The organism is Bacillus paranthracis (assembly GCF_024296885.1).
GTDB lineage: Bacteria > Bacillota > Bacilli > Bacillales > Bacillaceae_G > Bacillus_A > Bacillus_A paranthracis.
The window spans coordinates 622,672-680,342 of sequence record NZ_CP101135.1; the positions used below are offsets into that span (position 1 = coordinate 622,672).

Annotated in this window: 50 protein-coding genes (2 of these 50 only partly in view); 31 read left to right on the plus strand and 19 right to left on the minus strand. The window is 35.0% G+C overall.

The features are described 5' to 3' along the window. The 3 genes from NLJ82_RS03150 to NLJ82_RS03160 form a co-directional block, all read right to left on the minus strand. Nucleotides 1-340: the 5' portion of a GNAT family N-acetyltransferase gene (locus NLJ82_RS03150; protein WP_000351212.1), read on the minus strand. 173 nt of this gene lie to the left of the window's left edge; 340 of the gene's 513 nt are visible here — the first part of the coding sequence; the start codon lies at nucleotides 338-340; its stop codon lies beyond the left edge, outside the window. 145 nt (nucleotides 341-485) lie between these two features. Continuing rightward, a complete protein-coding gene (locus NLJ82_RS03155) occupies nucleotides 486-1,949 on the minus strand; it encodes a HAMP domain-containing sensor histidine kinase (RefSeq protein ID WP_000041017.1) in 1,464 nt (487 codons plus the stop codon). Nucleotides 1,950-2,014: 65 nt separating this feature from the next. Next, nucleotides 2,015-2,686: a response regulator transcription factor gene (locus tag NLJ82_RS03160; RefSeq protein WP_000238949.1), complete on the minus strand. Its 672-nt coding sequence runs from the start codon at nucleotides 2,684-2,686 to the stop codon at nucleotides 2,015-2,017. Between the two features lie 330 nt (nucleotides 2,687-3,016). Here NLJ82_RS03160 and NLJ82_RS28630 point away from each other — a divergent pair, with 330 nt between their 5' ends. Continuing rightward, nucleotides 3,017-3,139 (plus strand): hypothetical protein, encoded by a 123-nt coding sequence (locus NLJ82_RS28630; RefSeq protein ID WP_001068387.1) that lies wholly within the window; start codon nucleotides 3,017-3,019, stop codon nucleotides 3,137-3,139. A 355-nt stretch (nucleotides 3,140-3,494) separates the two neighbouring features. Here the strand turns inward: NLJ82_RS28630 and NLJ82_RS03165 are convergent, their stop codons facing one another. Together NLJ82_RS03165 and fdhD are read right to left on the minus strand one after the other, a co-directional pair. Further along, on the minus strand, nucleotides 3,495-4,001 hold the full coding sequence (locus NLJ82_RS03165) for a GNAT family N-acetyltransferase (RefSeq protein ID WP_000405875.1): 507 nt from the start codon (nucleotides 3,999-4,001) through the stop codon (nucleotides 3,495-3,497). A gap of 231 nt (nucleotides 4,002-4,232) precedes the next feature. Continuing rightward, nucleotides 4,233-5,039 carry a formate dehydrogenase accessory sulfurtransferase FdhD gene (gene fdhD, locus NLJ82_RS03170; protein ID WP_000529228.1) on the minus strand — a complete coding sequence of 269 codons (807 nt, stop codon included), beginning with the start codon at nucleotides 5,037-5,039 and terminating at the stop codon, nucleotides 4,233-4,235. Nucleotides 5,040-5,339: 300 nt separating this feature from the next. Between fdhD and fdhF the strand changes: the two genes are divergently transcribed. The 7 genes from fdhF to NLJ82_RS03205 all read left to right on the plus strand — a co-directional run bounded on the left by fdhF (nucleotide 5,340) and on the right by NLJ82_RS03205 (nucleotide 16,889). Then, nucleotides 5,340-8,276 (plus strand): formate dehydrogenase subunit alpha, encoded by a 2,937-nt coding sequence (fdhF, locus tag NLJ82_RS03175; protein ID WP_000840642.1) that lies wholly within the window; start codon nucleotides 5,340-5,342, stop codon nucleotides 8,274-8,276. 12 nt (nucleotides 8,277-8,288) lie between these two features. Then, nucleotides 8,289-8,771 carry a helical membrane plugin domain-containing protein gene (locus NLJ82_RS03180; protein ID WP_001040525.1) on the plus strand — a complete coding sequence of 161 codons (483 nt, stop codon included), beginning with the start codon at nucleotides 8,289-8,291 and terminating at the stop codon, nucleotides 8,769-8,771. Nucleotides 8,772-8,926: 155 nt separating this feature from the next. Next, nucleotides 8,927-10,798, plus strand: a complete 1,872-nt coding sequence (locus NLJ82_RS03185) for a glycerophosphoryl diester phosphodiesterase membrane domain-containing protein (RefSeq protein ID WP_001164713.1) — start codon at nucleotides 8,927-8,929, stop codon at nucleotides 10,796-10,798. Nucleotides 10,799-11,166: 368 nt separating this feature from the next. Beyond that, entirely contained in the window at nucleotides 11,167-12,300 is a 1,134-nt protein-coding gene (gene ald, locus NLJ82_RS03190) for an alanine dehydrogenase (RefSeq protein WP_001219742.1), read from the plus strand. 103 nt (nucleotides 12,301-12,403) lie between these two features. Continuing rightward, nucleotides 12,404-13,819, plus strand: a complete 1,416-nt coding sequence (locus NLJ82_RS03195; RefSeq protein ID WP_001284880.1) for an amino acid permease — start codon at nucleotides 12,404-12,406, stop codon at nucleotides 13,817-13,819. A 302-nt stretch (nucleotides 13,820-14,121) separates the two neighbouring features. Further along, nucleotides 14,122-14,499: an ArsR/SmtB family transcription factor gene (locus NLJ82_RS03200; protein WP_000829678.1), complete on the plus strand. Its 378-nt coding sequence runs from the start codon at nucleotides 14,122-14,124 to the stop codon at nucleotides 14,497-14,499. A gap of 23 nt (nucleotides 14,500-14,522) precedes the next feature. Beyond that, nucleotides 14,523-16,889 (plus strand): heavy metal translocating P-type ATPase, encoded by a 2,367-nt coding sequence (locus tag NLJ82_RS03205; RefSeq protein ID WP_000796605.1) that lies wholly within the window; start codon nucleotides 14,523-14,525, stop codon nucleotides 16,887-16,889. 204 nt (nucleotides 16,890-17,093) lie between these two features. Here the strand turns inward: NLJ82_RS03205 and NLJ82_RS03210 are convergent, their stop codons facing one another. Continuing rightward, nucleotides 17,094-18,557, minus strand: coding sequence for a nicotinate phosphoribosyltransferase (locus tag NLJ82_RS03210; RefSeq protein WP_000222890.1), 1,464 nt, complete (start codon nucleotides 18,555-18,557; stop codon nucleotides 17,094-17,096). Between the two features lie 260 nt (nucleotides 18,558-18,817). Between NLJ82_RS03210 and NLJ82_RS03215 the strand changes: the two genes are divergently transcribed. The 3 genes from NLJ82_RS03215 (at nucleotide 18,818) to NLJ82_RS03225 (ending at nucleotide 22,023) form a co-directional block, all read left to right on the plus strand. Further along, nucleotides 18,818-20,029, plus strand: a complete 1,212-nt coding sequence (locus tag NLJ82_RS03215; RefSeq protein ID WP_254754634.1) for a helix-turn-helix domain-containing protein — start codon at nucleotides 18,818-18,820, stop codon at nucleotides 20,027-20,029. 1 nt (nucleotide 20,030) lies between these two features. Continuing rightward, nucleotides 20,031-20,156 (plus strand): NprX family peptide pheromone, encoded by a 126-nt coding sequence (locus tag NLJ82_RS03220; RefSeq protein WP_000720172.1) that lies wholly within the window; start codon nucleotides 20,031-20,033, stop codon nucleotides 20,154-20,156. A 166-nt stretch (nucleotides 20,157-20,322) separates the two neighbouring features. Then, entirely contained in the window at nucleotides 20,323-22,023 is a 1,701-nt protein-coding gene (locus NLJ82_RS03225) for a M4 family metallopeptidase (protein ID WP_000730387.1), read from the plus strand. A 63-nt stretch (nucleotides 22,024-22,086) separates the two neighbouring features. Here the strand turns inward: NLJ82_RS03225 and NLJ82_RS03230 are convergent, their stop codons facing one another. Then, complete coding sequence (locus NLJ82_RS03230; protein ID WP_000852210.1) at nucleotides 22,087-22,635, minus strand: TVP38/TMEM64 family protein; 549 nt, start codon at nucleotides 22,633-22,635, stop codon at nucleotides 22,087-22,089. Between the two features lie 397 nt (nucleotides 22,636-23,032). Between NLJ82_RS03230 and NLJ82_RS03235 the strand changes: the two genes are divergently transcribed. Both NLJ82_RS03235 and NLJ82_RS03240 read left to right on the plus strand, forming a co-directional pair. Beyond that, complete coding sequence (locus tag NLJ82_RS03235) at nucleotides 23,033-23,551, plus strand: RNase A-like domain-containing lipoprotein (RefSeq protein WP_000822717.1); 519 nt, start codon at nucleotides 23,033-23,035, stop codon at nucleotides 23,549-23,551. 15 nt (nucleotides 23,552-23,566) lie between these two features. Continuing rightward, on the plus strand, nucleotides 23,567-23,839 hold the full coding sequence (locus NLJ82_RS03240) for a hypothetical protein (protein ID WP_000288788.1): 273 nt from the start codon (nucleotides 23,567-23,569) through the stop codon (nucleotides 23,837-23,839). Between the two features lie 31 nt (nucleotides 23,840-23,870). Here the strand turns inward: NLJ82_RS03240 and NLJ82_RS03245 are convergent, their stop codons facing one another. The 3 genes from NLJ82_RS03245 to NLJ82_RS03255 form a co-directional block, all read right to left on the minus strand. Then, nucleotides 23,871-25,133, minus strand: a complete 1,263-nt coding sequence (locus NLJ82_RS03245) for a VanW family protein (RefSeq protein WP_000777382.1) — start codon at nucleotides 25,131-25,133, stop codon at nucleotides 23,871-23,873. A gap of 234 nt (nucleotides 25,134-25,367) precedes the next feature. Next, a complete protein-coding gene (locus NLJ82_RS03250; protein ID WP_000834034.1) occupies nucleotides 25,368-26,381 on the minus strand; it encodes an LCP family protein in 1,014 nt (337 codons plus the stop codon). Between the two features lie 190 nt (nucleotides 26,382-26,571). Then, nucleotides 26,572-27,750, minus strand: coding sequence for a NupC/NupG family nucleoside CNT transporter (locus NLJ82_RS03255; RefSeq protein WP_000668854.1), 1,179 nt, complete (start codon nucleotides 27,748-27,750; stop codon nucleotides 26,572-26,574). An 89-nt stretch (nucleotides 27,751-27,839) separates the two neighbouring features. Here NLJ82_RS03255 and gloA2 point away from each other — a divergent pair, with 89 nt between their 5' ends. The 3 genes from gloA2 to aspA all read left to right on the plus strand — a co-directional run bounded on the left by gloA2 (nucleotide 27,840) and on the right by aspA (nucleotide 31,228). Next, the gene (gloA2, locus tag NLJ82_RS03260; RefSeq protein ID WP_002081606.1) at nucleotides 27,840-28,226 is read left to right on the plus strand and encodes an SMU1112c/YaeR family gloxylase I-like metalloprotein; all 387 of its coding nucleotides are present in this window, start codon (nucleotides 27,840-27,842) and stop codon (nucleotides 28,224-28,226) included. A gap of 107 nt (nucleotides 28,227-28,333) precedes the next feature. Further along, nucleotides 28,334-29,632: a hemolysin family protein gene (locus NLJ82_RS03265; RefSeq protein ID WP_000353302.1), complete on the plus strand. Its 1,299-nt coding sequence runs from the start codon at nucleotides 28,334-28,336 to the stop codon at nucleotides 29,630-29,632. A gap of 162 nt (nucleotides 29,633-29,794) precedes the next feature. After that, nucleotides 29,795-31,228 carry an aspartate ammonia-lyase gene (aspA, locus tag NLJ82_RS03270; protein WP_000562151.1) on the plus strand — a complete coding sequence of 478 codons (1,434 nt, stop codon included), beginning with the start codon at nucleotides 29,795-29,797 and terminating at the stop codon, nucleotides 31,226-31,228. Between the two features lie 172 nt (nucleotides 31,229-31,400). Here the strand turns inward: aspA and NLJ82_RS03275 are convergent, their stop codons facing one another. Continuing rightward, on the minus strand, nucleotides 31,401-31,766 hold the full coding sequence (locus tag NLJ82_RS03275; protein WP_001035535.1) for a DUF3139 domain-containing protein: 366 nt from the start codon (nucleotides 31,764-31,766) through the stop codon (nucleotides 31,401-31,403). Nucleotides 31,767-31,881: 115 nt separating this feature from the next. Continuing rightward, entirely contained in the window at nucleotides 31,882-33,501 is a 1,620-nt protein-coding gene (locus NLJ82_RS03280; protein WP_000109108.1) for an L-lactate permease, read from the minus strand. A gap of 811 nt (nucleotides 33,502-34,312) precedes the next feature. Between NLJ82_RS03280 and NLJ82_RS03285 the strand changes: the two genes are divergently transcribed. Both NLJ82_RS03285 and NLJ82_RS03290 read left to right on the plus strand, forming a co-directional pair. Beyond that, entirely contained in the window at nucleotides 34,313-34,600 is a 288-nt protein-coding gene (locus NLJ82_RS03285; protein ID WP_000081429.1) for an ArsR/SmtB family transcription factor, read from the plus strand. Between the two features lie 186 nt (nucleotides 34,601-34,786). Continuing rightward, nucleotides 34,787-34,966 carry an acid-soluble spore protein H gene (locus NLJ82_RS03290; protein WP_000382683.1) on the plus strand — a complete coding sequence of 60 codons (180 nt, stop codon included), beginning with the start codon at nucleotides 34,787-34,789 and terminating at the stop codon, nucleotides 34,964-34,966. A gap of 43 nt (nucleotides 34,967-35,009) precedes the next feature. Here the strand turns inward: NLJ82_RS03290 and NLJ82_RS03295 are convergent, their stop codons facing one another. After that, the gene (locus NLJ82_RS03295) at nucleotides 35,010-36,359 is read right to left on the minus strand and encodes a peptide MFS transporter (protein ID WP_000338308.1); all 1,350 of its coding nucleotides are present in this window, start codon (nucleotides 36,357-36,359) and stop codon (nucleotides 35,010-35,012) included. A gap of 381 nt (nucleotides 36,360-36,740) precedes the next feature. Then, on the minus strand, nucleotides 36,741-37,694 hold the full coding sequence (locus NLJ82_RS03300) for an ABC transporter substrate-binding protein (protein WP_001010257.1): 954 nt from the start codon (nucleotides 37,692-37,694) through the stop codon (nucleotides 36,741-36,743). A 162-nt stretch (nucleotides 37,695-37,856) separates the two neighbouring features. Here NLJ82_RS03300 and NLJ82_RS03305 point away from each other — a divergent pair, with 162 nt between their 5' ends. Genes NLJ82_RS03305 through NLJ82_RS03315 form a run of 3 tightly spaced genes read left to right on the plus strand, consistent with a single transcriptional unit; the run spans nucleotide 37,857 to nucleotide 40,750 of the window. Beyond that, entirely contained in the window at nucleotides 37,857-38,861 is a 1,005-nt protein-coding gene (locus NLJ82_RS03305; RefSeq protein WP_000925223.1) for a FecCD family ABC transporter permease, read from the plus strand. After that, complete coding sequence (locus NLJ82_RS03310; protein WP_000760043.1) at nucleotides 38,858-39,916, plus strand: FecCD family ABC transporter permease; 1,059 nt, start codon at nucleotides 38,858-38,860, stop codon at nucleotides 39,914-39,916. Before NLJ82_RS03305 ends, NLJ82_RS03310 begins: the two co-directional genes overlap by 4 nt. A 12-nt stretch (nucleotides 39,917-39,928) precedes the next feature. Continuing rightward, the gene (locus NLJ82_RS03315) at nucleotides 39,929-40,750 is read left to right on the plus strand and encodes an ABC transporter ATP-binding protein (RefSeq protein WP_001167952.1); all 822 of its coding nucleotides are present in this window, start codon (nucleotides 39,929-39,931) and stop codon (nucleotides 40,748-40,750) included. 32 nt (nucleotides 40,751-40,782) lie between these two features. On the opposite strand, the gene NLJ82_RS03320 is transcribed toward NLJ82_RS03315, so the two are convergent. Continuing rightward, nucleotides 40,783-41,514 (minus strand): class I SAM-dependent DNA methyltransferase, encoded by a 732-nt coding sequence (locus NLJ82_RS03320; RefSeq protein ID WP_000885952.1) that lies wholly within the window; start codon nucleotides 41,512-41,514, stop codon nucleotides 40,783-40,785. Nucleotides 41,515-41,727: 213 nt separating this feature from the next. On the opposite strand from NLJ82_RS03320, the gene NLJ82_RS03325 reads away from it, so the two are divergent. The 4 genes from NLJ82_RS03325 to NLJ82_RS03340 all read left to right on the plus strand — a co-directional run bounded on the left by NLJ82_RS03325 (nucleotide 41,728) and on the right by NLJ82_RS03340 (nucleotide 44,992). Beyond that, nucleotides 41,728-42,918 carry a glycine C-acetyltransferase gene (locus NLJ82_RS03325; RefSeq protein WP_000095907.1) on the plus strand — a complete coding sequence of 397 codons (1,191 nt, stop codon included), beginning with the start codon at nucleotides 41,728-41,730 and terminating at the stop codon, nucleotides 42,916-42,918. Nucleotides 42,919-42,962: 44 nt separating this feature from the next. Then, nucleotides 42,963-43,928: an L-threonine 3-dehydrogenase gene (locus NLJ82_RS03330; RefSeq protein ID WP_000723136.1), complete on the plus strand. Its 966-nt coding sequence runs from the start codon at nucleotides 42,963-42,965 to the stop codon at nucleotides 43,926-43,928. A 112-nt stretch (nucleotides 43,929-44,040) separates the two neighbouring features. Then, on the plus strand, nucleotides 44,041-44,583 hold the full coding sequence (pyrE, locus tag NLJ82_RS03335) for an orotate phosphoribosyltransferase (RefSeq protein ID WP_000417034.1): 543 nt from the start codon (nucleotides 44,041-44,043) through the stop codon (nucleotides 44,581-44,583). Nucleotides 44,584-44,662: 79 nt separating this feature from the next. Continuing rightward, the gene (locus NLJ82_RS03340) at nucleotides 44,663-44,992 is read left to right on the plus strand and encodes an NUDIX hydrolase (RefSeq protein ID WP_001117692.1); all 330 of its coding nucleotides are present in this window, start codon (nucleotides 44,663-44,665) and stop codon (nucleotides 44,990-44,992) included. Nucleotides 44,993-45,030: 38 nt separating this feature from the next. On the opposite strand, the gene NLJ82_RS03345 is transcribed toward NLJ82_RS03340, so the two are convergent. The 3 genes from NLJ82_RS03345 to NLJ82_RS03355 form a co-directional block, all read right to left on the minus strand. Next, complete coding sequence (locus NLJ82_RS03345) at nucleotides 45,031-46,914, minus strand: vWA domain-containing protein (protein ID WP_001248871.1); 1,884 nt, start codon at nucleotides 46,912-46,914, stop codon at nucleotides 45,031-45,033. 3 nt (nucleotides 46,915-46,917) lie between these two features. Next, nucleotides 46,918-47,811, minus strand: coding sequence for an ATP-binding protein (locus NLJ82_RS03350; RefSeq protein WP_000892979.1), 894 nt, complete (start codon nucleotides 47,809-47,811; stop codon nucleotides 46,918-46,920). A 127-nt stretch (nucleotides 47,812-47,938) separates the two neighbouring features. Continuing rightward, entirely contained in the window at nucleotides 47,939-49,468 is a 1,530-nt protein-coding gene (locus NLJ82_RS03355) for a cardiolipin synthase (RefSeq protein ID WP_000743045.1), read from the minus strand. Nucleotides 49,469-49,691: 223 nt separating this feature from the next. Between NLJ82_RS03355 and NLJ82_RS03360 the strand changes: the two genes are divergently transcribed. From NLJ82_RS03360 to NLJ82_RS03370, 3 genes are all read left to right on the plus strand, one after another. Further along, nucleotides 49,692-49,937: a hypothetical protein gene (locus NLJ82_RS03360; RefSeq protein WP_002035728.1), complete on the plus strand. Its 246-nt coding sequence runs from the start codon at nucleotides 49,692-49,694 to the stop codon at nucleotides 49,935-49,937. Between the two features lie 30 nt (nucleotides 49,938-49,967). Then, nucleotides 49,968-50,306 carry a hypothetical protein gene (locus NLJ82_RS03365; RefSeq protein ID WP_001106391.1) on the plus strand — a complete coding sequence of 113 codons (339 nt, stop codon included), beginning with the start codon at nucleotides 49,968-49,970 and terminating at the stop codon, nucleotides 50,304-50,306. A 459-nt stretch (nucleotides 50,307-50,765) separates the two neighbouring features. Further along, on the plus strand, nucleotides 50,766-52,469 hold the full coding sequence (locus NLJ82_RS03370; RefSeq protein WP_000893364.1) for a putative bifunctional diguanylate cyclase/phosphodiesterase: 1,704 nt from the start codon (nucleotides 50,766-50,768) through the stop codon (nucleotides 52,467-52,469). A 31-nt stretch (nucleotides 52,470-52,500) separates the two neighbouring features. Here the strand turns inward: NLJ82_RS03370 and NLJ82_RS03375 are convergent, their stop codons facing one another. After that, nucleotides 52,501-53,898, minus strand: a complete 1,398-nt coding sequence (locus tag NLJ82_RS03375; protein WP_000448464.1) for an amino acid permease — start codon at nucleotides 53,896-53,898, stop codon at nucleotides 52,501-52,503. A 450-nt stretch (nucleotides 53,899-54,348) separates the two neighbouring features. On the opposite strand from NLJ82_RS03375, the gene treR reads away from it, so the two are divergent. The 3 genes from treR to treC all read left to right on the plus strand — a co-directional run. Continuing rightward, nucleotides 54,349-55,059: a trehalose operon repressor gene (treR, locus tag NLJ82_RS03380; RefSeq protein WP_000987250.1), complete on the plus strand. Its 711-nt coding sequence runs from the start codon at nucleotides 54,349-54,351 to the stop codon at nucleotides 55,057-55,059. Between the two features lie 137 nt (nucleotides 55,060-55,196). Next, entirely contained in the window at nucleotides 55,197-56,624 is a 1,428-nt protein-coding gene (treP, locus tag NLJ82_RS03385) for a PTS system trehalose-specific EIIBC component (RefSeq protein WP_088296490.1), read from the plus strand. 13 nt (nucleotides 56,625-56,637) lie between these two features. Further along, nucleotides 56,638-57,671, plus strand: the 5' portion of a protein-coding gene (gene treC, locus NLJ82_RS03390; RefSeq protein WP_000656104.1) for an alpha,alpha-phosphotrehalase. The gene runs 628 nt beyond the window's last position; 1,034 of the gene's 1,662 nt are visible here — the first part of the coding sequence; the start codon lies at nucleotides 56,638-56,640; its stop codon lies beyond the right edge, outside the window.

The following is a 57,671-nucleotide window of genomic DNA, read 5'->3' on the forward strand; positions in this document are numbered from 1 at the left end:
ATTTAGCAAGTTCAAGACATTCTTTAATAAGTGCTTTTCCTGCTCCAAGTCCGCGTGCTTTTGGAGACACATATACAGAACCGATTTTAGCTTTATGTTCTTGTTTTACATATGGTTTCGTTTCCAGTGTCGCAACCCCGATTAATTTTCCATCTTTAAATGCACCTAGCGTATAGTTTTCATCTTGTGCTAATTTTTGTGCCTTATATTCAATCGCACACTCTTTATTAATAATATCTTCATAAGAAGAGCTAAAAGCTTCAGGGTTTTGCTTTAATCCTTCTACACGAAGTTCTAAGTAAATTTCCGCTTCGTCTTTTGTTAATACATGGATATCCAATTATATCACCCTCCAAATCTTTGCAAATGTACCTTTATTTTATATTGAAATAAGAATAATTTCAAAAGCTTAGCTTATATGAGCTGATTTTATGAACAAAATAACACCAGTAGTGTTTACTACTACTGGTGTTTTCACACGCATCTTATTCAAAAGGTAGCTCAATTATAAAGTTTGTTCCTACTTCTAATTGGCTTGTTACTAGAATGGAACCATTATGCAATTCTACAATTTCTTTTGCAACAGCTAGCCCGATACCTTTTCCTCCAGTAGCTCTCGTTCTGGATTTATCAACACGATAAAAACGATCGAAAATATGCGGGATATCTTCCACAGGAATACCTTCGCCTTCGTCTTGTACACTTATTGTAAAATAATCTGTTTCCGTTAGTACACGTATTGTTATAGAAGTATTTTCTGGTGAATGCTGATAAGCGTTATGCAATAAATTTAACATCACTTGTTCCATGCGTCTTTCATCTATATATACTTCTAAATCCTCTTTACAGTATACATGAAGTTGCATTTGCTTATTCGTTAATGTTGTTTTTGTTTTTTCAACCATTCGCTCTAAAAAAGGCCTAAGAAGCACTTTTTGTTTTTTTATAACAAACTGGTGTTGTTCTAATTGTACAAGCATAAATAAATCTTGAACGAGATCGGTTACACTATCTGTTTCATCCTCAATGATTTGCAAGTATTCTTCACGCTCTTCTTTCGTTAAAGAGTCTCGCTTTGCTACTTTCGCATAACCTTTCATATAGGTCAATGGAGTTAATAGTTCATGGGCGACACTAGCAAGAAATTCATTGCGTTCTTTTTTCATATAAGTTAGCTCACTGGACAAATCTTCAATCGTTTTTGCTAAGCTTCCAAGTTCATCATTCCGTTTAATACCTAATTGAATTGGTTTATTTAATTTTGACATTTTTTCTGTTGCCCTCTTCATTTTTATAAGCGGTTCTGTAATAACACGAGAAAAAACAAAGACAGAAATAGTTGTTAAAATAACTGTCAAAACACTAATGATAAGAAATTGGTTCATGAGTTTAAGTAACATATTTTCTAAAAAAGATGTTTTTAATAACATATATAACTTTCCTTGAAACTCTGCTGTATTAAGTGGGCTTACCGTTGTGATGAATTTTGATTTTTTCCAGTTCTTTTCGACAACCAGTCCGTTTTCTGGAATATGTTGTGTTTTACAAGTAAGTTGTTTTTGCATCGCCTTTGTTACAGGTTCTGAAGTGGAAATGATTTTTCCATTATTGTCCGTTATAATGATAGCTATATCAGAGTTAGCGATTGATTCTGATTCAACTAAGTGTTCAGCCTCATCAGCGATATCGAACTCTGGGTATATAGGACGCTTAGGATTTTTATTGTATTCAGCGCGTTCGCCGTGTTTCTTTTCTTTAGCAAATGCACTCCACTTTGCGCGTTGTGTAATTTTGTTACTATAGCGATTACCTTTTTCTAAAAGAGCAAGTGTTTCTTCCTCAATCCGCATTGTTGAAATGCTTTTGTAAAAAGATACAAAAGCAATTGTTTCAATACATAAAGCTAATATTAAAAAGTATGTCCCAATTTTAAGTGAAAGTTTACTCATTTTCTCACCATACCTTATTTCATATAAAGGGTCAGTGATATACTATTGCTCACTGACCTAAGTAATTATTCACTTTTCCATTTATATCCGACTTTATAGACAGTTTCTAAGTAATTTTCAACTGGAAATCCTTTTTTACGTAATTTATCGCGGATATTACGAATATGTGAATCGATTGTTCTATATTCAATATCTGTTTCATAACCCCAAATTTTTTCAATTAAATCATCTCGGCTATAAGCACGGTTTGTATTTTGTAAAAATAGTCCAAGTAATGAAAACTCGATAGGTGTCAGTGAGATTTTTTCATCATAAACTGTGACAGTATGTTTCGTTTTATCCCACTCAATACCATTGAAGCTAACGAAGCCATCCTTCTTTGTACGGCGTAATATAGCCTCAATTCGTGCAACTAATACATGCTCATCAAATGGTTTTGTAATATAGTCATCTGCACCCATAGTAAGCCCCTTAACCATATCATAGTTTTGATTACGAGCTGTTAGCATAATGATTGGAACGTTGGAAATTTGACGGATTTGATAGCAAGTATCCCATCCATCCATATTCGGCATCATTACATCTAACAAAATAATATCGAAGTCTTTTTGTTCTATTAACTTTAGTGCTTCAAGGCCAGAGGTAGCTTTCATACAAAAATAGCCACGAGGACTTAAGAACAGATCTAATAATCGTAACATACGTTCTTCATCGTCTACTAATAAAATTTTTACCATAATCTTGTGCACCCCAAACTGTTCATTCTATTTGTATAGTTTACATGAAAATAATAAAAAACTCTTTTTATGTGATTGAGTGGAAGAGTTATTTCTCGCTCAGAGTAATTGACATAAAAAATGCACTAGTTTTGCACAACTATTTTTTATAATAGAAAACGTAGCGACACAAAATACCCTATGTTGCGACATAACGTCATGTCATTTTATTTATAAAATGACAATTCCATTCTATTGTGTATGTGAGATAGAGAGGGTTTTCGTATTCACCTCGCATCGGATAAGAAAAAATTCCTATCTCACACTTTTTTTTAAAAGGAGATCATACACATGAATCCAAAAGAAGAAATTTCAAAAAAAGAAAAGCAAGATCGTAATACGGTTGTCATTTGCGTTGCCGTATCTATGGTTATTATTATAAGTTGTGTAAATAAAATTTTGGGGATTTTATAATATAAAAAAGCTTATTGCTTCTTAAGAAGCAATAAGCTTTTTTCGTTGTTAGGGGGAATATTTTTATATAATAAACCAAGGTAAAATTGCTAATCCAGAAGTTACAATTGCTGTAGTAAATATTAAAAGCATAGCTCGTTTGTTTTGTTTCATGTCACATTCTCCTCTACATATCAAGTACATGCGATCAGCGTGGGATGTAGTTCCCACTGAGTAAAGTTTCACTTTATATTTTTAGTATAATGAATGGAAAGGTTTGGTACGATCGATAAAGGTGACATGAAGATTACATTGTTGTAATGAAAAAAGCATCTTTCTGAATAAAAAGATGCTTTTTAAAAACTATATTGAAGTATTAATCATTTAAGAACAGAACCATGTGTTCTTCGTCCCAATATTGACCGTTATGTTTTAATGAACGCTCTTGTACGCCGTAAGTTTGGAAACCTAATGACTCATATAATTTTTTTGCTGCATCGTTACCAACTACAACATCGAGCATAAGTTGTTCTACATGTAATTTATCGGCATTTTCAATAATTGCTTTAATAAGAGCTCGTCCTGCTCCAAGGCCACGCGCTTTAGGGGAAACAAAAACGGAACCGATTTTTGCTTTATGTTCTTGTTTAATGAAAGGCTTTGTTTCTAAAGTAGCAATGCCGATTAAATCGTTATCTTTGAAGACACCAAGAGTATACTTATCCGGATTGCTTAATCGTTTTGCCATAGCAGCTACAGGATCCTCATGTTTAAGAACATCTTCATAAGAAGAGCTAAAAGCTTCCGGGTTCTTCGTTAAACCTTCCATACAAACTTTTAAATATATTTCTGCGTCCTCTGTCGTTAATAAGCGAATTTCCATCGTTGTAACCTCCTTGGTCGATTTTAAATCAAATAAATCCATTACATATATAAGAATGTGTATGCGTTTTGTTAGCAGTCTCTTTTAATTTGTAAAAGAATGAAAAGATATATGCTACAATGTTTTGTTTTTTAATATGTAATGAAATTATATATTAACTTTATTAACTATTCAAGTGTTTAATATATTACATTTTTATAACTAAAATAACTCCTCGATTGAGGAGTTATTTTAGTTATTCGATTGATAACCATCAATTCGATGTGGATGCGTGTAAATATTACAAGAGTCATTTCTAATAAATCCTACGACTGTAATGCCTAAATCGTGAGCGAGTTGCAATGCTAGTTTTGTTGGTGCGGATTTAGATAGAACAATTTCACATCCGATTTTTGAAACTTTGAGTAAAATTTCGGATGAAATACGCCCGCTAAATGCAATGATTTTTCCTTTAACAGATATATCGTTGCGTAAACAATGTCCATATATTTTATCTAATGCATTATGTCTTCCAATATCCATTCTTGATAGGAGGATATTGTTTCGATCACATAGCGCGGTATTGTGAACACCACCGGTTTGTCGAAAGGTAGTGGAAGATTGTTGTAAAGTATTCATTAAGTAAAAGCATTCTTCAGGAGTAATTTTTACATGTATATCATGTAAATCTTTTGCTTTTGCTGCATCGTTAACGAAAATAAAACCTTGTCTACCTTTTCCGCAGCAAGAAGTGATGTATCGTTTATTATATAAATTTTGATAGAGCGGATTTATTTTTGATGATGTTACATGGACAATTCCGTTATCTTTTTGAACCCATAGTTCTTCAATATCTTTATAGGAAGAAATAATCCCCTCAGAAATTAAAAAACCAATTACCATATCTTCAATATAATTTGGTGTACATACGACTGTTACATATTCTTCACCATTCAATTTAATAGTAATAGGAGATTCTGTAACAATCTCATCAAGTTGTTTTGAAAATGTACCAGATTGATAACGTACAATTGTATAAGTCTCTTGCGTAGGCCCCATATTAAATTCCCCTTTTATATGTATTTTCTCCCACATTCATCATAAAACATTGAAAAAATAAAAACAGCTGTTAGAAGGAAGGTATCAGATTATTTTGGTTATTATTGTATATATACGATATAATAGAAATGTAGAATAGTGAAATTTTCAAGCTTTCGTAGTGATGCCTTATAAACATCTAGAATCGACTTCATAAGAAAAGTATTTGGGCAGGGCGTTTCAAAAATATGTACAGTAATTCATTTATGAAAACGGATTCATAAATGTGTTGTACAGTTGGTTGTAAGGAGAGGGGAAACTATGGCAGAACAGACAGTCCGTGTAACCGTAGATGGTAAAGAATTTTCAGCATCAGGTGAAAAGACAATACTACAATTATTTAACGAGAGTAATTTGGAACATCCTCAAATTTGTCATGTACCAGAAGTAGATCCAATTCAAACTTGTGATACGTGTATTGTAGAAGTAGATGGGAAGTTAATGCGTGCTTGTTCAACGAAGCTCGAGAATGGTATGCATATTGAAAGACAGTCACAGCGTGCGAAAGAGGCGCAGACTGAGGCGATGGATCGAATATTAGAGAATCATTTATTGTATTGTACCGTATGTGATAACAATAACGGTAATTGTAAAGTTCATAATACAGTACATATGATGGGAATTGAAGAACAGAAATATCCGTATGAGCCGAAAGTAAGTGCTTGTGAAGTGGATATGTCACATCCGTTTTATCGGTATGATCCAAATCAATGTATTGCTTGTGGACAGTGTGTAGAAGTATGTCAAAACTTACAGGTTAACGAAACTATATCAATAGATTGGAGCCTAGATCGGCCACGTGTTATATGGGATCATGGTGTAAGCATCAATGACTCGTCTTGTGTAAGTTGCGGGCAGTGTGTAACGGTATGTCCATGTAATGCGTTAATGGAAAAATCAATGTTAGGTGAAGCTGGATTCATGACAGGATTAAAATCAGATGTGTTAGATCCGATGATTGATTTTGTAAAGGATGTAGAGCCTGGATATAGTAGTATTTTAGCAGTTTCAGAAGTAGAGGCTGCGATGCGTAAAACGAAAGTGAATAAAACAAAAACTGTTTGTACATTTTGTGGTGTCGGTTGTTCATTCGAAGTATGGACGAAAGATCGCCATATATTAAAAGTGCAACCTGTTTCAGATGCACCGGTTAATGGCATTTCCACATGTGTAAAAGGTAAATTTGGATGGGACTTTGTAAATAGTGAAGATCGAATTACGAAGCCATTAATTCGCCAAGGAGATATGTTTGTTGAAGCTACTTGGGAAGAAGCATTAGAAGTTGTGGCTTCTAACATGCAACATATTAAATCAGAATACGGCAGCGATGCATTTGGATTTATTTCTTCTTCGAAAGTAACGAATGAAGAAAATTATCTTATGCAAAAACTAGCTCGTCAAATATATGGAACAAATAATGTAGATAACTGCTCGCGTTATTGCCAATCTCCAGCAACTGATGGTTTATTTAAAACTGTCGGTATGGGCGGCGATGCTGGAACAGTGAAAGATATTGCGGAGGCAGGCCTTGTCATTATCGTTGGTGCGAATCCAACAGAAGGACATCCTGTACTCGCGACGCGTGTAAAACGTGCTCATAAATTACACGAGCAAAAACTGATTGTAGCAGATCTTCGTAAACATGAAATGGCAGAGCGTGCGGATTTATTTATTCATCCGTGCCAAGGTACAGATTACGTATGGCTTGCTGGTATTACGAAATATATTATTGATCAAGATTGGCATGATAAAAAGTTCATAGCTGAAAATGTGAAGAACTTTGATGAATATAGCACAATGTTAGAAAAGTATACGCTTGATTATACAGAAGAAATTACGGGAATTTCGAAAGAAAACCTGAAAGAAATGGCTCGTATGGTATATGAAGCAGATGGAACTTGTGTACTTTGGGGAATGGGTGTAACGCAAAATACAGGAGGAAGTACAACATCTGCTGCCATTTCAAATTTACTGCTTGTTACGGGGAACTATCGTCGTCCTGGTGCAGGTGCATATCCGTTACGAGGACATAATAACGTGCAAGGGGCTTGTGATATGGCGACATTACCAAACTGGCTTCCTGGTTATCAAGCAGTATCAGATGATACGCTGCGTGCTAAGTTTGAAAAAGCATATGGTACTACTATTCCGAAAGCACCAGGATTAAATAATATCGCAATGTTACTTGCGGCAGAAGAAGGAAAACTACGTGGTATGTATGTCATGGGTGAAGAAATGGCTTTAGTTGATTCAAATGCGAACCATGTGCAACATATTTTAGCGAATTTAGACTTCCTTGTTGTTCAAGATATGTTCTTATCAAAAACAGCTCGTTTTGCTGATGTTATTTTACCAGCGGCACCAAGCTTAGAAAAAGAAGGAACGTTTACGAATACAGAGCGACGTATTCAAAGATTATATGAAGTATTGAAACCGCTTGGCGATTCAAAACCAGATTGGTGGATTTTACAAAAAGTGGCTCGTGCACTCGGCGGGGATTGGAATTACGAAAGTCCAAGTGAAATTATGGACGAAATTGCATCGCTTGCACCGTTATACTCTCAAGCAACGTACGACCGTCTAGAAGGATGGAATAGTTTATGTTGGGGTAGTCATGATGGTAGCGATACACCGCTATTATATGTAGACGGATTTAACTTCCCAGATAAACTAGCTCGTTTATCATTAGATGAATGGGTACCACCAGTTGTAGCGCCAGATGAGTATGATTTACTTTTAAATAATGGACGTATGCTAGAACATTTCCATGAAGGGAATATGACGAATAAGTCGGCTGGTATTTTATCTAAAGTATCTGAAGTGTTCGTTGAAATTTCACCTGAACTTGCTATAGAGCGCAATGTGAAAGATGGTGGTCTTGTAGAATTAGCATCACCATTTGGCAAAATTAAAGTACAAGCGCTTATTACGGATCGTGTAACGGGGAAAGAGCTATACTTACCGATGCATGCAACAATAAATGAAGAAGCGATCAATATTTTAACTGGGACGGCAACAGACCTTTATACGTGTACACCGGCGTACAAACAAACGATGGTGAAAATGCGTGTATTACGTGAAAAAGGAAATCGTCCGTTACCATCTTCAAACCCGCGAGATAAAAAGCGTAATCCGCAAAATGGTGTTGAAATCGAGCAAAAATGGCAAAGAAAACAATACGTATCACTTGTGGACTAGGGGGCGGAGATAGTGGCGAAAGAAATTACTTTAATTAAAAAGAAAGTTGTAACAGAGGAAGAACAGAAACAGCAAGTAGCAGATGAACTTCTAAATGAGCTATCTAATAATCGTGAAGCAGTAGAAGAAACGATGCAGCTTTTAGCGCAGTTGCAGAAGGCTGGAATATTAGATGCGGCGATTAGTTTACTCGCTGCGAAGGAAGATGTTTCAAAAATCGCTGTGGAGCAATTAAATCGTGAACCAGTTAAAAATGCACTTAACAATATGATGGGTGCCGGGGAAGCACTATCCGCAGTTGACCCAGAAGTAACGAAGCAAATTACATCGAGCTTAGTCACTGGATTGCAATTTGCAACAGATGAATTAAATAGTGGTAAAAAAACAAAAGTGATGGATTTCTTTAAAGTGCTAAAAGATCCAGATATCAATAGAGCCATTACATTCGGTTTTAGCTTTTTGAAAGCATTTGGACAAGGGTTAGAGAAAAAATAGAGTAAGTGAAAAAGTGATGGGAAATAGCCATCACTTTTTTCATTATATGTATAAGAGTGTTCATGTTAAGCGGAATATATTATTATTAAAAAGATGGATTAGAACTGGAAATGTGGAATCCATCTCAAATATTGTTTTAGAATGTGGAGGAGTATATGCAACACCGTAAAAAACTATCTATACCAGGAGTAATGAGACATTCCTTTCAAACAGTTAAATTTGCTTTTTGGAATGTATTAACTTTTCAACTTGCTTATAAATTATTAGCAGCGATTGTGTTCGTTCCACTATTTGGAATCATTTTTAATAAGTTATTGTATTTTGGTGGTTATGCAAATGCAACGAATGATGAATTATTAGCGTTTTTAAAGACGCCTTATGGCATCTTGGCAATTGTAATTTTATCATTGTTAGCACTGTTTCTTATCTTTACGGAATTTGCGGTGCTTATTATTATTTCGTACTTCGCTCATAAAAGACAAAAGGTGAAATTACGTCCGATTTTATATAAAACCGTAACGTATTTACCTACTCTTTTCACATATTGCTTACCAGGATTTATTTTATATGCTGTCGTATTGTTACCTCTTTTAAATATGGGGTATGAAACGGCATTAATTCCGCAAATTCAAATTCCTAACTTTATTACAGGAGAACTGTTTAAGACAACGATGGGACAAGTTGGTTATTATACGTTCTTTGCTGTAGTTGCGTATTTGAACCTTCGTTGGATTTTTGTTCTACCTATTGTTGTTTTAGAGCAGAAGCCATTTCGCGTGGCAGCACGTAAAAGTGCAACGTTAGTAAAAGAAAGCTTTTTTAAAGTACTATTCTTTTTAGTCGGATTTTTTATTTCAATAGGAATTGTGTATGTCATATTTTTAGGAATATATTTATTGTGTCTATGGGGTGTTTATGAATTTACAAACCCGAAAGGGACATTTGCGTTATTAGCAGAATCAACGATTTCTGTATTCCTAACGAGTACATTGTATCTATTTAGTTTTATCGTAACACCATTTTATATTATGGCAATTACTCGATTGTATTTACAAAAGGTTCCGGTTGAGGACGTTTTATTAGAAGAAGGATTAGATTATTCGAAAACGAAAGCAGATAAATGTTTCTTCCAAAAACATCGTTGGAAATTTATTGGTGTATATATTGTAGGAATTATTACTGCCGGAATGGTCGTTGCCTTCATTGTAACGTTTATTTCAAATTCATATAAAGAACCAATTATTATGGCGCACCGCGGGTATATATCAAAAGGAGTAGAAAATACGAAAGAAGCCATTCAAGGTGCTATTGATGCAAAAGCAGACTACGCTGAAATTGATGTACTGCAAACAAAAGACGGTGAATTAGCAGTTATACATGACTTGAAGTTGAAGCGTCTTGCCAATGCAAATGTTCATGTTTCGGATTTAACGATGGACGAGTTAAGGCAGCTTACCCTTAGTCAAGATGGGTTTTCAGGACAAATAAGTACACTTGATGAAATCATTAAGCTGGCTAAGGGTAAAATCAAACTTAATATTGAAGTGAAGCTTCATGGTGGCGAAAAAGATTTTGTAAGTAAAGTATTAAAAACGATTAAAGATAATGAATTTGAGAAACAATGTGTCATTCAAACGTTACATTACCCGCTTATTAAAGAGTTTAAGCGTGCAAATCCAGATATAAAAGTTGGATATATACTGTATGCAAGTAGAGCCAATTTAAAGAATGTGAAAGCTGATTTTTATGTAGCGGAAGAATATATGTTAAATAAGAAATTAGTAAAAGAAGCAAGGAAGTTAAACAAGCCAATTTACGTATGGACGGTAAATGATATGGAAAGTTTAAAGGGATATTATAAGTTAAACGTAGATGGTATCATTACCGATTATCCTGAATCGGCACGTGAAACAATTAAGATGTTAAAAGAGCAAGAAGAGGAAGATAGTGATCTGTTTGATAAAATTACGGAAACAACAGATGATTTATTTTCCAAGTTATTTATAAGTTATCCAGCTGCTAGTTAAATGCTAGCAGCTGTTTTTTATGGAAAGAATATATCCCTAAAGTATTGTTTAAATTCACAACTGTATATGTATACGGCGTCATTGAGATTTCTTACATCGTTACATTATTGTCAAATAATAAATGATTACTACTTATTTTGAAGGAGTATAATAAAAATAGAGTGATAGATAATGAGATGGAACAAAGAGGTTAATAGAATCAATGTTCCATATATTTACACTATTCTAAATATATAAACTTTAAAAATATAGTATGTTAGCGTTTTCATAACTTTTAAGTTATGCTAGAATAAGGACATAAGTTATTAATTATTACAAAAAGAAAAAAGACTTTCTTTTTTCTGTTAATTATAAGGGGGCATTTCATTATGCGTATTGGGGTACCAGCAGAAATTAAAAACAACGAAAACCGTGTGGCAATGACACCAGCAGGTGTTGTACATTTAATTCGTAACAATCACGAAGTATTCATTCAAAAGGGTGCAGGTTTAGGATCTGGTTTCACAGATGCTCAGTATGTTGAAGCAGGAGCGAAAATTGTTGATACAGCTGAAGAAGCTTGGAACATGGAAATGGTTATGAAAGTTAAGGAACCAATTGAAAGCGAATACAAACACTTCAGCGAAGGTTTAATCTTATTCACATACTTACACTTAGCTCCAGAACCAGAATTAACAAAAGCATTAATCGAAAAGAAAGTTGTTTCTATTGCATATGAAACAGTACAATTAGAAAACCGTTCTTTACCATTACTTGCACCTATGAGTGAAGTAGCTGGTCGTATGGCTGCACAAATTGGTGCACAATTCCTTGAGAAGAACAAAGGCGGTAAAGGTATCTTACTTGCAGGTGTTCCAGGGGTTAAACGTGGTAAAGTAACAATCATCGGTGGTGGACAAGCTGGTACAAATGCTGCTAAAATTGCAGTTGGACTAGGTGCGGATGTAACAATCATCGACTTAAGTGCAGAACGTCTTCGTCAATTAGATGACATTTTCGGAAACCAAGTAAAAACTTTAATGTCTAATCCGTACAATATTGCAGAAGCTGTAAAAGAGTCTGATCTTGTAATCGGTGCAGTATTAATCCCAGGTGCAAAAGCACCAAAACTTGTAACAGAAGAAATGATTAAATCAATGGAACCAGGTTCTGTTGTTGTAGATATCGCGATTGACCAAGGTGGTATTTTCGAAACAACTGATCGTATTACAACTCATGATAACCCAACTTACGAAAAACACGGCGTTGTTCATTATGCAGTTGCAAACATGCCAGGTGCGGTTCCACGTACATCAACTCTTGCATTAACAAACGTAACAGTACCATATGCAGTACAAATTGCTAACAAAGGTTACAAAGAAGCTTGCCTAGGCAACTCTGCATTACTAAAAGGTATTAACACATTAGATGGCTATGTAACATTCGAAGCAGTTGCAGAAGCTCACGGTGTAGAATACAAAGGTGCTAAAGAATTACTAGAAGCAGAAACAGTATCTTGCTAATAAAAGCATTATACAAAACAAAATCGAACAATATATAAAACAACATGATAAGAGCTAAGAGATAATACCTCTTAGCTCTTCTTGGCAAAAGGGGGCATACATCGTGGCCAACCTATTTAAAAAGAAATCCGTTACGCAATTGTTAGGGGAAAGTAAAAGTAAAACTTTAACGAAAACGCTAGGGGCATTTGACCTAACAATGCTAGGGATTGGTGCGATAATCGGTACAGGAGTACTAGTATTAACAGGATTAGTAGCAGCAAGAGATGCTGGTCCAGCAGTTATTTTTTCATTCATGATTGCAGCGATTGTTTGTGGATTTGCAGCATTATGTTATGCAGAAGTTGCATCTACACTTCCGGTTTCAGGTAGTGTGTACACATATTCATATGCGACAATTGGTGAGTTTATTGCCCACCTAATGGGATGGACATTACTATCTGTATATGTCGTAACAACTGCCGCAGTAGCTGGTGGATGGACGGGTTATTTTAATAACTTAGTGAGTGGATTTGGATTAGAAATTCCAACAGAGCTGTTAAAGATTCCATCACAAGGTGGAATGGTGAATTTACCAGCAGTAGTCATTACATTAGTTTTAACTTGGTTACTATCAAGAGGTACGAAAGAAAGTAAGCGTGTGAATAACATAATGGTATTAATTAAAATTGGTATTGTTATTTTATTCATTGCAGTTGGTGCGTTTTACGTACAACCAGAAAACTGGACACCATTTGCACCATACGGCATTAGCGGAATCTTTGCCGGAGGAGCAGCAGTATTCTTCGCTTTCTTAGGATTTGATGCATTAGCAACTTCTGCTGAAGAAGTAAAAAATCCACAACGTGATTTACCGATTGGTATTATTGCTTCGTTAGTTATTTGTACAATTATTTATGTTGTAGTTTGTCTCGTTATGACAGGTATGGTTTCTTATAAAGAATTAGATGTACCAGAAGCTATGGCATATGTATTAGAAGTTGTAGGACAAGATAAAGTAGCTGGTGTAATCGCAGTTGGAGCTGTAATTGGTATTATGGCTGTAATCTTTGCTTACATTTATGCAACGACACGTGTATTCTTCGCGATGAGCCGTGATGGTTTATTACCAAAATCATTTGCGAAAATTAATAAGAAGACAGAAGCACCAGTATTCTCAACTTGGTTAACGGGTATTGGTAGTGCATTAATTGCTGGATTTATCGATTTAAAAGAATTGTCGAATTTAGCGAATATTGGAGCGTTGTTAACATTTGCGATGGTAGGTGTGTCAGTTATTATTCTTCGTAAAACACATCCGAACTTAAAACGTGGCTTTGTGGTACCACTTGTACCAACGCTACCGATTATTTCAATCGCATGTTGTCTATTCTTAATGTTTAACCTACCATTAACAACATGGATCTACTTCGGTATTTGGTTAGCAATTGGAGTAGTTGTATACTTTGTTTATTCGAAAAAACATAGTCATTTAAAAGACGATGGAAGTTCGCAGGATAATTTAGAACAAGCTAATTAAAAGCTTAATTAAAAGCTTAATTAAAAGCTTAATTAAAAGCTTAATTAAAAGGGATATAAGTATAGTAAGCCTTGTGCGTCTAGGGAGCGCGCAAGGCTTTTTCTTTTGTACAAAGTGTACATCTTTTTTTGTATGAGAATGTAATTGATGCGGAAAATATATGTAGATCTTTTTAAAATGTGAACGAAATGTTCAAAAAAATGTATTAGATTTCATTGACACATATGAGTAGGCGCTCATATAATAAAGGTATAAGATATATGAACAGTTGTTCATATGTTCAATTAAAGAGGTGAGCTATAATGGCTGAAAATAAAGTAGAAACACCGCAGGAAACTTGTTCTCAAACGGTAATTCATGAGGAAATCGTGGATCAAGTGAAGCAAACAATTCCGACTGATGAAAGTTTAAGTAAAGTAGCAGAATTATTTAAAGTATTAGGTGATCGTACACGTACGAGAATATTACATGCGTTATTTGAAGCTGAAATGTGTGTTTGTGATTTAGCGTATTTATTAGGAATGACACAATCATCTATTTCACATCAGCTTCGTGTATTAAAGCAAGCGAAACTTGTAAAGAATCGTAAAGAAGGAAAGGTCGTTTATTATTCGTTAGCTGACCAGCACGTAATTCATATCTTCGAGCAAGCGTTTGAACACGTAAACGAGGAAGAATAAAAAGAACGCGAGGAGGGAGAACGATGGCTGAAGCATTAGTGAAAAAGAAACTGATGTTAGAAGGTTTAGATTGTGCGAACTGTGCAATGAAAATCGAAAAAGGTGTTGGAAATATAGAAGGAGTAAATTCTTGCTCTGTAAATTTTGCAACAAAAACAATGGTTTTAGAGACAGAACAAAATAAAGAAAACGAAGTTGTTACAGAAGCAAAACAACTCGTTACAAAATTAGAACCGCACATTAAAGTGCAAGAAGAAAAAAGCACAAAAGTAGCAAAAGAAGTATTTATATTAGAAGGTTTAGATTGCGCAAATTGTGCGATGAAGATTGAAAATAAAGTGAAAGAAATGCCGACTGTTTCAACAGCAACTGTTGATTTCGTATCAAAGAAATTACGAGTTGAGGTAGCGAATAAAAGAGAATTAGAAGCGACTGTAGCCAATATAACAAATGTCGTTCAAAAGTTAGAACCAGATGTGAAAGTTCTTCGTGAAGAAAAGGGTGGTCATGACCATGGACATAGTCATGATCATGGTGAAGCAAATGTGAAAAAGATGGTAGGACGATTAGTGGTCGGCGGAATTTTGACAGCAATTGCTGCATTAGCTAGCTTACCACAAATGATCACAATTCCGTTATTCGTCCTTGCGTATGTATTAATCGGTGGAGATATTGTTTGGAGAGCGGTAAGAAACATAACTCGTGGCCAAGTATTTGATGAGAACTTCTTAATGGCAATTGCCACACTAGGAGCTTTCGCGATTCAACAATACCCAGAAGCGGTTGCAGTAATGTTATTCTATCAAGTAGGGGAACTATTCCAAAGTATTGCGGTAAACCGTTCTCGAAAATCAATTACTTCATTAATGGATATTCGTCCTGATTACGCGAATGTAAAGGTTGGTAATGAAACGAAACAAGTATCACCAGAAGATGTACAAATCGGCGATTATATTATCGTGAAACCTGGTGAGAAAGTACCATTAGACGGAAAAGTAGTTGAAGGAACATCAATGGTAGATACTTCAGCATTGACTGGTGAATCTGTACCACGTGAAGTTGAAGTTGGAAATGATGTACTAAGTGGTTTTGTGAACCAAAATGGTGTATTAACAATTGAGGTTACAAAAGAATTTGGTGAATCAACCGTATCAAAAATTTTAGATTTAGTTCAAAATGCAAGCAGTAAAAAAGCGCCAACAGAAAACTTTATTACGAAGTTCGCGCGTTACTACACTCCAGTTGTAGTAATTACAGCAGCGATCATGGCGTTTATTCCACCACTTATTTTAGAAGGAGCTACATTCTCTGATTGGATTTATAGAGCGTTAGTGTTCCTAGTAATCTCTTGTCCATGTGCGTTAGTTGTATCTATTCCTCTTGGATTCTTTGGAGGTATCGGTGGTGCATCTAAAAGTGGTGTGTTAGTAAAAGGAAGTAACTATTTAGAAGCTTTAAATGATGTGAAATATATTGTTTTTGATAAAACAGGCACATTAACAAAAGGTGTCTTCAAAGTTACAAAAATGGAACCGAGCGAAGGTATTACAAATGAAGAATTATTAGAGTATGCAGCATTTGCTGAAGTATATTCTAACCATCCAATTGCACAATCGATTCGAAATGCATATGGAAAATCAGTTGATGAAAAAATGATCGATGATTATAACGAAATTTCTGGTCACGGTACAGTCGTAAAAGTACAAGGAAAAGAAATTTTTGCAGGTAATGCTAAATTAATGAGAAAAGAGAACATTACATTTAAGCAACCAGAAACGGTAGGTACATTAGTTCACGTTGCTGTAGATGGAAAATATGCAGGTTATATTGTTATCTCTGATGAGGTAAAAGAAGATTCAAAACAAGCAATTCAAAAGTTAAAAGAACTAGGTATTAAGAAGACAGTCATGTTAACTGGTGATGCAAAATCAGTTGGTGAAGCTGTTGGTAAGGAATTAGGTTTAGATGAAGTTCACGCAGAACTATTACCGCAACAAAAAGTAGAAGAGATTGAAAAAATTGATGCAGCGAAGCATGGAAAAGAAAAAGTCGCTTTCGTTGGTGATGGTATTAATGATACACCGGTATTAGCGAGAGCCGATGTTGGTATTGCGATGGGTGGTTTAGGATCAGATGCAGCAATTGAAGCGGCAGATATTGTTATTATGACTGATGAGCCATCAAAAATTGCAACAGCTGTAAACATTGCAAAACGTACACGACGTATTGTGTGGCAAAATATTATCTTTGCATTAGGGGTAAAAGGATTAGTTTTACTACTTGGTGCTTTCGGTATTGCAACAATGTGGGAAGCTGTTTTCTCAGATGTTGGTGTGACACTACTGGCAGTGTTAAATGCAATGCGTGTACTACGAGTGAAAGATTTATAAAAAAAGAGGGCGCAACCTGCGTCCTCTTTTTTAGGTTATTCTGTTGAAATTGACTCAATAAAATAATAACAAATATTATTTTGTAAATAAATAACTTAATATTTAAATTTACAAATAAAAAATATTTGTCTTATTATTTTAATATATTTTCCACAAAGATACATATAGTATTGAAAAAAACAGAGAAGGAGAAGCTTCTCTGTTTTATTTTTGTATATTTTTTTCGACTTGTTCTCGAACAGTTTGAATGTAATTCATTTTATGATCCCAGCATTCTTGACTTAAATCGACAGGGTACTCTTCAGGATTTAAAGTTCGCATATACTCTTCCCAAAATAGAGAGAGGCTCTGTTCATTATATTTTTGAATATCTAATATACTTGGTAGTTCATATGTTCTTTCACCGTTAACGAAAATGTCTTTATGCAGTTCACGGGCTTCAAAGTTTGTTACGAATTTACTTATATATGTGTGAACTGGATGGAACATTTTTAAGCGCTCTTCTTTTCCTGGTTCTTCAGAATCTAAAGCAATATAATCGCCTTCAGCATGATCGTTCACTCGATTGATAATGCGATAAATTCGTTTTAGTCCTGGAGTAGTAATTTTTTCAGGGTTAGATGAAATTTTAATTGTATCATTTAACTTTCCATCAGTATCTTCAATCGCAACGAGTTTATAAACAGCCCCTAATGCTGGTTGCTCAAAGGACGTAATCAATTTTGTCCCAACGCCCCATACATCAATTTTTGCTCCTTGAGATTTTAAATGCATAATGGTGTATTCATCTAAATCGCTAGAAGCAATAATTTTTGTATTTGTAAACCCGGCTTCATCTAGTAGTTTTCTTGCCTTTTTAGATAAATAAGCCATATCACCACTATCAAGGCGAATGCCATAAAAATCGATACGATCCCCAAACTCTTTCGCGACGCGAATTGCATTTGGAACACCAGATTTTAATGTGTCATATGTATCAACGAGAAAGACGCATTTTTTATGTGTCTCAGCATATTTCTTAAACGCGACATATTCATCACGATATGCTTGAACGAAAGAGTGAGCGTGTGTGCCAGCTACAGGTATTCCGAAGCGTTTCCCAGCCCGTACGTTACTTGTAGATGAGAAACCACCAATAAAGGCAGCTCGTGTGCCCCAAAGGGCTGCATCGAACTCGTGGGCACGTCTTGTGCCGAACTCTAAAAGTTCATCGTTATTTGCAGCGTGCTTCATACGAGCTGCTTTTGTTGCAATTAATGTTTGGTAATTCACAATGTTTAACAGGGCAGTTTCAATAATTTGTGCTTCGCCAAGCGGTGCATCAACACGTAATAAAGGCTCGTTATTAAAGACAACTTCACCTTCTTGCATACTACGAACCGTACCAGTGAATTTCATGTTTTGTAAATAATGAAGGAATTCTTCTTCAAATTGCAATTCTGCTAAATAAGCGATATCGCTTTCGGTAAAGCTGAAGTTTTCTATGTACTCTACAATTTTTTCAAGACCGGCAAAAACAGCATAACCGTTCTCGAATGGAAGCTTTCGAAAGTATAAATCAAACACCGAGCGGCGATTGTGAATACCATCTTTCCAATATGTATAAGCCATATTAATTTGATATAAATCTGTATGTAAGGCATAGCTATCGTCTTTATAATAAGTCATCGCGAAAACACCTCCATAATTTGGTTATAGTATACCAATTTTTCACCGCTTGTAGCAAAGAATGGATATGAAGGTGTAGTCAAGAGGGAAAAAAATGAAATAATGCATATTTTTTAGAAAATTAACATTTATCAATTTATATTTCTCAAGATTTTATGTATTATTAGAGTAATGGGGGTAAATGAGAATGGAGGAGGACAATGCAACAAACATTAGAAAAAATAGGCAAACAAGTCTTTTACAAACGGCTACAGTAAAAAATGACACAAGAAGAATTATGTCAGGGCATTTGTTCTGTCTCATACTTAAGTAAAATCGAAAATGGAAAGATCGAAGCATCAGAAGAGATTCTACAATTGCTCTGCGCAAGATTAGAAATTGCCGTGACGGATTTGAGAGATGTAGAAGAGGATGTGAAGGTGAAGCTGGATGAATGGTTGAATGCACTCGTTCATTTAGACAAGCAACAAGTAGAACGCATATATGAAGAATTGCAAGGTGAAATGAAGCATGTTTTGGATTTTGAAATTATAAATTATTATAAACTGCTGTACACACGTTATTTAATTATGAAAAGGGATTTTCCTGCTGTCGAAGAAGAGTTAGAGAGCTTAAAGAAGATGTACAAAAAGTATTCACCATTCCAAAAATTATTATATACGTATAGCAAAGGGTTATATTATTTTTTACAACATAGATATAAGAAGGCATTGGAGTATTTGAATCGAACAGAAGTAATGGCAAAGGAACAAGGTTATCATGAGAATGGAATATATTTCAATTTAGCTCTTGTTTATAATGAATTAGAAGTTGAGCATATGACTTTACATTTTGCTAATGTAGCAATGGAAGGATTTAAGAGTGAATATAAATTCCGTTATGTGATAAATTGCCAGTTACTTATTGCGTTGAGTTATATACAAAAAAAGCAATATAATGAAGCACTATCTATTTATAATAATATTTTGAGGGAAGCAAATTCTTTTGCTGATAAAGAAAATATAACAGCTATTGCTTTAAATAATTTAGGCTTCTTGTACTATAACTTAAAAGATTATGCAAAAGCAAAAGATTATTATTTACAATGCCTAAAGTACAAAAAGGAAGAGGATTTAAATTATATTGATGCAGTGTATGAGATCGCTTTGCAGTGTATTGAATTAAAAGAATTTGAAGAAGCAAAAGATTGGATTGATAAAGGGATAGATGTCGCCAAGAGGGATGAAAAGTATAAAAGTATGTTATATATACTTTCAATGCTTAAGAATAAATACTTTGAAACAAAAGATGTTTATAAAAAGTTTTTAGAAGTTGAGGCGATTCCATTTTTTAGAGGTGAAGAAAATAAAAAGGAATTAAAAATGGTGTATTTAGAACTAGCAGGATATCACGAGGAATTATTAGAATTCAAGGAAAGTAATAACTACTATAAATTAGCAATTAATTTATTAGAAGAAAAGGGAGGAAAATAATATGAAAAAAATAATTATTGGTGCTTTGGCTTTGGTAGCTGTATTAGTGGTATTGGAACCGCAATACGCTTGGACATCGGACATCTATGGTCAAGGAGAAAAAGTAGTAGAATTAATAAACTCTTAACAGAAACCCCTTTCCAACCGGAAAGGGGTTTTTCAATATTTGTTCCTCAAAATTCTACAAAACTTGAGAAAATAATTATTTGAATTTTTAGTATATTAATAGTGGAAACATAATGCTAATATGAAACTACTCTTTTTCAAAAAATAATTTATTAGGGGGAAGGTTCATGAAAAAGAAAAGTTTAGCGTTAGTGTTAGCGACAGGAATGGCAGTTACAACGTTTGGAGGGACAGGCTCTGCATTTGCGGATTCTAAAAATGTGCTCTCTACTAAGAAGTACAATGAGACAGTACAGTCACCGGAGTTTATTTCTGGGGATTTAACTGGAGCAACTGGTAAGCAAGCAGAATCTGTTGTGTTTGATTATTTAAACGCAGCAAAAGGTGATTATAAGTTAGGGGAAAAGAGTGCGCAAGATTCTTTCAAAGTGAAACAAGTGAAGAAAGATGCTGTAACTGATTCAACAGTATTACGTTTGCAACAAGTATACGAAGGAGTACCTGTATGGGGTTCTACGCAAGTAGCTCACGTAAGTAAAGATGGCTCTTTAAAAGTATTGTCTGGAACAGTTGCACCTGATTTAGACAAAAAAGAAAAGTTAAAAAATAAAAATAAGATCGAAGGCACAAAAGCGATTGAAATTGCGCAAAAAGATTTAGGGGTTACACCTAAATATGAGGTAGAACCAAAAGCGGATTTATATGTATATCAAAACGGTGAGGAAACAACATATGCATACGTTGTAAATCTAAACTTCTTAGATCCAAGCCCAGGAAACTACTACTATTTCATTGAAGCAGAAAGCGGTAAAGTATTAAATAAGTTTAATACAATCGATCATGTGACGAATGATGATAAGTCACCAGTTAAGCAAGAGGCTCCTAAGCAAGATGCAAAAGCAGTTGTAAAGCCTGTAACAGGAACAAATAAAGTAGGAACGGGTAAAGGGGTATTAGGAGATACGAAGTCGCTTAATACAACGTTATCTGGATCATCTTACTACTTGCAAGATAATACACGCGGAGCAACAATTTTCACATATGATGCGAAAAACCGCTCGACATTACCAGGAACATTATGGGCAGATGCAGATAATGTTTTCAATGCAGCGTATGATGCAGCGGCAGTAGATGCTCATTACTATGCAGGTAAAACATATGATTATTATAAAGCTACATTTAATAGAAACTCTATTAATGATGCAGGAGCACCGTTAAAATCAACAGTCCATTACGGAAGCAATTATAATAATGCATTCTGGAACGGATCACAAATGGTATACGGAGATGGTGATGGTGTAACGTTCACTTCATTATCTGGTGGTATTGATGTTATTGGTCACGAATTAACGCATGCTGTTACGGAAAATAGCTCGAATTTAATTTATCAAAATGAATCAGGCGCATTAAATGAAGCGATTTCTGATATCTTTGGTACTTTAGTAGAATTCTATGATAACCGTAACCCAGATTGGGAGATTGGTGAAGATATTTACACGCCTGGTAAAGCAGGAGATGCACTTCGTTCTATGAGTGATCCAGCGAAATATGGTGATCCAGACCATTATTCTAAGCGTTACACTGGTTCAAGTGATAACGGTGGGGTTCATACAAACAGTGGCATTATTAATAAACAAGCTTATTTATTAGCGAATGGCGGTACGCATTACGGTGTAACTGTAACTGGTATTGGTAAAGATAAGTTAGGTGCAATTTATTACCGTGCAAACACACAATATTTCACGCAATCTACTACATTTAGCCAAGCTCGTGCTGGTGCAGTACAAGCTGCAGCTGATTTATATGGTGCAAATTCTGCGGAAGTAGCAGCAGTTAAGCAATCATTTAGTGCTGTTGGTATTAACTAAGGATTTTAAGGATAGCTATTAAGAAAATACCTCAAAAATAAAGAAGGAGCCTATGCTCCTTCTTTATTTTTTTCTCCATTTTTTCCACAAATAATATAATCCGATACAACCTGCGATTGTCACAATCCACTTCGCTTCATTTGTTCCGTTCATAACATGATAGGCCGAATATACTTCGATTAACAAAGCCGGTATTTTCCCTATCGTACTGGCAATACTGAAGGATAGTAATGACATTTTGCCTAGAGCGGCAAATAAAGTCACGATACTTGATGGGATGAAAGGTATGAATCGAAACGATAGAACGAGTAGAAAGGCCTCTCTACCTTCTACATAAAGTAGGCGTTCTACCTTTGGGTACTTATTTACTTTGCTGTGAGTGAATTTCTGAAGGCCTATACGATAAATATAAAACGAGATAATAGCCCCTAATGCCTCACCTGCGATCGAAATAAGGGTTCCATTTGTTACACCAAAGAGCTGTATGTTAATAGCGGTCAAAAAAATACTAGGGATAACACCTAAAAGGCTAATGACTATGTTGATTAAGATACTAAGTGGAATTGCGATTGAATAATAGTCTGTTAAGAAGTTTTGAATTGTTTCAGCCATTGTTTAAAATCCTTTATCTTTTTTTGCATTACACCATATTTCTATTGTGTAGGCAAGTACAAATTTACATAATGTAGAAAAACGTTAAAAAACACCATTATTATACCTTATATGGGTATTGGGTATATGAAGCAAGGGGTATATTTTACTTTTTAAAAAATGCAAATAAAACCTTTATTTAAAAGGTTAATAGATAGTTTTAGGAGGAGGTTTAACTCGGGAAATAATCATAAAAACATAGGGGTATATTTATGTAAGGGGCGAAAATAGCGGTTTTATGAAAAACGGGTGGTAATATGGCAAAATAGATGAGGAATTTAAAAAATGTTGTATGTTTTTTCGATGTGAAATTGACTTTTAGTGAAGTTACGATAATAATCATGAAAGAGGTGATATGATGAAACGAATAAGTAGTCTTTTCGTGAGTAGTTTATTGGCACTCATGCTGATCTTAAGTGGATGTGCAGGAAAAGAACAAAAAACAGAGAAACAAACAGGGAATCAATCGGCATCAGTAGAAAAAATTAGTGATAATATTTTAGATGAAATGGAAGGGCCACCTAAAAATGGTCATACGATTGAAAGACATGTAGGCAAATCAGAAGAAGATTTGAAGAATCGCTTGAAGACAGATAAAGTATCCGCAGCAAGTACATACTATGACAAGGAAACAGCGACGAAAGCTGTAAAAGATAGTTTGAAGCAGCATGATAAGGAAATTCAAGATTGGTTAAAAAATTCTAAAGAGGCTCGTCTCGTATTAAATACAACACATTCATTCCCGGTTGGAAAAACGGTAATAAAGAAAAATATGAATGTAAAAGACAAGTTAGTAAAAACTGTTACTGTTTTAGCGAGAGATAAGTCAGGGGATTTAGGATATAAGATCATTACTTCTTATCCATCTGATAAATAAGAAGGGGGAGTAAATATGTATACGACATTACAATATTTTTTCAAATCGTATTGTACGTTAAGTATCCATGAAGATGAAATAGTAGGCGTGATGGAAGAGTTTATAGAGCAAGAAGACGAAGAAATTGTTTTGAAATTACGCGATGAATTATTATATATGAAGAAAAAGGATGCTTGGGAAGAGGCGTGCGTATTAGCTGCGAAGCAAGGAAATCGTATGTGGTCGTTAGAAGAAACGAAAGACCATCTTGCAACCTTTTTATTATTATTGCAAAAGAAAAAGGCGTGAGTAGATCACGCCTTTTTTGTTTGATAGTGTCTTATTGTTTTGGAGCGCTTTTATATACGCTTTTTGAAATTTGCCCATTAGATATTACTTCACCGTTTTGTGTAACTTTTTTATATGTAACTGCTGTTATTTTATCATTAGTTCTACTAATTACTTGAGAAGAAACTTCAACATTTTTACCAGTATTTGTGCCGAAAATACGTATAGTAATACTACCTCCATTTGAAAATGCTTGAATATAAATATGATTGCCTGTATTGTTTTTAAATTTTAAATCTGGACCATAATCTGCTACTGCTGCATCTTGCCCAAGTGGTAAATAATTTACGGGCATAGAATGGTTGCTTCGAGAAACAATTCCTAAATCTGCTCTTAAAGCTGCGCTATATAAAGTACTACTCACTTGGCAAACGCCTCCGCCTGCACTTTGTATAACTTTCCCTTGTGAATATACAGCTGCGGATTTATAACCATGAGCAGCATCCGTTACGCCAACGCGGCCATTAAAACTAAATGTTTCATCAGGTGCGACAATCACTCCACTTAAAGTATTAGCTGACTTATTTACGTTAAAGGATTGATTCCCATTACGGCCAGCCATTGGAGTTGAATATTCAGCAATTACTTCTTTAATCCCCATTTTCTGTATATCTTCTGTAGAACGTTCAGGCTTTAATAGTGTAACGGGTAATGTAACGTCAGATGTGCCAGAAGTAATGGCTTGCCGCGTTAAATCAGTTAACTTTTCTTTATCGATTTTTTCTCCATTTTGACTTTGGCTAATATTTACTGTAGTGCCTTCAATACTTAATTCTGCATTAACAGGATTTTTTAATGTTTCATTATATTTATCCTTCATAAAGCTTTTATAAGCAGTTGTATTTAATTGAGGTGTTAATTTATAGTCACGTTTTAATTCACCGTTTTCAGCCTGCTTCCGCATTTTGTAACGATTCATTGCATTTCCTTCTTGTTCTTTAAAGATTTTGTCGATAACATCTTTTTCTTTATAATTTATTCCTAAATCTTTCCATGTGTAAGTTTGTTTATCATTTTGGAATATGTAAGTAAGTGATTTTTGATCTAACTCAGTTATCTTTTGATTAATAATAGCTTGAATATCTTTTTTATTTTTTCCATCGAGAGAAATACCTTCAAATGTAGTATTGGGTAATGCAGTAGTATCTAATTGATTATTCAGTTTGGATACATATTGATATCCACCAATACCGCCTACACAAAGTAATATGCCTCCAGTAATTGCAGAACCGATCAGTATTTTACTTAGCTTCATTTATTTCCCCCCAGAAATTTTTGTATAAATATATGTATTACATTTTTTGTATAAAAATGATGAAAATAACATTATATACGTACTAGTATACTATTATTTTCACTGTGTGTGTAATGTTTTTATAAAATATGTTACACTGTTGTAATAATTGTCTCTTTTTGTCACAATATGTACGATAAATATGTTGAAAATTATAATAAAAAGGCTGTCTAGAAAGTTCTAGCAGCCTTTTTATTATAATTTTTTATGTTCATTTTTATTCGTAACACCGAGATGTTCTTGTAGTGTTGTCGAAATATTATCGACGCTTTTTTCGTTTGGAACGTAATAATAAATACCACCTATATATTTATCAGTACCTTCTACTTGCATTTTATCCAGTTTTAAATTGGAATCCATTGAATTTTTTGCAATTGCCATCATATCATCAAAAGTTAAATTTGTTTTTAAGTCTTTATCAACAGCGTCTAATAAACCACCGATTTTATTAATGGAATTCAGAGATAGTGCCTTTTCAGCAATAGCTTCTAAAACAAGCTGTTGTCGTTGACCGCGCATATAATCACTATCGATATGACGAGTTCTCGCTAGTGCCAGTGCTTCTTCTCCATTTAAATGTTGACGTCCCTTTTTAAGGTGAATTGCATCTGCTTCATCTTTACTATTTTGTTCTGTGAACTCCACTGGAACATCTACAGTAATCCCACCAAGGGAATCAACAATTTTGATAAAGGATTTAAAATTGAATTTTACATAGTAATCAACTGGAACATCTAAAAAGTTCTCTACCGTATCAATTGTGCTATCTACACCACCGAATACGTGCGCATGTGTAATTTTATCGTATTTATCACGTGATTTAATATAGACACGTGAATCACGTGGAATACTGACAAGCTTAACAGATTTATCGTTTTTATTAATGGTTGCAAGTAATAGTGCATCTGTACGAGTTGCTTTCCCATAATTCTTGTCTCTAATATCACTTTCATCAACACCCATAATAAGTATGGAAATGTTGTCAGTCATAGGTTTAACGGCTTTTTCACGTTTGCTGGATTTGTCTCCGCGACCAAGTTCAGAATAGGCATTATTTAAAATTGATTTTGCTTTACTGTATATATGGAAGGAGTAGCCTCCTGCTCCAAGTGCTATAACCAGTAATGGAATAAGAAGGAACCAAAGTAGACGTTTTTTCTTTGAGCGTCCCTTTTTGGCTCGAGTATCTTTGTGCATATCGGATTTCATCATTTTTTCTCCTTTAAAACTATCAAAGTATATACATCTAGAAGCGCATTCAAACACATAAAAAATATTGTACGCTAAATAAAAGCGATTGTACATGTATAAAAAATAGATGTCTTGATTATTTATAAAGACATCTATTCGTTATTGTATACAAAAGATAGGGAGAAGAAAATGATAAAATTTTACCTAATTACAACATAATGCTTACGATAATTGCAGATAAAATGCTAACGAGAGTTGCTCCGTATAGTAATTTAAGGCCAAATCTAGCAACGACGTTTCCTTGTTCTTCGTTTAATCCTTTTACCGCACCTGAAATAATGCCGATAGAAGAAAAGTTAGCAAAAGAGACGAGGAAGACAGAAATAATACCAACTGTACGAGGAGAAAGGCTATTAGAAATTTTACTAAGATCCATCATTGCTACAAATTCATTCGTTACAAGCTTCGTTGCCATAATGCTACCAGCCGCGACAATTTCAGAACTTGGTACACCGATAAGAAACGCAATTGGTGCAAAGACGAATCCGATTAATTGCTGGAAAGTAATGCCGAATATAATGAGGAATAGATCATTAATGCAGCTAATTAATGCGACGAATCCGATAAGCATAGCACCGACAACGATAGCTACTCGAAAGCCATCTAGAATGTATTCTCCAAGCATTTCAAAAAAGCTTTGCTTTTCGCCTTTTATTTCTAAAATATCTTCATCATCTTTCACGTCGTAGGGGTTAATAATCAGTACGATAATAAAACCGCTAAATAAATTGAGAACGAGTGCGGTTACTACATATTTAGGTTCGATCATTGTCATATAAGCACCTACGATAGACATAGATACAGTTGACATAGCAGATGCACAAAGTGTATAAAGACGGTGTTTTGGAATTTGAGCTAATTGTTTTTTGACCGTAATAAAAACTTCTGATTGGCCGACAATGGCAGATGCGATAGCATTATAAGATTCTAATTTCCCAAGACCATTTATTTTGCTGAGGAAGTAACCGATCCAACGAATGAAAAATGGTAGTATTTTGAAATGTTGCAGTATACCAATTAAGACGGAAATGAAGACAATTGGTAATAAGACAGTAAGGAAAAAGGGCATTTCACCTTTATTGGCAAGGCCCCCAAATACGAAGTTTATACCATCAGCAGCATACTCGAGTAGCTTTGTAAACAGACTGGAAATGACCCGAATAAGTATGAGACCGATTTCTGTATTTAATAACAAATAGGTTAAAATTAACTGTATAATAAGCATGATGAAAATAGGTTTAAATTTAATATGTTTCTTATTGTTACTAGCAATATAAGCAAGGAAGAAAACAACGATAAGTCCCACGAAAAAAGTAATAAATTTCATAGTAAGCCCCCTAAAAGAGATATTCTGCTATATATGTTTTTCATTTCAAGGGAGAATATGCATCTTTGGTAAAGAAAGGAATAGAGAGCATGAATATATGTAGAGTGCACCACGTTGCAATTATTTGTTCGAATTATGAAGTGTCAAAGGATTTTTATAATCGAATATTAGGTTTTAAAGCGATAAATGAAGTATATAGGAAGGAACGAGATTCTTATAAGTTAGATTTATGTGTAGGAGAAGAGTATCAAATTGAATTATTTTCATTTCCAAGTCCGCCTGAGCGCCCGAGTTTCCCAGAAGCGGCTGGACTTAGACATTTAGCATTTGCTGTTACAAATATAGAAGAGGCTGTGAAGCATTTACGCCAATGTGGTGTTAAGACGGAATCAATCCGTATTGATGAAATAACGGAGAAGAAATTTGTCTTTTTCCAAGACCCTGATGGTTTACCTTTAGAATTGTATGAGGTTTGAAATTGGTGAATTTTATATAGGGTTGCTTTTGAGTAAATGAAGAAACTAAAGTGAAACTTCTTTTTTAAAGGAGGTGTCACTTTAGCTAAGAAGGCTAAAGGATATATGTGGATATTTTAAAATTACTGATGGTAGTCATTCTTATTGCATTAACAGGTTTTTTTGTAGCTGTTGAGTTTGCAATTATTAAGGTGCGTAGCAGTCGTATTGACCAACTCGTTAGTGAGAAACGACGAGGAGCATTGGCAGCAAAAAAAGTAACTTCAAATTTAGATGAATATTTATCAGCATGTCAGTTAGGTATTACAATTACCGCTTTAGGGCTTGGGTGGTTAGGAGAGCCGACCATAAAACATTTACTCGAGCCGTTGTTTTTAAAACTGCATTTATCTCCTGCAATTTCCAGCACAGTTTCATTTATTATTGCCTTTGCAGTGATTACGTTTTTACATGTTGTCATTGGTGAACTTGCTCCTAAGACGTTCGCCATACAAAGGGCAGAGCAAGTTAGCTTATTATTATCGAAGCCACTTATTTATTTTTACCGAATAATGTATCCGTTTATTTGGGCTTTAAATGGTTCAGCAAGGCTTGTAACAGGGTTATTCGGATTACATCCGGCTTCTGAACATGAAGTTGCTCATTCGGAAGAAGAATTACGGTTAATCTTATCTGAGAGTTATGAGAGCGGAGAGATTAATCAAAGGGAATTTAAATATGTAAATAATATTTTTGAATTTGATAATAGAGTGGCAAAGGAAATTATGGTACCTCGTACGGAAGTTGTAGGTTTATATGAGGACGAACCATTTGAAACACATATTAAAATAATCGCACAAGAAAAATATACGAGGTATCCTGTATTTGGTGAAGATAAAGATGAAATCATTGGGATGGTTAATGTAAAGGATTTATTTATTCGTTATATGGATGGTAATCGGGACGAGGATTGCTCGATTATGCCATATACAAGGCCGGTCATTGAAGTACTAGAAAATATTCCAATTCATGATTTACTATTACAAATGCAAAGAAAACACATTCCATTAGCTGTGTTGTATGATGAATATGGTGGTACAGCTGGGATTGTTACATTAGAAGATATTTTAGAAGAAATTGTTGGGGAAATTCGAGATGAATACGATGAAGATGAACACCCGCCTATAGAGCATATAAGTGAAGGGTGTAAAATCGTAGAGGGGAAAGTGCTTATTAGTGAAGTAAATGATTTATTTGGCATACACTTAATCGCTGATGATGTAGATACAATTGGTGGATGGATTATGGTACAAAAGCAAATCGTTGCTGAAGGAGATATTATTGAAAAACACGGCTTTTCTTTTAAAGTTCTGGAAAAAGATATGCATCAAATTAAACGAGTGGAAATAAAGAAGGGAGAAGAATGATTTTCTATAAAAGGTATATATAGAAAATTAAATGTTTGCGCTTTCAAAAAAGGTGCTATATAGTGAAGGTGGACACTGAAAAATTCTTCTGAATGATACTCGTATTTTTAGAGGGCGAATTTTTTAAATAGGGATTTAGAATGAAAAGTATAGGTGATGAAAATGATAGCAACGAAGGATATACGTATAGAAAAAGATTTTTTAGGTGAAAAGGAAGTACCAAGTAGAGCTTATTATGGTGTACAAACATTACGTGCGGTAGAAAACTTCCCGATTACAGGATATCGCATCCATCCGTCACTCATTACGGCAATGGCAATTGTGAAAAAAGCGGCGGCACTTGCAAATATCGATACTGGTTACTTAGCGAAAGACATTGGGCACGAAATTGCAGAGGCAGCGCAAGAAATTGTTGATGGGAAATTTCATGATCAATTTATCGTAGATCCAATTCAGGGCGGTGCTGGAACTTCTATTAATATGAATACGAATGAAGTAATTGCTAATCGAGCGTTAGAACGTATGGGATATGAAAAAGGCGAGTATGCAAAAATTAGCCCAAATACGCATGTAAACATGGCTCAGTCAACGAATGATGCGTTCCCAACGGGAATTCATATTGCAACTCTTATGATGTTAGAAGAACTTCTTATTACAATGGAAGAACTTCATGCTGCTTTCCGTGCAAAAGCAAACGAGTTCGATCACGTCATTAAAATGGGACGTACGCATTTACAAGATGCTGTTCCGATTCGTCTTGGACAAGAATTTGAAGCGTATAGCAGAGTGCTTGCGCGTGATATAAAAAGAATTAAACAATCCCGCCAACATTTATATGAAGTGAATATGGGGGCGACAGCTGTTGGTACGGGATTAAATGCAAACCCTACCTACATTGAACAAGTGGTTAAACACTTACGAACATTTAGCGGATTCCCACTGGTTGGTGCAGAGCATTTAGTTGATGCAACACAAAATACAGATGCATACACAGAAGTATCTGCAGCATTAAAAGTATGTATGATGAATATGTCTAAAATTGCGAACGACCTTCGTATTATGGCATCTGGTCCACGTGTTGGATTGGCGGAAATTCAATTACCAGCTCGTCAACCAGGTTCATCTATTATGCCAGGTAAAGTAAATCCTGTTATGGCAGAAGTAATTAATCAAGTCGCTTTCCAAGTAATTGGTAATGATCATACAATTTGCTTAGCGTCAGAAGCAGGACAACTGGAGCTCAACGTAATGGAGCCTGTGCTTGTATTTAATTTAATTCAATCTATCAGTATTATGAATAACGGATTCCGTGTATTCCGTGAATATTGTATTAAAGGAATTACAGCAAATGAAGAACTGCTGAAGCAATATGTTGAGAAAAGTGTTGGAATTATTACAGCAGTTAACCCTCATATTGGTTATGAAGCAGCGTCACGTATTGCACGTGAAGCAATTGAAACAGGAAAATCTGTTCGGGAGTTATGTTTAGAACATGGTGTACTGACAGAAGAAGAATTAGATATTATTTTAGATCCATTCGAAATGACGCATCCTGAAATTGCTGGTGCTTCTTTACTAAAGAATAAGAAGATGTAATGTGAAAAAACACCTCCATTGAATTTACATACGTAGTATGCAAATTCAGGAGGTGTTTTTATATCACTATTCAAATTTACTTTATGTTGAGAGGGGGGAGTTATATAAGACGAACAGCAATATAACAATACAAAACTTCTTATAAAAAGACGTTTTTGAATGGATTAAAGAACTACTTTAATGGAGGATGTTTTAGCATGCTTAATTCTTCAGCAGTTAACCTATTTCCACCCCAAGCTTTCTCTTTAATATAATCTGGGTCATTAAGGTAAGCGGAGAAAGTTACTTTCCCATCTTGATAATGATATACATAGTGAATGTTTTCTTTTTCATCATTTACGTACGTAAACAAGTTGTATCCGCCGCGCTTATAATCTTTTTTAAAATCGACGTATTTTAATTGCTTTTCTGTAATTCCTTGTTTGGATATATAGTTATAAATACTTTTTTTCGCTTGTTCTTTAGTAAATAAAATGTATACAGTAACTAAAACGATAGGAATTAGAATTGAGATTAATATAATCAATTTTTTGTTCAATCTTCCTTCCCTCCTAAATTTAACCATTAAAATGATTTATTAAGAAATTGAAAAAAGGAAAAGTCCCGATTTGTAACGGGACTTTTTCCTTCTTTATTATCACTTATTTTAATTTTTAAAAGATATTAAATACAGCGTTTAATTGAAGTAAGCTAATGATAGCTAAGAAGATTAAACTGTATTTCATTGCTGTTTTAAATAGGGCAGATTCTTTACCAACTAGTCCAACTGCTGCACAAGCAACTGCTACAGATTGTGGTGAAACCATTTTTGCCATTGTACCACCTACTACGTTTAATGCAACAAGAGTAGAAGGAACGATGTTTAATTGATCTGCAGTTACTGCTTGAAGCGGTGCGAATAATGAACCACTTGATACTACTGAACCTGTAATGAATACGCCAATCCATCCTAAGATTGGAGAAAGAATTGGGAATGCATTACCAGTAGAAGAGAATGCAAGTCCAAGTGTAGATGACATACCAGAGTAGTTTTCCACGTAAGCTAAAGCGATAACACTACAGATTGTATACACTGGAGCTTTTAGTTCTTTTATTGTTTCAACCATTAATTCTTTAACCATTTTACCTTTTACGCGGTACACGATAAGTGAAACGATAATTGCTAATACGATTGCAGTAGTTGTAGATGAGAATACATCAAATTTGAAAACCGCTGCGAAAGGTGTATCAGCTTTTGTAATTGGTGTAGTTTTCATAACAGCGTTATGAAGACCAGGGAATTGAATGTTAAATACTAGGTTTGCTAGTGCGCCATCCGGAGCAAATAAAGCTTTAATTGGTTTTAAATTAAAAATTGTTACAAATGCAGTTAAGAATACGAATGGAGACCAAGCATATAAAATTTGATTGAATGTATGAGATTCGTTTTCTTCTTGTTTTTCTTCTTTAGCAGAAGATTTTGGCTGCCAAACACGTAAGAATAATGCAAGAGAGATCATACTTACAACGGCTGCGAAAATATTAGTAAGTTCTGCGCCTAAGAAGTAAGTTACAACGAACTGAGTAATTGCGAAAGAAATACCACTTACAAGAATACCTTGCCAAGTTTCTTTAATACCTTTAATTCCATCGACCATTGAAACAAGTAAGAAAGGTAATACAATACTAATGAATGGTAGAATAAGAACAGTTTGACGACCGATAGTTAATGCATCTAATTCAGTTAATTGTGCTGGTACTGTAACTGGGATACCCATAGCACCCATAGCACCACCAGCGATGTTTGCTACTAAACAAATACCTGCTGCTTTTAATGGATTAAAGCCCATACCTACAAGTAGTGCAGCTGTAATAGCAACTGGAACCCCTAGACCAGCTGCGCCTTCTAAGAAAGCACCGAAAGAATAAGCGATTAATAATACTTGTAAACGTTGATCATTTGTAATGCTTGAAATACTATCACGAATGATGTTGAATTGCTCTGTTTTAACAGTTAATTTGTAAAGGAAAATTGCTGCGATAACGATAGTACAAATTGGGTAAAATCCAGATAAAATACCGAATCCGGCAGATGCTACAGCTACTGTTGCTGGCATTTTATAAACGAATATAGCAAGAATAATAGCGACAATCACACTGTAAAGCCCAGCGATATAACTTTTCATTTTCAGTCCCATTAAACAAATGATGAAGCAAAAAATTGGAAGTGCTGCGATTAGAGCAGATAACCAAATATTGTTTAATGGGTCATAAATTTGTGTCCAAGTACTCATAATAATGACAACTCCTATCTATTTTATGTGAAGAAATTCACATAATTTGTGAAACTATTCACAATCAACTTACATGCTTAGTATATTCTCCTTCAACACTATTGTCAACGTAAAAAAGTATAATTATTCCATAATAGTGTTAAAAGAAATGCTTTGTTCATAAAGTAGACAAAAAGCCCACTCAAATCTATTTGAGTGGGCGAGATAAATGATTTGCATATTCTTTTCTTATAGTTGTTTATACATTATTGATCCTACAGCTCTATAGTAGAGACCGTTTTTGTATCGAATATAGAGCTGCAGAATGTATCGCTTGTCCCATTTGATCAAGTTAGGAGTGGGACAGGAAATGTATTTAATAGGAAGTATTCCATCATAGTTCAAGCTAGTGAATATGAATTAAAAAGTAATAAGTTAATATTTAATGTTACGGTAGCTCTTTTTACTGAAAATTCCTTTTAGCGTAACAAAGAGGTTAAATATAACCCAAATACGTTACGATAGGTTATCAATTATAGACGGTATTTTACAATATCATTACTGTACGTTGCAATGAGGTGAAAATATAACAAAAAGCCTGATAAAACAACGTTTGCAAGCAAAGTATTTGCAGCCCGTTGTTTTGCTTTTTCGTTATATCATATAGTATAATATTCAAAATCAGCAAGGAATTTTTCCTGAGTTTTTTGCTGGTTAAGGTGGAAAAAATTTTCAGCTTTATAGGTTGATAAAGTTATGTCGTAACAGGAAATATAAGAACAGATATATAAATAAATAAAAAGAAAATAAAAACGAAAATGAGGGGAACTTTATGAGCCAAAATCAATTCGAATGTCGTATTTCAGAAGAAGATGTACAAATGTTAAGAGCGTTAGCGCATCCGTTGCGTCTACGCCTAGTAATGGAACTAATGCAACGTGGAACATGTAACGTAACACAATTACAGGAAGTGTTAGAAATTCCGCAATCAACAGTTTCGCAACATTTAACGAAATTAAAACAAAATAAAGTAGTACGCTTTGAACGACGAGGACTGGAAGTGTATTATCAAATTCATAATGATAAAGTAAGTGAAGTAGTAAAAACATTATTTTCTTAAAATTTGAATATTATGGAAAAAGACGTATGGGATCTACGTCTTTTTTTGTTAGAAGGATGATATGAGAAAGAATGTTAATGGGTAAGGAAAAAAGGCTAACCATTAAAATGTTGCTATATGGAATATATTCTAAAAGGAAAAGAAAAGATAGAAAGGAGTGTAATAAGTAAAAGGAGGGATAGTAGAATGGATGTAAAACGTGTGAAACAAATTTTATCTTCTTCAAGTAGAATCGACGTTACATATGAAGGTGTACCAGTATGGATTGAGAGCTGTGACGAGCAGAGTGGGGTTGCTCAAGTGTATGATGTATCTAATCCTGGAGAAAGCGTCCACGTGAACGTGACGGCTTTAGAGGAGAAGTAATAGAAAAGACGCTTCTAAATGTTTAGAAGCGTCTTTTTATTTCTTATTCCATCATATGTGCAATTTTCTTAGAGAACATAAGAAGTACTAATCCGAGTACGATTACGATAATACCGATACTTGCGAATACTTCTAAATATCCTAAAGATTGAGTGAAAGCAGCTAATTGTCCTGCTAATAAGTTTGCGAAGCCAGTACCAGCTAACCATACACCCATTAATAATGATGCTAATTTAACAGGAGCGATTGCACTTACCATAGATAATCCGATTGGTGATAAGAATAATTCACCAATTGTATGGAACATGTAAGTGAATACGATGAATAGTAAGTTTGCTTTCATTGTAATGTTACCTTCGTCGCTACCAGTTTTTAATACAGCTAAAGTTAGAACTAAATATCCAATCCCTAGTAAAATCATACCAAATGCCATTTTTGTTGGGATTTTCAAATCACCATTTTTTGTTTTCGAAAGTTTAATCCATAATGCAGAAACAGGTAATGCTAGTAAGATAATGAATAGTGGGTTTACAGATTGGAACCAAGGTGTTGGAATTGTAAATCCACCAATTGTACGATCCACAAACTTATCTGTGTAAAGTGTTAAAGAACTACCTGCTTGCTCAAATCCTGCCCAGAAGAATACTACGAAACAAGTTAAAATTAAAATTGCAGCAGTACGTTTTTTCTCTTGTGTTGTTAAAGGTTTTTTCTCGATTGCTTTTGCATTTTTTTCTTTAGATTTTTTCCCTACAACAGTTGTTCCGATAGACCCTAAGTAACGAGGTGCTAAGAAATTAAAGGCAAGCTGTCCAATAATCATACCGATACAAGCTGTTAAGAAACCGTATCTATAGTCTGCGAAGTAACCGCAAATGAATGGAGCGATAAGAGCACCTAAGTTAATTCCCATGTAGAAGATAGTGAAGGCACTATCACGACGAGAATCGTTTTCGCTATATAATTGACCTAATAAAGTCGAAATATTTGGTTTGAAGAATCCGTTACCAATAACTAATAATCCTAATCCTAAAAATAGTCCAGTTTTTGTGTTCATTGAGAATAGTACAAAGTTACCAATTGCCATGATGATACCACCAATAGTAATAGCATGGCGCTTCGTAATGAAATGGTCAGTTAACCAACCACCGATAATCGGTGTGAAGTATACTAACATTGTGAAAATACCGTAAATTTGAACTGCAACTGCTTTATCAAATCCTAAACCGCCGCTTACTAAGCTCGTTGTTAAATAAAGAACTAATAAGCCACGCATTCCGTAATAACTGAATCTTTCCCATGCTTCTGTAAAGAACAACAAGTATAACCCTGGTGGATGTTTTTTTGGTGATTGTTGCTCTCCAGCTTTGTCTAATTTTAAAGCTGCATCCATTTTTGTTTCCCCCTAATCCTGTATAACGGATATTTATGTAATCATTTTAATTTACAAAATATTTAGAAGTCAATAGAATTATATGGAAATAGAAAGAAAATTTCTAAAAAAGTTCTATTTTACTTCAACCGTTACTGTATTTTGCCCTGAAAACGAGATGATAAGCGTTTTCAAATGTAATAATTGAATTCTAAAAGAAAATAAAATAATGATTAATCAGAAAATTTAGATTAAAATATTTATTCTGATATAAAGAAAATACATTCTATTTACTTTTATAATATAACATATTGGGAATAAAAATACAAAATGAAATAATGTGACATTTAAGTGAATTGAAAAATAACCAGCTCCATAGAAGCAGAGCTGGCTAAGGAAAGATTATTTAACAAAGCGTTTTTCGATATCATCTAATAGTAGGTTAGCAGCCATTACACCACCAGCTGTATTCCAAATCACATCATCAACTTTGTATGCTTTACCATTTTTTACTGCATTTAAGTTTTTAAATAGCGGATCATTGATATATTCTTTTTCTAATTCAGAGCCTTTGTTCTCGTTTCCTTTATCGAATGTGAAGTAGAATAATACATCGCCATCCATTGCAGAAATACGTTCTTTAGATACGTTACGCTCTGCGAAGTCATCTTTATTTTGATCACCAGGACGTTTAAATCCAAGTTCTTTTAAAATAACACCAGAGAATGTATCACCATGATAAATACGAACATCACCAGGCATGAAGCGAACCATAGAGATTTCTTGATTTACTTTATCACCTAGTTTGGCTTTTAAATCTTTCATACTTTTCTCGTAATCAGCTAAAACCTTTTGGCCTTCTTTTTCTTTATTTAATGCTTTCGCATAAAACTTGAAGTTATCTTTCCATTCACCACGTAATGTTTCAGAGAACACAGTAGGTGCAATTGCTTTTAGTTGCTCGTACACTTTTTCGTGACGCATTTTGTTACCGATAATTAAGTCTGGTTGTAAAGAAGCGATTGTTTCTACGTTCACTTGTCCTTCATCACCAACAACTTTTACATCTTTCATTTTATCTTTAATATGTGGATACCATGGATCACCAGTCCAAGATTTTACAGCCCCAACTGGTTTCACACCTAGCTCAAGTAAAGCTTCAGTTCCTTCGTTTGTTAAAATAACTACACGTTTTGGATTAGCAGGAACTTCTGTTTTCCCCATTGCATGTTCAACTGTAATCATTTCTTTTTTTGTATCTTCTTTCGTATTTGATTTTCCACAAGCACTTAAAAGTAGTGAAAAGGCTAGTAAAAATACAAATACTGTAAACGATTTCTTTCGCATGAAATTCATTATGTACCCCCTACATAGTGAGAATTTTTTTCAATAGCAAGCATGATAATAATACTTCATGGCCTCGTTGTCAATGAAAATAATTCTCATTTCCGTTGACAATGAGAATTAAGTTGAAATACACTTACAACGTATCATTATACATTGAAGGGGAAACGCTGCATGTTATTAAAAACAAATCGAGCAAAATGGATTGGATTATTTGTTGGAATCATTGCAGTCATTACTTGTATTTGGGGAAGTATTATTTTCGGATATACAAATACGAGTTGGAATTTAGCGTTAGATGCTTTTTTCCATTTTAATGGGTCCAATGAACATATTATTATTCAAAATGTGCGTCTACCAAGAGCATTAATTGCAGCGAGTGTTGGTGCTAGTTTAGCCATTGCAGGTTGTCTTATGCAAACTTTAACGAAGAATCCACTTGCTTCTCCAGATTTTATTGGATTAAATTCAGGTGCTGCTTTCTTCATAGTTGTAGCAATTGTTATTTTTTCCGTAACATCACTATCAGCTTTCACGTGGATTGCCTTTTTGGGGGCAGCAGTTGCAGCTGTACTTGTATTTGCTTCTAGTTCTTTAGGAAAAGAGGGGACAACGCCTCTTAAATTAACATTAGCGGGGGTCGCAATTAGTGCGTTATTTTCATCATTAACACAAGGATTACTTGTTTTAAATGAAAAGGCGCTTGAAGAAGTATTATTTTGGCTTGCCGGATCTGTGCAAGGAAGAAAGTTAGAAATTTTACAATCTGTATTCCCGTATTTATTAATAGGCTGGATTGCATCTATTATGATGGCAGGGAAAGTAAATACATTAATGATGGGGGAAGACGTTGCAAAGGGACTTGGGCAACGAACAATTTTAATGAAATCATTCGTGTTACTTATAATTGTCCTGTTATCTGGTGGTTCAGTTGCTGTTGCTGGTCCAATTGGATTTATTGGAATTATTACCCCGCATTTTTCTAGATTTCTTGTTGGAGTAGATCACAGATGGAGAATACCGTATAGCGGCTTGTTAGGTGCAATACTATTGATTTTAGCTGATATAGCAGCAAGATATGTCATTATGCCACAAGAAGTACCAGTAGGAGTTATGACAGCATTTATTGGTGCGCCGTTCTTTATTTATATTGCACGTAAGAGAGGGCTTAGCAAATGAAGAAGTATATTCCGTTTCGTATAGGAAAAGGCGAGCTCTCGTTTTTAATGTATAAACGAGCTTGTCTCGTCTTATTCAGTTTACTAGTTGTTTTAATAGGATTATTTTTTGCGAGTGCAGGTATGGGAGACATGAAAATTGCTCCTTATGATGTATGGCAAGCGATCACTGGAAATGGCGATGCGATGTCCAATATGGTTGTAAATAAGTTTCGTATGCCGCGTATTTTAATTGCTATTCTTGTAGGGATCGCACTTGCGATCGCAGGATGTATTTTACAAGGCCTCGTCCGAAATCCACTTGCTTCTCCGGATATTATCGGGATTACAGGTGGTGCAAGTGTTGCAGTTGTATTGTTTTTAGCTATATTTAGTGATAAAAATAATGCGCTAACTGTAAGCATTCATTATATGCCGCTAGCAGCCTTTGTTGGGGCAACGATTGTAGCGCTTTTTGTATATTTATTTGCATGGAGAAATGACGGGTTATCGCCGATTAGTCTTGTTTTAATTGGTGTTGGGTTTTGGGCATTAACGAAAGCGGCAACGACTTTGTTTATGTTATTAGCGCCAATTTATCAAGCGAGTCAAGCGAATGTATGGATTACGGGTACTGTTTACGGTTCTTCATGGCAAAACGTCATAGTACTTGCGCCGTGGGTTCTCATTTTAACGGTAATATCATTTATAGCTGCTAGACATTTAAATGCGCAAGAGCTAGGGGATGATATTGCGGTAGGACTTGGTGTTCCTTTAACGAAGTCACGCATATTCATGTTATTACTGAGTACAGCTTTAATTGGTGGAGCAGTTGCCTTTGCTGGAGGAATTGGATTTGTCGGTTTAATGGCACCTCATATTTCACGAAGACTAGTTGGTTCTTTATATGGTGCATTACTCCCGGTTGCGGCTATTGTCGGTGCGATTTTAGTACTTGCTGCAGATTTAATTGGGCGTACAGTTTTCACCCCACTTGAAATTCCAGCAGGGGTATTTACATCAGCAATTGGCGCACCTTATTTTATTTATTTACTTTATAAAAGTCGGAATTCATAAAGGAAGATGAATATGCAAAAAGCATTGGAGACGAAACGTTTGACGTTGTCTTACGGTGAAACAATTATTATTGATGAGTTGAATTTAGAAATTCCAAAAGGTGAAATTACCATCTTTATCGGTTCTAACGGTTGCGGGAAATCAACCTTATTACGTTCACTAGCTAGATTATTAAAACCAACAGCTGGTGACATTTTGTTAGATAGTCAAGCCATTCAAAATATGCAAACGAAGCAAATCGCTCGTCAAATGGCAATTTTACCGCAAGGACCGCAAGCGCCAGAAGGGCTTACAGTATTGCAACTTGTAAAGCAAGGACGTTATCCGTATCAAACATGGCTGAAGCAATGGTCAGAAAAAGATGAGGAAATGGTACAGAAAGCACTTGCAGCAACAGGGATGACAGAATTTGCTGAGCGTGATGTGCATGCTCTTTCAGGTGGACAACGTCAACGTGCTTGGATTGCAATGACGCTTGCACAAGATACAGATATTATTTTATTGGATGAGCCTACTACCTATTTAGATATGACTCACCAAATTGAAGTGCTTGATTTATTATTCGAATTAAATGAAACAGAACAAAGAACAATTGTCATGGTATTACACGATTTAAATTTAGCATGCCGTTATGCAGATAATATTGTAGCCATTCAAGATAAACAAATATATGCACAAGGTAAACCTGAAGAAGTAGTGGATGAGAAGCTAGTACGTGATGTATTCCGAATGGAGTGTCAAATCAGTACAGATCCATTATTTGGGACGCCACTTTGTATTCCGCATGGAAAAGGAAGACGTGTACGTAAAGAGGTTGCTCAGGCAATGAGATAATGAAAAAGACGATGAGAGGGTCATCGTCTTTTTCATTTTCGGCAAGAGAATAAGAGGAAGAGGGGGATACGTAAACGACGTTCATATTCTTCCGCGTTTTGAAAATAAGTTTGATCTGGTGTAGCTTCTTTTAAATTTGTAATTGTAAATCCAGCTTGTTGTAATAGTGTAAAATATTCTTCCGTTGTACGATGATATTTAATAACTTCTTGATCAATCCAAGGTTCAACCCGTTTACCTAGTTTAAAGTAATCATCGACGAGCCAACTCGTTCTTTTTCCGCTCGTTTGCAAGCTTTCAAATGAAGAGGTAATAATAGGGTGTTGAACGCTAAAAGTAAAGGTTCCATTTGTCTTTAAAGTTTCGTACACATTTTGAAAAATGATAGTAAGATGTTCGATATAATGTAAGGCGAGTCTAGATGTTACTAAATCAAAAGTAGAAGGAGGGTATGTGTAGTCTTTGAGGTTTAAAAAATGAACGGCGCCATTTTTGTTTTCTAGTTGTTTTTTAGCTTTTTCATACATAAGTTCGGAGCCTTCAATACCAGTGTAAGAGTGGCAGCCTTTTTCTAATAACTCCTCACCGAACTTAGCATCACCGCAGCCTAAATCGAGAATTCGCTTTCCTTTAACATCACTAATGAGTTGAAAGAAGGCTGGTTTTTCAAGTGACTCATTTGGGCTATTTTCTCGATATCTTCGCTTCATATATTGTTCAAAAAATGCTTCGTTATTATATACATCAGATTCAGTAAATGCCATGATTGAAGCCCCCTTACATATTTTTTTTATTCTACCAAATATGAAAAGTAAATGATAGATTTCTTGTAATGAATCGTATATAATCTAGAATTGTAAGCGGTTACTTTAAACTATTTTTCTATAATAAATTCTGAAAACGTGTTAAGCTAGTAGAGGGATTATTAGAACTATTAAGACAATAATTCGCTTACATGAACGATGGGAGGCTTCACGATGTCTAGTAAAACACTTGCAAAATTTTTAGAAGAAAATTTAGAGGATTTAAAATCAAAGGGGCTTTATAACGTAATTGATCCGCTTGAAAGTTCAAATGGACCAATCATTACAATTGGCGGAAAAGAATATATTAACTTATCTTCAAACAACTATCTTGGATTAGCAACAGATAGCCGTTTGCAAGAAGCAGCAATTGGTGCAATTCATAAGTACGGCGTTGGAGCAGGAGCGGTTCGTACAATTAACGGTACTTTAGATTTGCATATTAAATTAGAAGAAACAATTGCAAAGTTTAAACATACAGAAGCAGCAATCGCTTACCAATCAGGATTTAACTGTAATATGGCAGCGATTTCAGCTGTTATGGATAAAAATGATGCGATTCTTTCAGACGAATTAAACCATGCTTCTATTATCGATGGTAGTCGTCTATCAAAAGCAAAAATTATCGTTTATAAACATTCTGATATGGAAGATTTACGCCAAAAAGCAATCGCGGCGAAAGAATCAGGTCTTTACAATAAATTAATGGTCATTACAGACGGTGTCTTCTCAATGGATGGAGATGTTGCAAAACTACCAGAAATCGTTGAAATTGCAGAAGAGTTAGACTTAATGACCTATGTAGATGATGCACACGGTTCAGGTGTACTTGGAAAAGGTGCAGGAACTGTAAAGCACTTCGGTCTATCTGATAAAGTTGATTTCCAAATTGGTACATTATCAAAAGCAATTGGGGTAATTGGTGGATATGTAGCAGGGAAACAAAACTTAATTGACTGGTTAAAAGTTCGTTCACGTCCATTCTTATTCTCTACAGCATTAACACCAGCTGATGCAGCTGCATGTATGCGATCCATTGAAATTTTAATGGAAAGCACAGAGTTACATGATCGCCTGTGGGAAAATGGTCGCTATTTAAAACAAGGGTTAAAAGAACTTGGCTTTAACATCGGAGAAAGTGAAACACCAATTACACCTTGCATTATTGGTGACGAAGTATTAACACAAGAATTTAGTAAACGTCTAAATGAAGAGGGCGTATATGCAAAATCTATCGTGTTCCCAACTGTACCTAAAGGAACAGGACGCGTTCGTAATATGCCAACAGCAGCTCATACGAAAGAAATGTTGGATGAGGCAATTCGTAAGTATGAAAAAGTAGGGAAAGAAATGGGCATCATTTAAGTAAAGACATCTTTTGAATAGCTTGCAAATGAGGAGTGGGGAAAATGAAAAAAATTCTAGTAACCGGTTCTTTAGGGCAAATTGGTTCTGAACTAGTAATGAAACTTCGTGATGTATACGGCGCATCAAATGTTATTGCAACAGATATTCGTGAAACAGATAGTGAAGTAGTAACATCTGGTCCATTTGAAACGTTAGATGTAACAGATGGACAAAAACTACATGATATCGCAAAGCGTAATGAAGTAGATACAATTATTCATTTAGCAGCTTTACTTTCAGCAACAGCAGAAAAAAATCCATTATTTGCATGGAATTTGAATATGGGTGGACTTGTAAATGCATTAGAAGCAGCTCGTGAATTAAACTGTAAATTCTTCACGCCAAGTTCTATCGGTGCATTTGGTCCATCAACGCCGAAAGATAATACGCCACAAGATACAATTCAGCGTCCTACTACGATGTATGGGGTAAACAAAGTAGCAGGAGAATTACTATGTGATTATTATCATCAAAAATTTGGCGTTGATACGCGCGGTGTACGTTTCCCAGGTTTAATTTCTTATGTAGCTCCTCCAGGAGGGGGAACAACTGATTATGCAGTTGAAATTTATTATGAGGCGATTAAAAAAGGCACATACACCTCATACATTGCAGAAGGAACATACATGGATATGATGTACATGCCAGATGCTTTACAAGCGATCATTTCATTAATGGAAGCTGATCCAAGTAAGTTAGTGCATAGAAACGCGTTCAATATTACAGCAATGAGCTTTGAGCCGGAGCAAATCGCAGCATCAATTCGTAAACACATCCCGGCGTTTACGATGGATTACGCTGTAGATCCTGCTCGTCAAACAATCGCTGATAGTTGGCCAAACTCTATTGATGCAACAGCAGCAATGAAAGAGTGGGGCTTTAAAGCAGAATACGATTTAGACAAAATGACAACGGACATGCTTGCTAAGTTAAAAAAAAAGCTCACAGCTGAGTTAGTGATGAATTAATAGGAAGGGTCGATTCTTAGGAATCGACCTTTTTTGTTTGTATTTTAGGAATATACAAATAATTACAAGTGTGATAGAATGAGTTAATTTGTGTGTAAAGGGGAGACAGGGAATGGAGAAATGGGAGTTAGCAAAGGAAATTTACAATACGTCACGTTTAACGGGAACATTTAAACTTCGATCAGGACAAGTATCAAATCAATACTTTGATAAGTACTTATTTGAATCTAATCCAGTATTGCTAGTAGAAATTGCTAAACAATTGAAAGAGCTCATTCCTCCTGAGACAGAAGTGCTCGCAGGTTTAGAGATGGGAGGAATTCCAGTAGCAACAGCATTATCTTTACAAACAGGTATACCAGTTGTATTTGTAAGAAAAGAAGCGAAGAAGTACGGTACATGCAAGTTAGCAGAAGGCGTTGATATTGCTGGGAAAAATGTTTGTGTTGTTGAAGATGTTATTACGACAGGTGGTCAAATATTATTAAGCACGAAAGATTTAAGAGGATTAGGTGCGAAAGTCCACCATGTTCTAGGCGTGATTGAACGAACGAAAGAGGGAAAAGAAAACTTATTAGAAGATGGTTTACAGCTACATTCCTTATTTACAATGGATGAGTTAATTGAAGGAGAAAAGCAACATGCAAAGAGTTGATGTCGTATATGCACTAATACATGACGAAGAAACAGATAAAATATTAATGGTACATAATGTAGAATAAAATGTTTGGTCATTGCCGGGTGGGGCTGTTGAAAAGGGTGAAACGTTAGAGAAAGCTCTAGTAAGGGAAGTAAACGAAGAGACAGGTTTAACGGCTATGGCAGGTGGACTTGTTGCGATTAACGAAAAATTCTTTGAAGAATCAGGGAATCATGCACTATTATTTACATTCCGAGCGAGTGTAGTAAAAGGGGAACTTATGGCAGAAGATGAAGAGGAAATTTCCGCAATAGAGTGGGTGGATCGATCAATCGCAAATGAACGATTCCCATTCTACGATGGAGGATTCGATTCATTATTAGCAGTAGCCATTCCATACAAGTTTCAGCCAGAAACAAAGTGATTGAAAGAAAAAAACAGGAGCGCAAAGCTCCTGTTTTTCTATTCAATCGTCTTCAGTAATAACTTTTTCAATAGTGGTTTAATCTTCAGACGTAAATCTTCAGCGTGATTTGCAACTAAGAAGTGATGGTTATAAATGTTCTTCATTAATTGATAAGTTGCTTCTTTCGCTTCGCCTTCTTCGATGAAAATTCCGATTACTTCCATACCACTTTTACGAGCAAGTTTGACAGCTTCATGCGTATCTAAAATACCGTCTTGTTGGTAGTCTAGCGCAGAAGGTTCACCGTCTGTGAAGACAAGTAAGAATTTATGTTTTTCTGGTCTTTTTGCAAGTTTTTCAGAAACGATACGAATAATATATCCGTCGCGGTTATCTTCTTCTTCGCGAAGCTGCATAATTTCTGGACCAACGTTTGGTAACGTTGAGTTTTTATACGTTACAACTTCATGGATAACGTTCGGCTTATCTTCAGGTTTAGCACTAGAAGCATCTTCCCAAAATCCGCTAATAGCGTGCGGGATTTTTAAAGATTTCAACGCTTCATGGAATAGGACCACACTCTTTTTCGTTTCTTCCATTTTGTTATACATAGAACCAGAGCAGTCTACTAATAGTTGGAATGCAACGTCGAGCTCTTGTGATTCTTGCCCTTTTTTATAAAACATGCGAGGCTGCTTTTCAGTATAAATACGAAGGAATTTCTTACGAAGTCTTCCGTAATATTTATCACTATTTGCATTCGTTTTATTTTCAATCGTTTTTTCGATAATTTTCTTTAATTCTTTTACATCTTTATTAACGACTGATTTGATAGCTTGGTAATCCTTTTTCTCATCAGGATTTGGTTTACGTGCTTCTTTAAATGTATGAGAAGCGCCAGTGTTATATTTACCATATGCACCATCATTTTGACTAGAAGCGTGAGAAGCTCTTGCTTCTTTTGTGTCAGCACCATCAAAGTTAGATTGTGTACTTTTTTGAGAAGTACCTTGTACAGAGCCAAGTGCTTGGTCGCCATCTTCTGATTCGCGAGCAGTGTCACCCATCATATTTGTTTTTGTTCCGCTTTCTAATTCAAAGCGTAAAAAGTTCTCGTTTTCATTGTTTTTATTTTCACGGTGCCATGTTGAGAAGCTTTCATCCATTTTGTTTTTATTTTCATCGTCATCTATGAGCTGCGTATCATCGTTTGCTAAATCTTCGACGCGACAGTTTTTTTCATCTGCAATGACAGATAAATAAAGCGGTGCATGCCCGAAATAGTTGTTCAGCATATCACTTTCAAGAAGCTCCTCTAAGCGATAGCGAATTTTCTCAACGATATACATAATATCTTCCGTATTACGAGCTTGGAATGTTTCATGCAAAATAGCTTCAATTTGCTCGAAATATTCATTATTAAACATTTCATATTTATCGCTCGTTAATGAAAGATAGCATAGACAAAATAGACGATCACCGTGATAGTTACGAACACGATTGATTTCATTTTGTGAGCTAAAGTAATTGCGATACATTTCTTTTCTTCTTTTAAAAACATGCTTTGTGCCAGGGCGTAAGTTTTTTACGATTTCCTCAACACGTAAATCTTCTAATAGAACAAATAATTGTGTTAAAAACTTTTTTAAGGGTGATTCTTGCAATTCAATTGCATAAGAACGAATTAAAGTCATGTCCGAGTAATGTTTATTACCAAGTGCTTTTAAAAACACTTCGCTTTTTAATCCGATTACTGTATCCTCTTCTTTTCGATCATCCCAAAAGTGACTAATGACAACCTTTTTTTCAATTTCGTCGTAGTATGCTTTATAGCCATACTCAAGGTAGGCATCATCTTCTTTGAGAAGGGCATACATTAAGTTTTCCATTTGTAGAAACAGCGACGCATCAATTTTTTTGTCACTAAAAATTTGTCTCATGAATTATCCCTCAAAGAAATAACTTTCTGCTAATTCACGGACAGTCATTTGTTCTGTTTCATCGTTTAATTTTGCGATAATACTACGTTCAATTGCACGCATAACGGGAATATATACACCTAAATCACATGCATCGATAATGCCACGAATACTTGCTGCTTCTTCACTTACGCGGCCATCACGAGCTAAAGGCATAAGATCGCTTGCAAATGCAACGAACTTTTCAATTGTTGTAACATCTTTTAGTTTTGATTCTGCTAATAATAGTTCTTTTAATGTATCACCTTGGATGTAGGGAACTTCAATAATAACGAAACGGTTTTTTAACGCTTCGTTTAGTTCACTTGTTCCAACGTAGCCTTCATTAATTGCTGCGATTACACGATACTCATCATCACCGTATACAACTTCTTGTGTAAATGGATTTGTAATCATTTTACGGTAATCTAATGCACCGTGAAGAAGTGGTAACGTTTCAGGTTTTGCCATATTGATTTCATCAATATATAGGAAATGGCCGTTCTTCATTGCTTTCATAAGAGGACCGTTAACGAATGTAACTTCAGATGCGCCATCTTTCGTTTGTAGTGTGTTGTATCCTAAAATACCTTCTACATCTAAATCGACAGAACAGTTAATACTATGCATTGGTTTTTGGAATAAAGAAGAAAGTGTTTCAGCTAGTACGGTTTTACCACTACCAGTCGGCCCTTTTAATAGAATATTTTTGCCAAGAAGAAGTGCTGTAATGGCATCTTCGATAATGCTATTATCAGATGCTTTATATATTTTTGTACCGATTAAATGTGCATTTTCACCAGCTTCTTGTTTATTCTTTTCGTGAATTGTAGAAAGCTGCTGTTTTAAATCAGCATGTATATGAAATTGTTCTAACATGTATGTCCCACCTAACATTATTTTCATAAAGTAATACATCTTATGATAACTTGTTTTAATATGGTATGCAAAGAAAAGGAGAGGGGACAAATATAAAAGAAAAAGCAATCAATTGTACATTGATTACTTATAGTAAAGGAGAAATGAGCCTCATAAAAGACTCTAATATTCGTTTTTTGATACTTCTTTTTTGGAAAGCGTTCCATTTAATTTCAGTGGAATGCTTAAAGTCTTCTTCAAAATCACGTTTAATATTATGAACAGTTTCTGATTCATACAGTACGCTAATAATTTCATAATTCAATTCAAAGCTTCGTACATCCATATTTGCTGTTCCGATTGTTGCAATTTTATCATCAACAAGTACAATTTTTGCATGCATAAAGCCATCTTTATAACTATAAATGGAGGCACCAGCTTTTAAAAGTGGAGTGAAGTAGGACTGAGATGCTTGGTCACTAATAATACTATCACTTTTACCAGGATATAAAATGCGTACATCTATGCCAGATATTGCACTTAAACGTAATAATGTTAAAGTTTCTTGATCTGGAATAAAGTATGGTGTAGCAATCCAAATAGATTTTTTTGCCGAGCCCATAACAGCTAATAATGTATTGCGAATGCTCTTATCATCTGAGCTTGGCCCGCTTGCTACAATTTGCACGGCACCTTCTGCACTTGAAATTTCTTTACCTGGGAAGTATTGTCTATTCATAAATTGATCCCAAGAATAGGTTTTCAAACCACTAGATGCATAGAGCCAGTCCTCTAGAAAAATTGCTTGTAATTTATATAACGCTTTTCCTTCGAGTTTTAAATGACTATCACGCCAAACGGGAAACTTTTTTGAACGGCCAAGATATTCATCACCGACGTTAAGTCCTCCAGTAAAACCGATTTCTCCATCTACAATGACGATTTTACGGTGGTTACGATAATTGACGGTTTCAAGTAACCAAGCTGAAAAAATAGGATCAAATTCAACAATTTCAATCCCAGCTTCTTTCATAGGTTTTAAAAAGCGTCTTCTTAACGTATTACTTCCTAATCCATCATAAAGGAAGCGTACAATAACACCAGCTTTTGCTTTGTTTATTAAAGCATCCCGAACTTTTGTACCAATCTCATCAGATTTATAAATATAGTATTGAATATGTATATGATGTTTTGCTTGCTCGATAGCTTGCAAAATTGCTGAAAATGTTTGATCTCCGTTTGTTAAAAGTTTGGTAGTTGTTCTATCTGCGGCAGGCCCGCCTCCAAATTTTTGTACAACTTCTGTTAAATGGGTAGAGCGTTCACTTAATGGGACTTTGAGTGATAACTCTAGTCGTCTTCCTTCTAATATTTCACGGAATAATTTTCTTTGTTCTTCTGAACGATGGAGATGCTTTTTTCTTCTCCAACGGCTACGCCCGAAAATAGAGTATAAAAGTACACCTACAACGGGAAGAAGTGCTAATACTAAAAACCACGCTAAGGTACTTTGAGGAGACCTATTTTCGATAAAAATAACGAATGAAATTCCTACAATTGTGATGGACCAGAGAACGCCGACAAATGTATATAACGAAATATACGATGTATTTAATAGGAAAAGAACGATAGATACAATTGTAAATATTAATAGTAATTGGACAATAGGTTTCTTCATTTCTATATAATTCCTCTAATCTTTCTTCAATATAGACTTCCTAAATAGCGGATGTAATGTGACATTTTTATCCCACTTTAATGGGCAGTAAGCCCCCCACTGATTAAAGTTTCACTTTATTATAAAGTGTTTTCTGTTTTTTACAAAATGTAGGTATTTCCCCATACTTTCCGCATTTGTCCTACATACAGTGTATTGTTACGTTTTTAAAGAGAAAAGGAAGGTGAATAAAATGTATGGTCGTCCAATTGGAGGATTTGGTCACGGTGGTGGTTTCGGTCACGGAGGTTTTCATGGTGGTTTTGGACATTCACCATTTTTTGGTGGAGGTTTCTTTCCAGGGTTTGTAGCGGGAGCATTACTCAGCCCTGGATTTGGTTATGGCGGATATGGTTATCCGTATTACTCGGATTATTCTTATTATACAGGTTACCAACAAGATCCATATTATTCTTACAATACCTATTAAGATGAGAAAATGGAAAAGGAGAGGGGAAATATGAATTATATAGAAAATAACGGATTGTATTATCGTAATCATCATCATGGAGGGCACCATCATAACGGCGGACATCACCACCATGGTGGGCACAATCACCATGATCATCATCACCATCACGGAGGTGGATGGGGCTGGGGTGGCGGCTCATGGGGCGGTGGATTTTTCCCTGGAAGTTTTGCTGGAGGTGTGTTAGGTGGGCTTACAGCAGGTGCATTAACGGGTGCAGCAGGTGGAGGATACTATCCAGCGCCGTACCCAGTAACTTATCCAGCGCCATATCCAGTGCTATATCCAACACCATATCCGGGGTATCAACAAACAACATATCCGTATTAAATAAAAAAAGAGGCTATCCTCTTTTTTTGTTTAATAAAGTATTTATTTATAAAATACTTCCAAAATTAAGGTGAAAATATGTTAATATTTTGTTATTATAATTCAAAAAACATATATAATAATTTTAATTTATCCCGCATTAAAGGGTAGTAAGCCCCCCACCTCAAAATTCAGCGGAAGCAAGGAAGTTAGGCGGAGATCAACACTCCCCACTGATTAAAGTTTCACTTTATATATATGTTCTTGAAGAGTTGTATAGAGTTAGCTATAAGAAACTGCTACGTATAATTGAAAAGGTATTATATTGCTTTTTATTACAAATAATATTATGTTATTTTAATCGACATATTTCAAAACGTGATGTATGTAAAGGATAATTATTAGGAAATGAAATATCTCTATTTCTATGAAAAGAAACAAGTTGTGTTTTAGTCAGATAGGAAGCAAGGAGAGATGCGCATGCTAGAACAAAGAGGTCATGCATTATATGAATCTTCATTGCGAGATTTAAAGTTAGCATTAGATGAGTCTTCAATTGTTGCGATTACAGACCGAAAGGGTCTTATTACATATGTAAATGATAAGTTTTGTGAAATCTCCAAATATACACGAGAAGAGTTAATAGGGAAAGATCATCGTATTTTAAATTCAGGACATCATCCGAAAACATTTTTTCAAATGCTATGGAAGCGTATTTTGAGCGGAAAAGTATGGAGAGGGGAGATTCGAAATCAAGCAAAAGATGGTACATATTATTGGGTTAAAACAACAATTGTTCCATTTTTAAATGAAAAAGGAGAGCCATATCAATTTATTGCGATCCGAAATGATATTAGTAGTAGGAAAGAAGCAGAACAGAGGTTGCGGTTAAGTGAAAGTCGTTATAGGGAGCTTGCGTATCATGATGCTTTAACGAGTTTACCGAACCGTTTACAATTAATAACGACTGTTAACGAATTGATTGCAGATAAAAAAGAGTTTGGTATGATTTATTTTGATTTGGATCGTTTTAAATTAGTAAACGATACGCTAGGTCATATGATAGGAGATTTACTTTTAAGCGAAGTTGCTTCACGGTTGCATTATGTGCTAGGAGAGAAAGATGTTCTGGCTAGGCTGGGTGGCGACGAATTTGTGTTGTTAACAAACAATCATACACAAGATGAGATGAGGCAGCTAGCGACATCTGTATTGTCATGCTTTCAGGCACCATTTATGCTTGAAGGTCATGAAGTATACATTTCAGCTAGTCTAGGACTGTGCTCATATCCTCAAGATGGACAAGATGTAGAAACCCTATTGAAGAATTCAGATTTAGCTATGTATAGTGCGAAAGAACAGGGAAGAAATGCAGCGTGTTTCTTTACAGATGAGTTACGTGCGAAAATAAATCGTAGAATGAAAATTGAATTTGCTTTGCAAAAGGCAATTCGTGATGAAGAGTTAGATGTGGCACTGCAGCCTATTATTGATTTGAAAACGAAGAAATATACTGGTATTGAAGCTTTAGCGCGTTGTTCGACAGAAGAAGGACCTATTTCACCAGGCGAATTTATCCCAGTAGCTGAAGAATCTGGACTTATTATAAAATTAGGAGACTGGGTATTAGAAAAGTCATGTCGCTTGTTTAAAACATTGCCAGAGTATGAAGAAGGACTAAAGTTATCTGTGAATTTATCCATACAACAATTAATGCAAAAGCGTTTTATTTTATCTGTACGTAGCATTTTAAGGAGAACTGGATTTCCCGCAAATCGTTTAATTTTAGAAATAACGGAAAGCATTGCTGTTCGTCATTTTGATTATATTATTGCTACATTACAAGAATTAAGAAATATGGGTATTTTAATTGCTTTAGATGATTTCGGAACGGGTTATTCTTCCTTATATTATTTAAAACAACTACCGCTGGATATAGTAAAAATTGATCGTAATTTTATTCGTGAATTTCATTATGATCATGCACAGCCAGAGCGAACGATTGTAAAATCTGTTATTGAAATTGCCCATAGCTTACATTTAGCAGTAGTTGCTGAAGGGGTAGAGACAGTAGAGCAAGAAAGCTTATTAAAATCGATGGGCTGTGATTATGTACAAGGATTTTATTATGCAAAACCTTTATCTGTAGCAGAGTTAAAGGAAAAGTTAATTATAGACTTCTAATAAAAAAGAGAAGCCAGAAGCTTCTCCTTTTTTAATTCATTTTTTGTGAGTCTTTCATTAGTACAGGATAAAGAATAAGACCTAATACGAACAATCCGATTCCTAAGAAGAACGTTTTTAAATCAGCAGTTCCCGTTTTGATAACCCAAATAGAATATATGAATGCTAATGTAGTAATGATGCCGTCCTTTATTCGAGAGCCAGGCATTATATCATACGTTTCTCCTGTAATAACTAATTTGAATTGGTACAGCGTAGAAACAAGGTATGGAATTAAATAAGCTAATGTTGCTACAACGATAGCGAAATTATAAGCTTCTGATACGGTACCAGAAATCGTTGAGAATAAGAAAATTTGCGTCATCACATTTGTAATAAATAATGATTTTGAAGGACTACCTTTTTTATTTGTTTTCGCGAAAAATTTAGGGAAAAGCCCATTTTTTGCTGCCTGATAAGGAACCTCTGAACTAACAACGATCCAGCCAACTGTAGATCCAAATAAAGATACAAGTGCAAGTAAAGCCATTATATATGCGCCTTTATTGCCAATTGCTAAATTTAATGCGTCTACTAATGGTTTTTGAGAGTCTTTTAAAGCATCTTGAGAGAGAGCTCCCATTGTAAGTAGCGTAATTGACATGTAAATAAGAAGAGCGATAATTAATCCGAAAATGGTAGCTTTTTTTACATCCCGCTGAGATTTTGCACGATTAGAAAGCATGACAGCCGATTCAATACCGATAAATGCCCAAAGTGTTGCAATAGCAGCTGAATTGATTTGTCCACCTAACGAAATGGATTGTCCTGCTTCATTCATAAATGTTTGCCCGTCTCCGAAATTAGAGGCATTGAAAATGAATAATGTGATTACAATAAACATTGTAAATCCGATAATTTTTGCAATAGTAGCAAGAAGATTCATATTTCCAGCACGATCAATATTTTGAGAAAGAATATATTGAATTCCCCATAACATAAGGCTGCATACGAGGAACGTTAATCCTTTTCCAAGTTCTAGTGAAAATCCGTTCGTTGAAAAGAGAATTTGCTTACTTTGTAAAACTGGAAAGAATGTTGATAAATATCCAGCAAAGGAAATAATAACAGATGCTGTTGCAGCCCAGTTCGCAGCCCAATATCCCCATGCCATACTATAGCCTGCAACTTTACCCGCTTTTTTTGAAGGGAACATCGCTTGAGCATAGCTTTGTGGCCCCGCTTTTAATTCTGGTTTTCGGATTGCTAAATTTCCAAATACGAGTGCAATCATAAATACACCAAGTCCTGTAATACTCCATGCAAGTGTAGAACCCATTGGACCTGATACTTGTGCTAAATTTGCTGGGAGCATAAATACGCCACCGCCAACCATATTCCCGATAACAAAAGCTGTTAAAACCCATAATCCCCATTTTTTCGTTTCCATTTTTGTTAACTCCTTTGTAGTAATATTTGCTTAAACATCATTTTTTACTAGCTTTTTGGCAATAAAAAAAGAGCCATGTAGATAAAAAATACCTACATGGCTCTTCGCCAAAGCGTAGGTACAACGGGAATAACCCTTGTACCTACGCGTAATTTTTCCGCTAGGTTTCAAGGGTTACGTATGATGATGATGTTTTTGTGCAAATGTAACTACAATTGTTGTATAAGTAAGCATAGTTCTTTGCTCCCTTTCTCCTCTGATTTTGAAGTTAGTATACTACATGTTTTTTTGAATGAAAAGAAAAATATAAAAATTTTTATAAAAATACGTTTTAGAGATTAAATATTTACCTTTATTTTTCCTATACTGGAAAATAAGTGAGAGATTGGCAGAAGAGTGTAGCATGGTATAATACATATAGAACTAGAAGGTGACAAGGGGCTATTGTAGATGATGAGTAAGTATGAACAAATTTATACAGAAATCAGTAATTCTATTGATAATAGGCAATTAAAAGAGGGATGCAAAATCCCATCAGAAACTGAATTAATGAAGCAATATGAAGCGAGCCGCGGTACTGTAAGAAAAGCTGTAGATTTATTACAAGAACGTGGATATGTTCAAAAAATACACGGAAAAGGTGTTTTTGTTTTAAAGCGAAAAAACATTGAATTCAACTTTGGTGGTATTGTAAGTTTCCAAGAAGAAAATGAACGTTTAGGACGCCATTGTATTACAGAAGTCGTGGAAATGGAGAAAGTAAAAGCGACAAAAGAGGTTGCAAAGCTATTAAATGTGAAAGAGAAAACAGACATAGATCATATTAAACGCGTACGAAATATTGATGGAGAAAAAGTAATTTTGGATATTAATCATTTTGTATCGGAATATATTCCTGGATTAACGAGTGAAATTGCAGCGGGGTCTATTTATAAATATATTGAGAAAGAACTAGGTCTTCATATTAGTTACTCACAGAGAGTAATTGAAGTGCAACCATGTACAGAGGACGATAGAAAGTATTTAGATTTAAATGGAACAGATTATGTTGTTGTCGTGAAAAACTTTACGCATTTGTATGATGGAAGTCAGTTCGAATATACAGAATCCCGCCACCGCTTAGATATTTTTCATTTTTCGGATGTGGCGCGGAGAAAATAAGGAGATGGAACGTAATGTTTCATCTCTTTTTTTATAAAAAAACGACAAACTCGTATATACGAGTGTTGACTAACTTATATATACGAGTTAATATGTAATTGTAAACGGTATCAAAAAAAGAAAAGAGGGACGGGAATATGGGGAAAGACTATCGTAAAACAGCAGAGGAAGTGTTGCAGTATATTGGCGGGAAAGACAATATTGAACAAGCTGCGCACTGTGTAACGAGACTCCGTATCGCTTTAAAGGATGAAAGTAAAATAGATAACGATAAATTGCAGTCTGTTTCATTAGTAAAGGGAGCGTTTCATAACGCTGGGGTATTTCAAATTGTAATTGGTCCAGGAGATGTGGATCGTGTTTACGCTGAATTGATAACGCTTGCAGGTATGAAAGAATCGACTGTAGCTGACGTAAAAGATTCTGGAAATCAGAAGTTAAATCCAGCTCAAAAGTTTGTAAAAATATTTTCTGATGTATTTATGCCGATATTACCAGCGATCGTAACAGCTGGTTTACTAATGGGTATTAACAATCTATTAGGCGCAAAGGACTTATTTTTTGATGGGAAAAATTTATTAGATGTGTATCCGAACTTAGGTGGGCTTTGGGATTTAATTAATATGATGGCGAATACAGCATTCGTATTCTTACCAGCACTTGTCGGTTGGTCAGCAACGAAGCGTTTTGGTGGTAGTCCGATATTAGGGATTGTTATGGGATTAATGCTTGTGCACCCAGCCTTATTAAATGCCTGGGACTATGGAAAAGCAGCGACTGGTTTAGATGGTCAAAAGATTGAGTACTTCAATATTTTAGGGCTGTTCCAAATTGAGAAGGTAGGATATCAAGGACAAATTTTACCTGTTTTAGTAGCAGCATTTGTATTAAGTAAAGTAGAAATCTTTTTAAAGAAACATGTACCAAATGCAATTCAATTATTAGTTGTACCAATTACAACAATCGTTGTGACAGGTGTGTTAGCATTAGGGATTATTGGTCCAGTTACACGTCATATTGGAGATTTATTAACAGTTGGATTAGTAGGTGTATATGAAACAGTACCGGTAGTTGGAGCAGTATTGTTTGGAGCATTATATGCACCACTTGTAATTACAGGTATGCATCATATGTTTATTGCTATCGATTTACAATTAATTGCACAACACGGTGGTACATTCATTTGGCCAATGATTGCCCTTTCTAACATTGCGCAAGGTAGTGCGGCACTTGCGATGTTCTGGATTTCTAAAAATCAAAATGATAAAAGTATGGCATCTACATCAGCAATCTCGGCATATTTCGGTATTACAGAGCCAGCTATGTTTGGTGTAAACTTACGAAATAAATTCCCGTTCTATGCAGCGATTATAGGATCGGCTGTGGCAGCAATATTTATTACGTTAAATGGTGTATTAGCACCTGCTATCGGAATTGGCGGATTACCAGCATTTATTTCTATCATTCCGAAATCGATTCCAATGTTTATTGTCGGAATGATTATCGCAGTTGTAATTCCATTTACATTAACGTGGTTATTTGCAAAACGAGTAAAACAGAAGTAGGAGGAAGTTAAACATGAAGGATTGGCATAAAAGTGTAGTTTATCAAATTTATCCGAAGAGCTTTAATAGCTATTACAATAAAGAAACCGGTGATATAAAAGGGGTTACAGAAAAACTAGATTACTTAAAAGAACTCGGAGTAGATTATATTTGGTTAACACCGATATACCAATCGCCACAAAATGATAATGGATACGATGTAAGTGATTACTACCGTATTGATCCATCTTACGGAACGATGGAAGAGTTTGAAGAGCTTTTAGAAGAAGCGAAAGCACGTAACATTGAAATTATGCTTGATATCGTTGTAAATCATAGTTCGACGGAGCATAAGTGGTTTAAAGAAGCGAAGGAAGATAAAAATAGTCCATATCGTAATTACTATATTTGGCGTGATGAAAAAAATAATTGGCAATCTAAGTTTGGTGGGTCTGCTTGGAAATATGATGAAAAGACAGAGCAATATTATTTACATCTATTTGATGAGACACAAGCGGATTTAAACTGGGAAAATGAAAAACTTCGTGAAGAAGTATATGATATGATGCGCTTTTGGCTTGATAAAGGGGTAACTGGATTCCGATTAGATGTTATTAATTTAATTTCAAAAGATCAACAGTTCTTAAATGATGACGGAAGTACGGCGACAAGTGATGGCCGTAAATATTATACAGATGGCCCGCGTGTTCATGAATATTTACAAGAAATGAACCGAAATGTTTTTGAAGGGAAAGATGTAATTACAGTTGGAGAAATGTCATCTACGACAATTGATAATTGTATTAAATATTCAAACCCTGAGCGTAATGAATTAAGTATGACGTTTAGTTTCCATCATTTAAAAGTAGATTATCCGAATGGAGATAAGTGGACGAAAGCGAATTTTGATTTCATTAAATTAAAAGAGATTATGTCTAATTGGCAAATTGAAATGCAAAAGGGCGGGGGATGGAATGCGTTATTCTGGTGTAATCATGACCAGCCTCGTATTGTGTCACGCTTCGGTAATGATGAGAAGTATAGAAATGAATCTGCAAAAATGTTAGC

Bases quoted from the DNA above. Each gene is read 5' to 3' on its own strand.
- NLJ82_RS03155 (WP_000041017.1), bottom strand. From the start codon at position 1,949: ATGAGTAAACTTTCACTTAAAATTGGGACATACTTTTTAATATTAGCT.
- NLJ82_RS03160 (WP_000238949.1), bottom strand. From the start codon at position 2,686: ATGGTAAAAATTTTATTAGTAGACGATGAAGAACGTATGTTACGATTA.
- NLJ82_RS28630 (WP_001068387.1), top strand. From the start codon at position 3,017: ATGAATCCAAAAGAAGAAATTTCAAAAAAAGAAAAGCAAGATCGTAAT.
- NLJ82_RS03165 (WP_000405875.1), bottom strand. From the start codon at position 4,001: ATGGAAATTCGCTTATTAACGACAGAGGACGCAGAAATATATTTAAAA.
- fdhD (WP_000529228.1), bottom strand. From the start codon at position 5,039: ATGGGGCCTACGCAAGAGACTTATACAATTGTACGTTATCAATCTGGT.
- fdhF (WP_000840642.1), top strand. From the start codon at position 5,340: ATGGCAGAACAGACAGTCCGTGTAACCGTAGATGGTAAAGAATTTTCA.
- NLJ82_RS03185 (WP_001164713.1), top strand. From the start codon at position 8,927: ATGCAACACCGTAAAAAACTATCTATACCAGGAGTAATGAGACATTCC.
- ald (WP_001219742.1), top strand. From the start codon at position 11,167: ATGCGTATTGGGGTACCAGCAGAAATTAAAAACAACGAAAACCGTGTG.
- NLJ82_RS03200 (WP_000829678.1), top strand. From the start codon at position 14,122: ATGGCTGAAAATAAAGTAGAAACACCGCAGGAAACTTGTTCTCAAACG.
- NLJ82_RS03205 (WP_000796605.1), top strand. From the start codon at position 14,523: ATGGCTGAAGCATTAGTGAAAAAGAAACTGATGTTAGAAGGTTTAGAT.
- NLJ82_RS03210 (WP_000222890.1), bottom strand. From the start codon at position 18,557: ATGACTTATTATAAAGACGATAGCTATGCCTTACATACAGATTTATAT.
- NLJ82_RS03215 (WP_254754634.1), top strand. From the start codon at position 18,818: ATGACACAAGAAGAATTATGTCAGGGCATTTGTTCTGTCTCATACTTA.
- NLJ82_RS03220 (WP_000720172.1), top strand. From the start codon at position 20,031: ATGAAAAAAATAATTATTGGTGCTTTGGCTTTGGTAGCTGTATTAGTG.
- NLJ82_RS03225 (WP_000730387.1), top strand. From the start codon at position 20,323: ATGAAAAAGAAAAGTTTAGCGTTAGTGTTAGCGACAGGAATGGCAGTT.
- NLJ82_RS03230 (WP_000852210.1), bottom strand. From the start codon at position 22,635: ATGGCTGAAACAATTCAAAACTTCTTAACAGACTATTATTCAATCGCA.
- NLJ82_RS03235 (WP_000822717.1), top strand. From the start codon at position 23,033: ATGAAACGAATAAGTAGTCTTTTCGTGAGTAGTTTATTGGCACTCATG.
- NLJ82_RS03240 (WP_000288788.1), top strand. From the start codon at position 23,567: ATGTATACGACATTACAATATTTTTTCAAATCGTATTGTACGTTAAGT.
- NLJ82_RS03245 (WP_000777382.1), bottom strand. From the start codon at position 25,133: ATGAAGCTAAGTAAAATACTGATCGGTTCTGCAATTACTGGAGGCATA.
- NLJ82_RS03250 (WP_000834034.1), bottom strand. From the start codon at position 26,381: ATGAAATCCGATATGCACAAAGATACTCGAGCCAAAAAGGGACGCTCA.
- NLJ82_RS03255 (WP_000668854.1), bottom strand. From the start codon at position 27,750: ATGAAATTTATTACTTTTTTCGTGGGACTTATCGTTGTTTTCTTCCTT.
- gloA2 (WP_002081606.1), top strand. From the start codon at position 27,840: ATGAATATATGTAGAGTGCACCACGTTGCAATTATTTGTTCGAATTAT.
- aspA (WP_000562151.1), top strand. From the start codon at position 29,795: ATGATAGCAACGAAGGATATACGTATAGAAAAAGATTTTTTAGGTGAA.
- NLJ82_RS03280 (WP_000109108.1), bottom strand. From the start codon at position 33,501: ATGAGTACTTGGACACAAATTTATGACCCATTAAACAATATTTGGTTA.
- NLJ82_RS03285 (WP_000081429.1), top strand. From the start codon at position 34,313: ATGAGCCAAAATCAATTCGAATGTCGTATTTCAGAAGAAGATGTACAA.
- NLJ82_RS03290 (WP_000382683.1), top strand. From the start codon at position 34,787: ATGGATGTAAAACGTGTGAAACAAATTTTATCTTCTTCAAGTAGAATC.
- NLJ82_RS03295 (WP_000338308.1), bottom strand. From the start codon at position 36,359: ATGGATGCAGCTTTAAAATTAGACAAAGCTGGAGAGCAACAATCACCA.
- NLJ82_RS03300 (WP_001010257.1), bottom strand. From the start codon at position 37,694: ATGAATTTCATGCGAAAGAAATCGTTTACAGTATTTGTATTTTTACTA.
- NLJ82_RS03305 (WP_000925223.1), top strand. From the start codon at position 37,857: ATGTTATTAAAAACAAATCGAGCAAAATGGATTGGATTATTTGTTGGA.
- NLJ82_RS03310 (WP_000760043.1), top strand. From the start codon at position 38,858: ATGAAGAAGTATATTCCGTTTCGTATAGGAAAAGGCGAGCTCTCGTTT.
- NLJ82_RS03315 (WP_001167952.1), top strand. From the start codon at position 39,929: ATGCAAAAAGCATTGGAGACGAAACGTTTGACGTTGTCTTACGGTGAA.
- NLJ82_RS03320 (WP_000885952.1), bottom strand. From the start codon at position 41,514: ATGGCATTTACTGAATCTGATGTATATAATAACGAAGCATTTTTTGAA.
- NLJ82_RS03325 (WP_000095907.1), top strand. From the start codon at position 41,728: ATGTCTAGTAAAACACTTGCAAAATTTTTAGAAGAAAATTTAGAGGAT.
- NLJ82_RS03330 (WP_000723136.1), top strand. From the start codon at position 42,963: ATGAAAAAAATTCTAGTAACCGGTTCTTTAGGGCAAATTGGTTCTGAA.
- pyrE (WP_000417034.1), top strand. From the start codon at position 44,041: ATGGAGAAATGGGAGTTAGCAAAGGAAATTTACAATACGTCACGTTTA.
- NLJ82_RS03345 (WP_001248871.1), bottom strand. From the start codon at position 46,914: ATGAGACAAATTTTTAGTGACAAAAAAATTGATGCGTCGCTGTTTCTA.
- NLJ82_RS03350 (WP_000892979.1), bottom strand. From the start codon at position 47,811: ATGTTAGAACAATTTCATATACATGCTGATTTAAAACAGCAGCTTTCT.
- NLJ82_RS03355 (WP_000743045.1), bottom strand. From the start codon at position 49,468: ATGAAGAAACCTATTGTCCAATTACTATTAATATTTACAATTGTATCT.
- NLJ82_RS03365 (WP_001106391.1), top strand. From the start codon at position 49,968: ATGAATTATATAGAAAATAACGGATTGTATTATCGTAATCATCATCAT.
- NLJ82_RS03370 (WP_000893364.1), top strand. From the start codon at position 50,766: ATGCTAGAACAAAGAGGTCATGCATTATATGAATCTTCATTGCGAGAT.
- NLJ82_RS03375 (WP_000448464.1), bottom strand. From the start codon at position 53,898: ATGGAAACGAAAAAATGGGGATTATGGGTTTTAACAGCTTTTGTTATC.
- treR (WP_000987250.1), top strand. From the start codon at position 54,349: ATGATGAGTAAGTATGAACAAATTTATACAGAAATCAGTAATTCTATT.
- treP (WP_088296490.1), top strand. From the start codon at position 55,197: ATGGGGAAAGACTATCGTAAAACAGCAGAGGAAGTGTTGCAGTATATT.